Origin of the sequence: Shimwellia pseudoproteus (genome assembly GCF_016415625.1) — a bacterium.
Taxonomy (GTDB): Bacteria; Pseudomonadota; Gammaproteobacteria; order Enterobacterales; family Enterobacteriaceae; genus Shimwellia; species Shimwellia pseudoproteus.
This window is the reverse complement of record NZ_WBXP01000008.1, coordinates 57672-114494: the sequence shown is the minus strand read 5'-3', so window position 1 is coordinate 114494 and position 56823 is coordinate 57672. Positions and strand designations below refer to the sequence as shown.

The following is a 56823-nucleotide window of genomic DNA, read 5'->3' as shown; positions in this document are numbered from 1 at the left end:
GCGGTGATTATGCGGATACGCTGTACCCGATCCTGAGCTGGCTGACCTGGCCGATGAGCATCGCCAAATGGTCCCTGGAAGGTATTGAAACCCGCGCCCAGCTGCTGGATTCTGACGGTATGCTGCGCCAGTCTTCCGATCCTTACATTATGGTTCGCGAAGCATACTTCCAGCATAATGACTTTATCGCCAGCGGCGGTAAGCTGAAAGCGCAGGAAAACCCGAATGCGAAAGCCATTCAGGACGATCTGAAAGACATCGACTCTCAGTAACATCCGCGCCAGAAAGCAAAAAAGGGTGAGACCATGGTCTCACCCTTTTTGTTCGTGTCCGGACGCAATTAGAAGCGGTAGTTAAAGTTAGCCCCGTACAGCCAGGCTTTACCGTCAGATTTAAACTCGTACGGCCCTTCATTAATGGTCACGTGCTGGCCATGCATATAAGACACCCCAACATCCACAGACGCATCCTGGTTAAAGGCGTAAGTGGCACCGGTACTCAGCCACAGGCGGTCCTGATCCGGGATGGAAATGGAACGGTTGCTGGCCGGAACCGGGCTGTCATCAAAGGCAATACCGGCGCGGAAGGTCCAGGTATCATCCATATAATAGGAGGTACCCAGCGCGATACGGTAAGAGTCTTTAAAGCTTTCATCTTTATAGAACAGGGTCTGACTGGCGCTGTTCTTCGCTTTTAACTGCTGGAACTGACTCCAGCTGGTGTATGCCATGCTGTAGTGAACCGCCCACTTCGGTGCCACGCGGTTATAACCGGAGACTTCCCACATTTCTGGCAGGTTCAGGCCAAGGGAACCGCCAATGGTGCGGCCGTCTGTTCCCATTGGGAAACCGAAGTTGGACAGTAATGCGTTATAAGCGGAAGGCAGGCTGCTCTTATAATCACCGTCGAAATCGATTTTGACTTCAGAACGATAGGTAAAGGCGTAGCGGTTATTCTTATCCACTTCATACAAAATACCCGCGTTCCAGCCAAAGCCCCACTCATTGCCTTTCAGTTTGGCAATTTGGGTATCCGCCGGGATCCCGGCAGCCATCTGGGCCAGGCTGCTCATACCGGCCTGCTGCAACTGAGAGGCGGCCAGCACGCCGGCATCCCCGGCGTAACGTTCAATTTTGGCCCGGGCGTATACCGCATCAAACCCGACACCAAAGGTCCAGTGGTCGTTTAACCGGTAGGCACCGCTCAGGTTTAGGTTCGCGGTTTCCAGATCGGTTTTACCGCCCATAGAGCCCGCGGCGTAGTTATCGTTAAATTCGGTTGCCAGACCGTAGTTAGAGGTGACCGATGCCCCAAAACCGAACTGATCGTTAATCGGCATCACGAAGTGAATATTCGGCACCCAGGCGGTGGGGGCAATATTCTTGGCGTCCAGGCTTCTCCCGCTGGGAGAGCGGCCGGAAATATCCACGCCGGGGTCAACGAATACGCCGCCGACCGACAGTTGTGGACGATCAAACATCATAATCAGTGCTGGGTTACGGCTTACGTTGCCTGCATCGTCAGCAATGGCACCTTCCCCGGAATAGGCCCTACCCAGACCAGACGAGGAAAATTCATTAAGCTGAAACCCAGCAGACCATGTGGGGGTTGAGATAAGTGCCACTGCAATAGCAAGAGTCGATCGGGTTAACAGGGTTTTCTGGCTCATGACCAAAACCTCATCATTTATTTTTATTCAAACAATGTTACACACCGTAACAGCGAGCGCGAAGTGTAGGGTCTGGGTTTACAGCAAGAAATCAGACCAGTGGCGTGAGTATAGGTCTGACCAGATGAGGTGTTGCAAGTTTGTTTCTTAATTTTTACTTATTTGATATTAGAAACGAGATCTGTCTGGCAAATTCGCAGTAGGCATCACGTAAAAAGCCGCGAGCTTTTTGTTTTTTATCATTTTTAATCTGTGACCGGGGTCACTCCTCATAACGCGTTGTAACAACTGTGTCAGGCGCGCAAGTGGACATAAAGCAATCAACCGGCTCCGTTCACTGCGTAGCGGGGAGCCTCGGGGAGGATATTTGCCGGAAAATTACCCGCGGTAATATCACCCCCGACACGGCCGGTGCGCCCGTCCGGCCCGGGTTTTATTCCCTCCGCGCGCCGGTGATAAATCGTACCGCGCTCTCATTTTCATCGCCGACGCTTGCTGAATGTAAAAATATCGTTAAATTACTAATCAGGTCAGACCACTATCGGGCTGAAAACAGGGGGAGCGCTATGCATCAGCCATTGCCACTGACAACACGTCAGGGTGACAGAATTGCCATTGTCCGTGGATTACGTACACCATTTGCTCGCCAGGCAACGGCGTTTCACGGCATACCCGCCGTCGATCTGGGGAAAATGGTAGTGGGGGAGCTGCTGGTGCGCAGTGGTATTTCGCCAGACGTGATAGGCCAGGTGGTATTTGGCCAGGTCGTTCAGATGCCGGAAGCCCCGAATATTGCCCGGGAGATAGTCCTTGGGACCGGTATGAATGTGCACACCGATGCTTACAGCGTTAGCCGCGCCTGCGCCACCAGTTTCCAGGCGGTGGCAAACATCGCAGAAAGCTTGATGGCGGGCACCATTGATGCCGGTATTGCCGGCGGGGCGGACTCCTCCTCGGTACTGCCGATCGGGGTCAGTAAAAAACTGAGCAAAACCCTGCTTGATGCCAGTAAATGCCGCAGCCTGGGGGCGAAATTGCAGTTATTTTCGCGCTTACGTCCCCGGGACTTGCTGCCGGTGCCCCCGGCAGTGGCGGAGTACTCTACCGGATTACGCATGGGGGACACCGCAGAACAGATGGCGAAAACCCACGGGATCAGCCGTGAACAGCAGGATGCGCTGGCCCACCGTTCCCACCAGTTAGCAGCCCAGGCCTGGCAGGATGGCAAGCTGGCCGATGAGGTGATGACGGCCTGGATCCCGCCCTACCGGGAGGCGTTTTCCGAGGATAATAATATCCGCGGCACCAGCACGCTGGCCGATTACGCCAGGCTGCGCCCGGCGTTTGATCGCCAGCATGGATCGGTGACCGCCGCAAACAGCACCCCGCTGACGGACGGCGCGGCCGCGGTACTGATGATGACCGAGTCCCGGGCTAAAGCCCTGGGGCTGGCGCCGCTGGGGTTTCTGCGCAGTTATGCGTTTACCGCGGTGGATGTCTGGCAGGACATGCTACTGGGGCCTGCCTGGTCAACGCCGCTGGCCCTCGAGCGGGCGGGGATCACCCTCGCGGATTTGACCCTGTTCGATATGCATGAAGCCTTTGCCGCCCAGACCCTGGCAAATTTGAAAATGCTTTCCAGCGATCGTTTTGCACAAGATGTTTTGGGCCGTAGCCGCGCCACCGGTGAGGTGGACGATGCGCGCTTTAACGTACTGGGGGGATCTATTGCTTACGGGCATCCCTTCGCGGCCACCGGGGCGCGCATGATAACCCAGACACTCAATGAGCTGAAGCGCCGGGGGGGCGGTTTTGGTCTGGTAACGGCCTGTGCGGCCGGTGGATTGGGTGCCGCTATGGTACTGGAGGTGGAATAATGGAACAGCAGCCCGCATTTACGCTAACCCTTCGCCCGGATCACATTGCGGTGATCACCATTGATGTCCCGGGAGAAAAAATGAACACCCTGCAGGCGGCGCGTGGCCGGGAAGTGCAGGAGATCCTCTCTGTATTACGCACCACTCGCGAACTGGCCGGGGTGATTTTTATCTCCGGCAAACCGGACAATTTTATTGCCGGCGCCGATATTACCATGATTGCCGGTTGCCAGAGCGCTGAGCAGGCACAACACCTTGCCCGTCAGGGGCAGCAAATGATGGCCGAGATTGCCAGCCTTCCGGTGCCGGTGGTGGCTGCCATCCACGGCCCGTGCCTGGGCGGCGGCCTGGAGCTGGCGCTGGCCTGCCACCGGCGGGTGTGCAGTAATGATGACAACACCCAGCTTGGGTTGCCGGAAGTAAAACTGGGGCTGTTGCCCGGCTCCGGCGGCACCCAGCGTTTACCGGCCCTGATTGGTGTCAGCCGGGCGCTGGATATTATTTTAACCGGCAAAATGCTGCGGCCGCGCCAGGCGCTGAAGCTGGGGCTGGTGGATGAGGTAGTGCCGCAGACAATTTTGCTGCAAGCCGCTATCGACCAGGTAAAACGTGGCCGCCAGCCAGGGGCCAGGCTACCGCTGCGCGAACGGATCCTCGCGGCCCCGCTGGTCAAGGGGCTGTTGCTGCGTATGGTAACCCGCAAAACGCGCCAGTTAACCCACGGAAATTATCCGGCCACAGAGCGCATTATTGGGGTGATCCGTACCGGTCTGGAGCAGGGCAGGGAGCGTGGTTATCAGGAGGAAGCCCGGGCTTTTGGTGAGCTGGTGATGACGCCCGCGTCAGCCGCGCTGCGCAGTATTTTCTTTGCCAGCACCGCGTTGAAAAAGGACCCCGGTAGCCCGGCGCCGGCCCGGGCAGTACACCACGTGGGGATCCTCGGCGGCGGCCTGATGGGCGGCGGCATTGCGTATGTCACGGCCACCAAAGGGAATATTCCGGTACGCATTAAAGACATTGCCAGTAGCGGTGTGAATAACGCCATGCGCTATAGCTGGGATTTACTCACCAAAAAGGTGCTGCGCCGTCATCTCACTGCTGCCCAGCGCAGCCGCCAGATGGCGCTTATCTCCGGGGGGACGGATTATCAGGGCTTTGCCGATCGTGAAGTGATTATCGAGGCGGTGTTCGAGGATCTGGCCCTCAAACAAAATATGGTGGCCGAAGTGGAAGCCATGACCCGCTGCGGCGCTATTTTTGCCTCTAACACCTCATCGCTGCCGATCCACGACATCGCCGCCCGCGCCCGGCACCCGGAGCGGGTGATTGGCCTGCATTACTTTAGCCCGGTGGACAAGATGCCCCTGGTCGAGGTTATTCCCCACGCAACGACCAGTGCGGAAACGATTTCCACAACGGTAAAACTGGCCAAAAAACAAGGTAAAACACCGATAGTGGTGAAGGACTGCGCCGGGTTTTATGTTAACCGCATCCTGGCGCCTTATATTAACGAAGGGCTCCAGTGTCTGGTGGAAGGCGAGCCGATTGAACATATCGATCAGGCGCTGGTGGCGTTTGGCTTCCCGGTGGGGCCGATTCAGCTGCTGGATGAAGTGGGTATTGATGTCGGTACCAGGATAATCCCGATCCTTGAGCAGGCCTACGGTGAGCGCTTTGCTGCCCCGGCGGCGGTTGAGGCCATTTTGCGCGATGACCGTAAAGGGCGGAAGAACCAGCGCGGTTTTTATCTGTATCCGGCGGGCAAGAAAAAAGGCGGCAAAAAAGCCGATCCGGCGATTTACACCCTGCTGCAGGTGGACCCCCGTGAAGATCAGTCCGCTACCGTGATAGCCCGCCGCTGTGCCCTGATGATGCTCAATGAGGCGGCGCGCTGCCTGGATGAGTCGGTCATCGGCAGCGTACGGGACGGGGATATTGGCGCGGTATTTGGCATTGGTTTCCCGCCGTTCCTCGGTGGACCATTCCGCTATATGGACAGTGTCGGTATCCCGGCCCTGGTGCGTGAACTGGAACAACTGCGCAGCCGTTACGGTGAGCGCTTCGCACCTTGCCCGCTGTTATTGCAGATGGCCGAAGATAACCGCTCTTTCTGGCAAGCAGGGGAACCCCCGCAGCATGAAGTCGTCAAAGTAGCGTGATAGACTGGTTTCGTGGAACGGCTGTTGCACATTTTGTAAGCATATATTGACTATACTTGCAGCTATGCGGTAAAAAACAGCGTTCCATTCGACGTACGGATAAGGCACAATGCCGGGCCGCCTTCGGGCTGTCTTCACCTGCCTGCTGGCAGAGTGGCATAGCCCGAAAGGCGTTTCTGGTTAACAAAAGCGGTGCAATATGCAAGTTTTTATCATGCGTCACGGCGACGCTGCTCTCGATGCCGCCAGTGATGCGGTTCGTCCTCTGACCGCAACCGGTTGTGACGAAACCCGGCTGATGGCCACCTGGCTGAAAAGCCAACAGGTTAAAATCGATTGCGTTCTGGTGAGCCCTTTTCTGCGCGCGGAACAAACGCTGGAAATTGTCGGGGAAACCTTAACGCTGCCTCCGCAAACGGATGTGCTTGCCGAATTAACCCCATGCGGTGACGTGGGCCAGGTTGGGGATTATCTTGAAGTCCTTGCCGGAAAAGGGATTAACAACGTACTGGTGGTGTCGCATTTACCGCTGGTGGGGTATCTGGTCTCAGAGCTGTGCCCCCAGGAGGCGCCGCCCATGTTCTGTACCTCTTCTGTCGCCAGCGTAACGCTGGACGAAGCAGGTAACGGCGTTTATAACTGGCAGATGAACCCCTGTAATCTTAAAGTCGCGAAAGCGATTTGATGCCATCGCCAGCATAGCGACGATAATATTTGGGTTATCCCCGAATAAAATAATAAGGGCCACATCATGTGGCCCTTATTGTTTCTGGCATATCCGCAGGCCCTTACTTCAGGGGAGTTCCGGGGGCTGCCACTCTTCAACCTCAATCAGCACCAGCAGCGCCGCATCACCACCATAGGTTTTCGGGGCCTGGTGAAATGCCGTAACGTGTGGATGCTGGGCCAGCCACAGCGGGGTTTGTTGTTTGAGAATATGCTTCCCGTGGCCGTGCATCACGCACACACAGAACAGATGCTCCCGGCGGCAGGCAGCGATCAGCGCCCCCAGTTCCTGCTTGGCCTGGCGCTGGGTCAGACCGTGAAGATCTAAATACAGCTCCGGGGAGTAATCACCGCGGCGTAATTTTTTCAGTTCAAAATGGCTCACCCCGTCACGTACGTAACGCACCGGGCCTTCGCTGGACAGCAGCGGCTGAAACTCGTCGGAAAAGTAGTGGCTGTTATCCACCTGCTCCTGGATCAGGCGTTTTTCCGGCACGTCAGTCAGTTTTTTACGCAGCGGGCGGTGGACAATCGTATCCTGCTTCAGCTCCCGGGTGCCGCGCATTAAGTCGCGGAATAACGTCTGATCTTCACGGCTTAGGGTGGGTTTCTTTTTCATCTCGCTCTCAATTCCTGTAACTCGCAGGCCATTTTACTCAGTTTGCGCCCGGGCGCTAAATAAAACCCCGTATCTGATTAACGGTGTCTGCTGATTTGTCGCCGTGTTCATGGCAAACTAGCGCGGTATTAATCAGCACGCACCGCCTGCGGAGGGCACAGTGGATAAAATTTTCGTCGATGAGGCAGTCAGTGAGCTGCATACCATTCAGGACATGCTGCGTTGGGCAGTGAGCCGTTTTAGCGCAGCCAATATCTGGTACGGCCACGGGACCGATAACCCCTGGGACGAAGCGGTCCAACTGGTATTGCCGACCCTCTACCTGCCACTGGATATTCCTGAGGATATGCGCAACTGCCGTTTGACCTCCAGCGAACGCCACCGCATTGTCGAGCGCGTGATCCGCCGGATCAACGATCGTATCCCGGTCGCCTATTTAACCAATAAAGCCTGGTTTTGCGGCCACGAATTTTATGTGGATGAGCGGGTTCTGGTGCCGCGCTCCCCGATTGGCGAGTTGATCAACAACCAATTCCAGGGCCTGGTGGATAACCCGCCTCAGCTGATCCTGGATATGTGTACCGGTAGTGGCTGTATCGCTGTGGCCTGTGCCTATGCCTTCCCGGATGCTGAAGTCGACGCCGTGGATATTTCGGTGGATGCGCTGGCCGTTGCGGAGCAGAACATTGCCGCACACGGGATGGAACATAACGTTACGCCGATCCGCTCGGATCTGTTTCGGGATCTGCCGCAGGTGCCCTACGACATTATCGTCACCAACCCGCCTTATGTGGATGCAGAAGACATGGATGACCTGCCGGACGAATATAAATTCGAGCCTGAGCTGGGCCTGGCTTCTGGCAAAGATGGCTTAAAACTGACCCGCCGCATTCTGGCCTGCGCGCCAGACTACCTTGCTGAAAACGGGGTGTTAATTTGTGAGGTCGGTAACAGCATGGTACATCTGATGGAGCGGTATCCAGAGGTGCCGTTCACCTGGCTGGAGTTTGATAACGGCGGTGACGGCGTCTTTATGCTGACCCGGCAGCAGTTGCTGGATGCGCGTAGCCATTTCAGCATCTACCGGGATTAACACCACGCCTTGCGGGTGCCCAGGCGCCCGTCTGAACAGCTGACGACGATAACGACAACGGTAAAGGAGCCGTGATGGCTGGGAACAGTATTGGACAATTTTTTCGCGTAACCACATTTGGTGAATCCCACGGCCCGGCGCTGGGTTGTATTGTTGATGGTGTACCGCCGGGCATTGCGCTTAGCGAAGCCGATCTGCAACACGATCTCGACCGCCGCCGCCCTGGCACCTCCCGCTATACCACCCAACGCCGGGAACCGGATCAGGTTAAAATCCTCTCCGGGGTATTTGATGGCGTGACCACCGGCACCAGCATTGGCTTGCTTATCGAGAACACCGATCAGCGCTCTCAGGATTACAGCGCCATCAAAGACCTGTTCCGCCCGGGCCATGCGGATTATACCTACGAACAAAAATACGGCCTGCGCGATTACCGCGGCGGCGGGCGTTCTTCCGCCCGCGAAACCGCCATGCGCGTTGCCGCCGGGGCGATTGCCAAGAAATACCTCGCCGCGAAACACGGCATTGTTATCCGCGCCTGCCTGACCCAGATGGGGGATATCCCGCTGGCTATCAACGACTGGGACAGCGTTGAAGAAAACCCGTTCTTCTGCCCGGACCCTGCGCAGGTAGAAGCACTGGACGAGCTGATGCGCGCCCTGAAAAAAGAAGGCGATTCCATTGGTGCCAAAGTCACCGTGGTGGCTGATAATGTCCCTCCAGGCCTTGGCGAGCCGGTATTTGACCGCCTCGATGCCGATATCGCCCACGCGCTGATGAGCATCAACGCGGTAAAAGGGATTGAGATCGGTGACGGTTTTGGCGTGGTCGGGCTGCGCGGCAGTGAAAACCGCGATGAGATCACCCGGGAAGGCTTCCAGAGTAACCACGCGGGCGGCATTCTGGGGGGCATCAGTAGCGGCCAGCAAATTGTCGCCACTATCGCCCTGAAACCCACCTCCAGCATTATGGTGCCCGGTCGCACCCTTAACCGCGCCGGGGAAGAGGTTGACATGGTAACCCGTGGCCGCCATGACCCCTGTGTTGGCATCCGTGCGGTGCCGATTGCGGAAGCGATGATGGCGATTGTTCTGTTAGATCATTTACTGCGCCAGCGGGCGCAAAATGCGGATGTGGCGTGCACGCTTCCGCGCTGGTAATGGTAATGAAAAAAGTGTGTTGTGCGTTGCTGGCCCTGGCGGCCAGCGCTGCTGCCTGGGGCGCGACCCCGTGGCAGAAAATATCCCATCCTATTCCGGGGTCGCCGCAGTCCATCGGTTCTTTCGCCAATGGCTGTATTATCGGCGCCCAGCCGCTGGCGCTTGATTCACCGGATTATCAGGTGATGCGTACTGACCAGCGGCGCTATTTCGGCCACCCGGATCTGCTGGCGTTTATTGGCCGCCTTAGTGCCCAGACCCATCAGCGCGGGCTGGGGACATTGCTGATCGGCGATATGGGCATGGCTGCCGGCGGGCGCTTTAGCAGCGGCCACGCCAGCCACCAGATTGGCCTGGACGTGGATATTTTCCTGCAATTACCTCAGGCCCGCTGGACCCAGGCGCAATTGCTTAAGCCCCAGGCGCTGGATCTGGTGAATGCCAGCGGTAAGGATGTTTCGGATCGTCTCTGGCAGCCCCAGATTGGCCAGCTGATTAAGCTGGCGGCACAGGATAACGAGGTCACGCGGATTTTCGTTAACCCGGCCATTAAACAGCGGCTGTGTGAAGATGCCGGCAGTGATCGGGATTGGCTACATAAGGTGCGCCCGTGGTTTGGCCACCGTGCCCATATGCACGTGCGGCTGCGTTGCCCGGCGGGGAGCCTGGAGTGCCAGGATCAGCCGGCACCGCCACCAGGGGATGGCTGTGGTGCGGAGCTGCAAAGCTGGTTTGAGCCACCGAAACCGGGCAGCACACCACCGGTGAAAAAATCGCCACCGCCGTTACCGCCGTCTTGTCAGGCCTTGCTGGATGAGCATGTGCTGTGATGGCCCTGGCGTATAGATAAACCATAAACCCGAAATCGGTACTGCCGGTTTCGGGTTTTATTTTGCTAAAAATAATCATCAGACAGGGGAGCACGTGGACATTCTGGACAGCTTTTTTATGGTATCGCCACTGATGCTGGTGGTGTTATTTTTTGCGGCGTTGCTGGCCGGGTTTATTGATGCCCTTGCCGGAGGCGGCGGGCTGATCACTGTTCCGGTGCTGATGGCGGTGGGCTTTTCACCGGCCCATGCTCTGGCCACCAATAAACTTCAGGCCTGCGGCGGCTCCCTCTCCGCCAGCCTCTATTTTATCCGCCAGCGGGTAGTGAACCTGAAAGAGCAGCGCCTGAATATCCTGATGACGTTTATCGGTTCGATGACCGGCGCCTTACTGGTCCAGCATATCCAGGCGTCACTGCTGCGCCAGATTTTGCCACTGCTGATTATCGGTATCGGGCTCTATTTTCTGCTGATGCCGCGCCTCGGCGAGGAAGATCGCCAGCGCCGCTTACATGGCTTGCCCTTTGCGCTGGTGGCCGGGGGCTGTGTTGGCTTTTATGATGGCTTTTTTGGCCCCGGTGCCGGGTCATTTTATGCGCTGGCATTTGTTACGCTTTGCGGGTATAACCTCGCCAAATCAACCGCGCACGCCAAAGTGCTGAACGCCACCTCCAATCTCGGCGGGCTGCTGCTGTTTATGCTCGGCGGGCAGGTGATTTGGGGTACCGGTTTAGTGATGATGGCCGGCCAGTTTTGCGGCGCCCGCATGGGCTCGCGCCTGGTGCTGAGCAAAGGGCAGCAGTTAATCCGGCCGATGATTGTGATTGTCTCCGCCGTGATGAGCGCCAAACTGTTATTTGATAGCCACGGGCAGCAACTGCTGCAATGGCTGGGATGGATATAATGACCTGCAGTGAGCAACACCATTACCAGCAGATGATTGATATTTTCAACCACTGCTTTGCTGATGAATACAATACCCGGCTGATCAAAGGGGACGACGAGCCCATTTATCTGCCGGCGGATGAGACGGTGCCTTACCATCGCATCGTGTTTGCCCATGGCTACTACGCCAGCGCCATCCATGAAATTTCCCACTGGTGTATTGCCGGCAAGGCACGCCGTGAGCAGGTGGACTTTGGTTACTGGTATTGCCCGGACGGGCGCGATCAGCAAACCCAGAGCCAGTTTGAGAATGTTGAAGTTAAACCCCAGGCCCTGGACTGGTTATTCTGTGTGGCGGCGGGTTTCCCGTTTAATGTCAGCTGTGACAACTTAAACGGAGATATTGAACCAGACCGGATTGCCTTCCAGCGCCGGGTCCACGCCCAAGTGATGACCTGGCTGGAGCAGGGGATACCGGCACGCCCGGCGCGGTTAATCAGCGCCCTGCGTGACTATTATAAAACGCCGCCACTGGCTGCTGAGCAGTTCCCGTGGCCGGAAGATATAAACTGATGCTATGCACTATGATGGAGACACGATGATCGCGGAATTTGAAAGCCACATACTGGCGCTGATTGACGAGATGGTGGAACACGCCAGTGATGATGAACTCTTTGCCAGCGGTTATCTGCGTGGCCATCTCACCCTGGCCGTGGCTGAGCTGGAGCACGACATGGGGCAAACCCCGGAAGCCCTGAATGCCCAGGTGGTCCACAGTATTGAAAAAGCGATCCAGGCCGGTGAACTGACCCCCCGGGATCGTGTTCTGGTACAGGAGATGTGGGCCGGGCTGTATCAGCAGGCCCACCAGCGCTAATCCCCTTAGCGCCGGATAAAAACGCCAGGTCTCCCTGGCGTTTTTTTTATACCTGGCGGCCTTTCAGTAACTTACGTACCCACATCCGGTTAGGGTTGAGGGCGGCGAGGGTATCCGCATCCAGCGGTAATGGCTCACCGTGCATCTGGGAGGCCAGCAACTCTGCCGCCAGCGGCGCACTGCATAACCCCCGGGAGCCCAGGGCACCAAGCACAAACAGATCCGGGTGGACTGGCGCGCTGAGGGCGGTACTGCGATCGCTCGCCAGCCCGGCATAAGCCTCCAGGGTGGCGCGGTAATCCGGGGCATTCCCCACTAGCGGCAGGTGATCGCGGATCGCCCCGCGCACTCCGCTACGGGCCAGCCCGGCACTGATGTCCACCTCTTGCACCCAGTCTGCCTCCGGCAGGCAATTGACCAGGCGCTGGCGGTTCTGCTGCTGGTCCTCATCCCGGTAGCCGGTATCGCTGCTGCCGCGATGATAACTGGCGCCGATGCAGTGCTGCCCGGTGGCCGGGTTGTGTGGTGTCAGGTAACCGTCATAACACAGTACCTGGCGGAGCCGGGTCAATACCGCGGTGGTGGGGATATGGCTGACCTGGCCGGCTACCGCATACAGCGGCAGTTCGGCGGTTTGGGGAAACTGGCACAGTTGCCAGCCGTTGGCCAGTACCACCACCGGGTGGTGCGCCTGCTGCCCACTGCTGAAGGCCAGTTCCCATTCGTCATGGTCACGGCGCAGCCCGCTAACGGTATGGCCATAGTGCAGTATCGCCCCCTGTGCGGCGGCGCGGGCAAACAGCGCCGCGGTCAACTGGGCCGGGCTTAACCAGCCCCCAGCCGGGTAGTGGATCCCGTCGCAACCGGTGGCGAGGCCGCATCGTTCAGCACTGGCGGCAGCGGGCAGTGGCTGGGCGAGGGCTTCCGGCAACGAGAGCGACAGCATCTGGCTGATTTTATGAGTGCTTTTTTCATCCCAGGCCAGTTGCGTTACCCCGCACCACTGGTGGTCAAAGGTGACCGGCTGGCTGTCATATTCCCGCCGGGCAAAGGTAAAGGCGGCGCTGAAGAACCGGGTCAGGGCCGGGTCGTGCTGGCTTAGCAGCGGGTAAATCGCCCCCTGATGGTTGCCGCTGGCGCCCTGGGCGGGCCGATCATCGGCGCAGTATACGGTGACCTTCCAGCCCCGTAATTGCAGTTTTAGCGCCAGCAGGGCACTGGCAATACCGCCGCCGATAATCGCCGCCTGCCGCGCGCTGGCTGGGGCCCGGTGATACCAGGGGGCGGTAGCGGGCTGGGGGACCTCGGCGCCCAGCGCCCCGACCAGCATCTCCCGCTTGCGGCCAAAGCCTTTTTGTTTCCGCATGGTGAAACCGGCTTCTATTAACCCACGGCGGACGAAGCCTGCGCAGGTAAATGTCGCCACGGTGCCGCCTGCCCGGGCAAGGTGGGCCATGGCATTAAATAGGTGTGGGGTCCACATCTCCGGGTTTTTTGACGGCGCAAAACCGTCCAGGAACCAGGCATCCACCTGATGACGCGTGCTGTCATCCAGTTGAGTGAGGGTGTCGTTAATATCCCCGAACCACAAATCCAGGGTGATCCGTCCCCCGTCGAGCAGCAGGCGGTGGCAGCCGGGCAACGGCAGTGGCCACTGGGCCTGAAGCTGCCCGGCCCAGGGGGCCAGCTCCGGCCAGTGACTGTGGGCGAGGGCCAGATCCTGCGGGGTGAGGGGGAATTTTTCAAAGCTAATAAAATGCAGGCGCTGTAGCGTGGCATCGGGCATCTGCTGGCTAAATGCGTCGAATGCCTGCCACAGGGTGAGAAAGTTCAGACCGGTGCCAAACCCGCTTTCGGCAACCACAAATGAGTCCCGCGGATGGGTGGCGAAACGGGCCGGGATCTGATTGCCGCCGAGAAAGACATAGCGGGTTTCTTCCAGCCCGTTATCCCGGGAAAAATAAACATCGTCGAATTCTCGGGATACAGGTGTACCCTCATCGTCAAACCGCAGGTTGGCGGGTTGTATAGTGGTTTGTTTCACGTAAGTTGCTCGTGTGACAGGCTGTAGGGCGATCTTAACCAGCCATGTGGGCGGGCGCAAATTTATAGAGATTTTGCCTGATCGGACTTGTTCGGCGTACAACTGTACGCTATTGTGCCTTCCGATTCTTAAATTTCTATGTACGACTTATAGAGGGTATTGAATGAAACGTGCAGTGATTACTGGCCTGGGCATCGTTTCCAGCATCGGTAATAACCAGCAGGAAGTCCTGGCGTCTCTGCGTGAAGGGCGCTCCGGGATCACTTTCTCTCAGGAATTCAGCGATGCCGGTATGCGTAGCCACGTATGGGGCAACGTTAAACTGGATACCACGGGTCTTATCGACCGCAAAGTGGTCCGTTTCATGAATGACGCCTCCATCTACGCCTACCTCTCCATGCAGCAGGCAGTGCAGGATGCTGGTCTGAAGGAAGAGGTTTATCAGAATAATCCGCGCGTGGGCTTGATTGCCGGGTCCGGCGGTTCTTCCAAATCTCAGGTCTTCGGTGCGGACGCAATGCGTAGCCCGCGCGGCCTGAAAGCGGTTGGCCCATACGTGGTCACTAAAGCCATGGCCTCTGCAGTTTCTGCCTGCCTGGCAACACCGTTTAAAATCCACGGCGTGAACTACTCTATCAGCTCCGCGTGTGCGACTTCCGCACACTGCATCGGTAGTGCGGTGGAACAGATTCAACTGGGCAAACAGGATATCGTGTTTGCCGGCGGCGGCGAAGAGCTGTGCTGGGAAATGGCCTGCGAATTTGACGCCATGGGCGCGCTGTCAACGAAATATAACGACACGCCGGAAAAAGCCTCCCGTACTTATGACGCACACCGCGATGGTTTCGTTATCGCTGGCGGCGGCGGTATGGTTGTGGTTGAAGAGCTGGAACACGCGCTGGCGCGCGGTGCGCACATCTACGCTGAAGTGGTTGGCTATGGCGCCACCTCTGACGGCGCCGATATGGTTGCGCCGTCTGGTGAAGGTGCGGTGCGCTGCATGAAGATGGCGATGGACGGTGTGGACACCCCTATCGACTATCTGAATACCCACGGTACTTCTACCCCGGTTGGCGACGTGAAAGAACTGGGTGCTATCCGTGATGTGTTTGGCGACAACACTCCGGCAATGTCCGCCACTAAAGCGATGACGGGCCACTCTCTGGGTGCTGCCGGTGCACAGGAAGCGATCTACTCGCTGCTGATGCTGGAACACGGCTTTATTGCCCCGAGCATCAACATCGACGAGATGGACGAGCAGGCAAAAGGCATGAACATCATCACGGAGCCGACAGAGCGTAAGCTGAATACCGTGATGTCTAACAGCTTCGGCTTCGGCGGGACTAACGCCACCCTGGTGATGCGTAAATACAGCGCATAATCAGCGGAAAACTGTGACATAAAGGGGCTAATTAGCCCCTTTTTCGTTGCGGTGTGCATTGACTCTGGCTTCCGGAGCGGGCACACTTCTTGCCCTCAACAATACCGCCCGGTATTGCGTAAGCGTTCCACGTCAACCAACGCGCCTTAAACCTGATTATCGGGTGGAGAAGGCGTGGTCTGTCCTCGCCTTACTTCTCAACATGGGAGTAAAGCTGAATGTCTGTTGCTACGCAGCAAACACTGTCTGCCGGCGCCACTAGCGCCAGCAAAAAACCGTCTGGCAATAATGTTGCGCTTTTCCGTATTGCCTTTGCGGTATTTCTGACCTATTTAACCGTCGGGTTACCCCTGCCGGTGATCCCGCTGTTTGTCCACCAGGAGCTGGGCTATGGCAATACCATGGTGGGTATCGCCGTGGGGATCCAGTTCCTGGCCACGGTACTCACCCGGGGGTATGCCGGCCGCCTGGCGGATCAACGGGGGGCAAAACGCACCGTGATGCAGGGCATGGTGGCTTGTGCCCTGGCGGGGGGCGCCTGGCTACTGGCGGCACTGCTACCGGTTTCGATGCCGGTAAAATTTGCCCTGCTGTTGCTCGGGCGGCTGATCCTCGGGGTAGGGGAGAGCCAGCTACTGACCGGCACCCTGACCTGGGGAATGGGTCTGGTGGGGCCGGGCCGCTCCGGTAAGGTCATGTCCTGGAACGGGATGGCGATTTACGGTGCCCTGGCGGTGGGGGCACCGCTGGGGCTGATGCTCCATAACCGCTACGGGTTTGCCACCCTGGCCATTGTCACCATGTGCCTGCCGCTGCTGGCGTGGCTATTTAATGGCGGGGTGAAAAAAGTTGCCCCCCAGAAAGGCGAGCGGCCGCCGCTGCGCCGGGTGGTGGGGCAAATCTGGCAGCCTGGCCTGGGGCTGGCGCTCCAGGGGGTTGGCTTTGCGGTGATTGGCACCTTTGTGTCGCTGTTCTTTATGTCCCGGGGCTGGGCGATGGCCGGATTTACCCTGACGGCGTTCGGCGGGGCATTTGTGCTGATGCGTATCCTCGGCGGCTGGATGCCGGACCGCTTTGGCGGGGTGCGGGTGGCTATTGGCTCGCTGGTGATTGAAATGGCGGGCTTGCTGGTGCTCTGGCTGTCTCAGGATGCCTGGATGGCGATGCTGGGGGCGGCGCTGACGGGGTTTGGCTGCTCGCTGGTGTTCCCGGCGCTGGGGGTTGAGGTGGTGAAACGGGTGCAGCCGCAGGTGCGGGGGACGGCGCTGGGGGGCTATGCGGCGTTCCAGGATATCTCTTACGCCGTTACCGGTCCGCTGACGGGCATCCTTGCCACATCGTTTGGTTATGCGTCGGTCTTTCTGGCCGGGGCAATATCCGCCCTGGTGGGCATTGTGGTTACCCTGATAGCTTTTCGGAAAGCGCCATCGTCTGATGCTGAGCCACCCCGGGGCTAATCCCGGGGGGCTACCATAAATACCACATCACAAAACACAGCATTATCAGCAGGATCAACCCGACGGCGGGCCTGCTGAATATCCTGGTCAGGGCACCGGGCGGCTCCGGTGTCTCGCTCCAGGCGTTATCGTCCGGTAGGTGGGCGGGCCCCATGCGTTTCTTGTAGAGCATATTCAGGGCAACCAGCGCCTGGGCCTGGGTCAGCGCCGCCTGATCGTCTTTTTTAAAATGGTTGCTGACATAGTGGCTAATGGTCTGCCATTCCGCTTCATCCATCGGCTTTTTCAGCACCCCCTGCACATTGTGCAGGGTGGGGGCGGTTATCTCGGTCAGCGACTGGCGTGCCTGTAACCAGTTAGTAAACAGCGGGTAGTAACGTACCGGGATCGGCTCGCCGATACGGCGGCTGGCCATATGCAGCATCGTCTGCCAGATAGCCCGGGATGACTCGCCGGTCGTCGCCGCCAGCTTGCTGACCGACTGGCTCAGGGCGCAGTGTTCGGCGGGCAGCAGCGGCCGCCCGGAAGCCTGGCGGACCTGCAGCTCGGGGATGGACAGCTCGCCGTTCTGGAGCAGTGTCAGGATTTGCTGGATCTGTCCGGCGGTTAGCTGGCTCAGTACCGATTGCCCGAAATGCTCCCGGATATACAGGCTGACAGCCCGTCGGTTGTTTCCCTGTTGCAACAGCTGTGTCAGCTGCACCATCTGGTGGCGATCACCGACGGTCTCTTTTGCCTGGCGTAAGCGTTGGCTCAGGCACTGCTCTGCGGCAGTAAAATGCACTGACATCAGCGGTGTGTTAACCGCTAAGCGCATATCATGTTTTACACCAGCCCACACCTCCGGCGCCTGCTGGTGGGTGAGGGCCATGATTCTGGTAATCAGGCTTTCCAGGACAGTACGTTGCTGCCCGGTTAACGGCCCGGTGTCTTTTCCAGAGGTAAGTGATGCGGAGCCATCACCAGGAGGCTGGGCAGGTGAGCCCGGGATGGGGTGCATAATATGATAATCCTTCACTCGCGATAACAATAAACATTCGCCTGGGGCGTTGGTATGCCTGGCGGCGAGATTATGGCACACTTATGCATAATCCTCCCGTACACACAGGTATTGTGACGTGAAAATTATTGTTGACGAAAATATGCCCTATGCCCGCGCGCTTTTTAGCCGGTTAGGGGAAGTACATGCGGTACCCGGCCGCCCGCTGCCGGAAGGGGTCCTGGACGATGCTGATGCGCTGATGGTGCGCTCGGTCACCCGGGTGAATGCCGATTTGCTGGCCGGTAAACCGGTCAAATTTATCGGCACCGCGACTGCCGGGACCGATCATGTTGATCAGCACTGGCTGCGCCAGGCCGGGCTGGGCTTTTCCGCCGCACCGGGCTGCAATGCCATTGCGGTGGTGGAGTATGTGTTTTCCGCCCTGCTGATGCTGGCGGAGCGTGACGGTTTTGCGTTGCAGGATCGCACCGTGGGCATTGTCGGGGTTGGCAATGTCGGGGGCCGCTTACAGGCACGCCTTGAAGCCCTCGGCATTCGCACGCTGTTATGCGATCCGCCCCGGGCGGACAACGGCGACGCCGGTGAATTTCTGCCGCTGCAAACTCTGGTTGAGCAGGCGGATATTCTGACCTTCCACACCCCGCTGTTTAAAGACGGCCCATACAAGTCACTGCACCTGGCGGACGACGCGCTGCTGCGCCAGTTAAAACCGGGCACTATCCTGATTAACGCCTGCCGTGGCCCGGTGGTGGATAATGCCGCGCTGCTGAACTGCCTTAACGATGGCCAGGATCTGCACGCGATCCTCGATGTCTGGGAGCCTGAACCCGCCCTGAATACCGACCTGCTGGCGAAAGTTGAGATTGGCACGCCGCATATCGCCGGTTATACCCTGGAAGGTAAGGCCCGGGGCACCACCCAGGTGTTTGAGGCATTCAGCCAGTTTATTGGCCAGCCGCAACAGATTGAACTGAACAGCCTGTTGCCCATCCCGGATGTTGTGTCGGTGCAGGTGCACGGGCCGATAACCCAGCCAGTGCTAAAACGTCTGGCGCATCTGGTGTATGATGTGCGCCGCGACGATGCGCCGCTGCGGCGGGTTGCGGCTATGGCGGGCGAGTTCGACAAATTGCGTAAGAATTATGTTGAGCGCCGGGAATGGTCCTCGTTACGCGTCGAATGTGATGATGCCACCAGCGCCGCGCTGCTAAACAAACTGGGTTTTACCGCCGTTTATCTGGCAGCACAGTAACCTTTGCTATCATCCCGCATCCTGCGTGGTATCACCGCGCGGGATGTTTTTCCATTTCTATTCTGGAGTAAACCACCATGTCTGAAGGCTGGAATATTGCCGTACTGGGCGCCACTGGCGCTGTAGGTGAAGCCTTAATTGAACTGCTGGCTGAGCGTCAATTCCCGGTGGGTGAATTATATGTGCTGGCCAGTGCGGACAGCGCCGGGGAAACGGTGCGTTTCGCCGGTAAAACGCTGCGCGTAGAAGATGCTGCGGCGTTCGAATGGTCCCAGGCCCAACTGGCGTTCTTTGTCGCCGGGCCCCAGGCCAGCGCCAGCTATGCCGAAGAGGCCACCAATGCCGGGTGCCTGGTTATCGACACCAGCGGCGTGTTTGCCCTCGAACCGGATGTTCCTCTGGTGGTGCCGGACGTTAACCCGCATGTGCTGGCGGACTACCGTAACCGTAATCTGGTGGCAGTGGCGGATAGCTTGACCTGCCAGCTGCTGTCGGCGCTGAAACCGCTGATTGAGCAAGGCGGTCTGTCCCGTATCCAGGTCACCAGCCTGCTGTCTGCGTCTGCCCACGGTAAAGCGGCGGTGGATGCCCTGGCGGGCCAAAGTGCGCGCCTGCTGAACGGGATGCCCATCGATGAAGACGACCATTTTGGCCGCCAACTGGCGTTTAACATGTTGCCGCTGCTGCCGGATAGCGAAGGCAGCGTGCGCGAAGAGCGCAGCGTGGTTGACCAGGTACGCAAAGTGTTGCAGGACGACGGCCTGCTGATTTCCGCCAGTTGTGTCCAGTCCCCGGTGTTTTACGGCCACGCCCAGATGGTCAGTTTTGAGGCGATGCGCCCGCTCTCTGCCCAGGAAGCCCGGGATGCATTAACCCTCAGCGAAGATATCAGCGTGTCTGATGACTCCACCTACCCGACCCAGGTGGGGGATGCTTCCGGCAACGCACTGCTGTCTGTGGGCTGTATTCATAACGATTATGGCATTCCGGAACAGCTGCAGTTCTGGTCGGTGGCGGATAACGTCCGCTTTGGCGGCGCGCTGATGGCGATTAAAACCGCGGAAAAACTCCTGCAGGAGTATCTGTACTGATGTCTGACCAGCCAGTAGCGCCACGTTACAAGATAGCCCTCGGCATCGAGTATGATGGCAGTAAATACTATGGCTGGCAGCGCCAGCAGGAAGTCCCCAGCGTCCAGGAGAAGCTGGAGAAAGCCCTCAGCCAGGTTGCGAATGAGCCGATCACCGTATTTTGTGCCGGGCGCACGGATGCGGGGGTGCACGCCACCGGGCAGGTGGTGCATTTTGAAACCCAGGCGCTGCGTAAAGATGCCGCGTGGACCATGGGGGTGAATGCTAACCTGCCAGGGGATGTGGCCGTGCGCTGGGTTACCGGCGTGGCGGAGGATTTCCATGCCCGCTTTAGCGCCACGGCCCGCCGCTACCGCTACATTATCTATAACCACCGGTTGCGTCCGGCGGTGTTACAGCAGGGGGTGACCCATTTCCACCTGCCGCTGGACGCCGATCGGATGCAGCGCGCGGCCCAGTGCCTGCTGGGTGAAAATGACTTCACCTCATTTCGGGCAGTGCAGTGCCAGTCGCGTACACCCTGGCGCAATGTGCACCATATTCATGTCACCCGTTACGGGTCTTATCTTGTGGTGGATATTAAAGCCAATGCCTTTGTACACCACATGGTGCGCAATATTGTCGGCAGCCTGCTGGAAGTGGGCTGCGGGAATCAGCCGGAAGGCTGGATGGCAGAGTTGCTGGCGCTTAAAGATCGTACCCTGGCGGCGGCCACGGCGCGGGCCGAGGGGTTGTACCTGGTGGCGGTGGACTATCCTGAACGTTTTGGTTTACCGCAACTGCCAATGGGGCCGTTGTTTTTAGCCGACTAATCGAGACAGGCACGCTAATGGATTTTATTCATTTTATTATTGATTTCGTTCTGCATATTGATGTGCATCTGGCGGAGCTGGTGGCGCAGTATGGGGTATGGGTCTACGGGATCCTGTTTCTTATCCTGTTCTGTGAAACCGGCCTGGTGGTGACGCCATTCTTACCGGGGGATTCGCTGCTGTTCGTTGCCGGGGCGCTCTCGGCGTTACCGTCGAACGATCTGCATGTCCACACCATGGTGACCATGATGGTGATTGCCGCGGTACTGGGGGATGCGGTGAACTACACCATTGGCCGGTTATTTGGTCAGAAGTTGTTCAGTAACCCGAATTCTAAGATCTTTCGCCAGAGTTATCTTGATAAGACTCACGAGTTTTATGCAAAGCATGGCGGAAAAACAATTATTCTGGCACGATTCGTTCCGATTGTGCGGACGTTCGCACCGTTTGTTGCGGGTATGGGCCATATGTCATATCGCCACTTTGCGGCGTATAACATTGTTGGCGCCGTGCTGTGGGTGTTACTGTTCACCTATGCTGGCTATTTCTTCGGTAACTTCCCGATGGTGCAGGAAAACCTTAAATTGTTGATCGTGGCAATTATTGTGGTGTCTGTCCTTCCCGGGGTCGTGGAAATTATCCGCCATAAACGTAGGGCTGCTCGCCAGATAAAATAAAACAATTCGGCGCTTTGACCACTTTTTTATCCAAAGTGGTGCGCCATTATGTTTTAATGAACAGCATTTGTGGTCTGTGAGGGGCAAAAATGGCATCATGCGCCCCCACAGAAAAACTGGCATTGACCAGGTTCAGGCAGAAAGGTTATCAATGAGCTGGATTGAACGAATTCTCAACAAAAGCAATGTAACCCCCACCCGTCGGGCGAATATCCCGGAAGGTGTGTGGACTAAGTGCGATAGCTGTGGTCAGGTTCTGTACCGCGCGGAGCTGGAACGCAACCTCGAGGTCTGCCCCAAGTGTGATCACCATATGCGTATGGCTGCCAGAGAGCGTCTGAATACGCTGCTGGATGAAGGATCCATGGTGGAACTGGGTAGCGAGCTTGAGCCGAAAGATGTGCTGAAGTTTAAAGACTCGAAGAAATACAAAGATCGTCTGGCAACAGCACAGAAAGAAACCGGCGAAAAAGACGCGCTGGTGGTAATGAAAGGCACATTATATGGCATGCCGGTGGTTGCGGCGGCCTTTGAGTTTGCGTTTATGGGCGGTTCCATGGGCTCGGTTGTCGGCGCGCGTTTTGTCCGCGCTGTGGAACAGGCACTGGAAGCCAATTGCCCGCTGATCTGTTTCTCCGCCTCCGGCGGTGCCCGTATGCAGGAAGCACTGATGTCGCTGATGCAGATGGCAAAAACCAGCGCCGCGCTGGCAAAAATGCAGGAACGCGGTCTGCCGTATATTTCGGTACTGACTGACCCGACCATGGGCGGGGTGTCTGCCAGCTTTGCTATGCTGGGTGATCTGAATATTGCGGAGCCCAAAGCCCTGATAGGCTTTGCGGGGCCGCGGGTTATTGAACAGACTGTGCGTGAGAAACTGCCGCCGGGATTCCAGCGCAGTGAGTTTCTGATCGAAAAAGGCGCGATTGATATGATAGTGCGCCGTCCGGAAATGCGTTTCAAGCTGGCCAGTATCCTGGCGCGGCTGATGAACCTGCCGGCACCGGACCCCGACGACACGCACCGTGTACCGGTTGAATCCGCTGAACCGGAACAAGGTAACGACGCCTGACAGTAAGAGCAGGGCAGGTCACGGACCTGCCCTTTTTTATCTCTGAACCACAGAGGCCTGGTTCCAGGCTTCGGGCTCTAATCTCAAATGTAGTGTGAACGGCCATCATGGATAAATTAACTCCTCCTCAGGCCACGTCGCCGCTGGCAACGTGGCTTTCTTATCTGGAACATTTACACAGTAAAACCATTGACCTTGGTCTGGAGCGGGTACGCAAAGTGGCCCAGACCATGGCAATCCTCAAACCGGCGCCGTTTGTTTTTACGGTGGCGGGCACCAACGGCAAGGGCACCACCTGCCGGACCCTGGAAACTGCCCTCACCGCGGCGGGGATGCGGGTCGGCGTTTACAGCTCCCCGCATCTGATTCGCTATACCGAGCGGGTGCGCATTGCGGGCCAGGAGTTACCGGAGTCTGCTCATACCGCGTCATTTGCGGCTATCGAGAGCCAGCGTGGGGAAACCTCCCTGAGCTATTTTGAATACGGTACGCTCTCGGCACTGTGGCTGTTTAAGCAAGCACAACTGGATGTGGTTATCCTCGAGGTGGGCCTCGGGGGCCGCCTGGATGCCACCAATATCGTTGACAGCGATGTGGCGGTGGTTACCAGTATTGCCCTTGATCATACCGACTGGCTGGGGCCGGACCGGGAAAGCATCGGCCGCGAGAAGGCCGGGATCTTCCGCCCCGGGAAACCGGCGGTGGTTGGGGAGCCAGAGATGCCCGGCACCATTGCAGAGGTTGCCCATCAGAAAGGCGCATACCTGCTGCGCCGGGGCGTGGACTGGGATTATCGCGTTGAAGATGACAGCTGGTCATTCCAGGATGGCGCAGGGCAATTAACCAACCTGCCGTTACCGCTGGTGCCTCAACCCAATGCCGCCACGGCGCTGGCGGCCCTGCGCGCCAGTGGCCTGCCGGTGACGGAGCAGCATATCCACCAGGGTATCCTTAACGCCACGCTGCCGGGACGTTTTCAGATAGTTTCTGCCCATCCGCGGGTGATCCTCGATGTGGCCCACAACCCCCATGCGGCACAGTATCTGGCCGGGCGCCTTCGTTCACAGCCGTCCGCAGGCCGTTTACTGGCGGTGATCGGCATGCTGCACGACAAAGATATCGCCGGGACCCTGGCACAGCTGTCTGATTTGGTGGATATTTGGTATTGTGCTCCCCTTGAAGGGCCCCGTGGCGCCAGCGCAGAGCAGCTTACGGAACATCTCGGCGGGGGGACGGTCTATACCAGCGTTGCGGATGCCTGGCATGCGGCGCTGGCAGATGCCCAACCACAGGATACGCTGTTAGTTTGTGGCTCATTTCACACGGTGGCACATGTAATGGAAGTAATGGAGTCGGGGAGATAAGGTGGCGAGTAAATTTCAAAACCGTTTAGTCGGTACGATAGTGCTGGTGGCGCTGGGGGTGATTATTCTGCCCGGGCTGCTGGATGGGCAGAAGAAGCATTATCAGGATGAGTTTGCTGCCATCCCACTGGTACCGAAGCCAGGCGACAAAGATGAACCGGATATGCTGCCGGTGGCGACCCAGGCATTACCGGCCCAGCCGCCGGAAGGGGCCGCTGAAGAAGTGCGCGCCAGCACCGCGTCTAACCCGGCGCTGGATGCCTCGTCACTGCCGGTAGACAGCGGGGCAGGGCTGGATGAAGTGTCCCCGGCGGCCCGTGAAATGGCGAAGCCGCAACAGCCGCCGGCACCACCGAAGCCGTCCACCCAGCCGCAGCCTAAACCACAACCTAAACCACAGCCGAAGCCGCCAGCGGCAGTAGCGAAAACCACTGACCAGGCTGCAGAACGGCTGGCGATGGCCAGTGAGCAATCCGCACCGCCGCCTGCGCCAAAACCGCAGCCGACGGCGGATGATAGTGGCGCCCCGGCGGCGAAAGCCTACGTGGTGCAACTGGGCGCCCTGAAAAACGCTGACAAGGTGAATGAGATTGTTGCCAAACTGCGCGGGGCTGGCTTTAAGGCTTATACATCGCCTTCCACGCCGGTTCAGGGTAAAATCACCCGCATTCTGGTGGGGCCTGAGGCAAACAAAGACAAGCTGAAAGGTTCCCTGGGGCAGCTTCAGCAGCTGTCCGGGCTTAATGGTGTGGTCATGAGCTACAGCGTGCGTTAAGCCGGACAGGTAAAAAATAAGCCCTGTGGCCGGGTGCAGCAGGTCGGTGATTTACCGACAGTTGTGCCCGCCTGCCGGTAAATAGTGATGGCGTTGAAGCCTTTTTCAACGCCATTTTTTATTTGAGCATGGGAAGGAAATCCCTACGCAAACGTTTTCTTTTTCTGTTAGAATTCGCCCGACCGGACGTCAGGGCGGTTTTTCGTAGGATGAGTTCATGGTCTGGATTGATTACGCGATTATTGCGGTTATTGGTTTTTCCTGTCTGGTTAGCCTGATCCGCGGGTTTGTTCGGGAAGCGCTCTCACTGGTTACATGGGGGTGTGCTTTCTTTGTCGCCAGCCATTACTACACATACCTTGCCGTCTGGTTTACGGGTTTTCAAGATGAACTGGTTCGCAATGGCATTGCCATCGGGGCGCTGTTTGTTGCCACGCTGATTGTGGGTGCTATTGTTAATTCTGTCATCAGTACGCTGGTGGAGAGAACCGGCCTGTCGGGGACCGACAGAGTATTAGGGATCTGTTTTGGTGCACTGCGCGGTGTGCTGATAGTCGCTGCTATTCTGTTTTTCCTGGATACCTTCACCGACATGTCGAAAAGTGAGGACTGGCATAACTCCCAGCTGATCCCCAACTTTAGCTTCATCATCAACTGGTTTTTTGATTATCTGAAAGACTCGTCAAGTTTTATACCCCGGTAATGTGGCCTGGGGTGGCTTACTGAGGAAAACAAGATGTGCGGTATTGTCGGTATCGCCGGTGTTATGCCGGTCAACCAGTCTATCTATGACGCGTTATCGGTGCTGCAGCACCGCGGGCAGGATGCCGCTGGCATCATTACCATCGATGCAAACAATTGCTTCCGGTTACGTAAAGCCAATGGTTTGGTGAACGACGTATTCGATGCCCGCCATATGCAGCGTCTGCAGGGCAATATGGGTATTGGCCACGTGCGTTATCCTACTGCCGGTAGTTCCAGCGCATCGGAAGCGCAGCCGTTTTATGTTAACTCCCCCTATGGCATCACCCTGGCACATAACGGCAATCTGACTAACGCGCACGAACTGCGCCGGATGCTGTTTGAAGAAAAACGCCGCCACATCAACACCACGTCAGATTCTGAAGTGTTGCTCAATATCTTTGCCAGCGAGCTGGATAACTTCCGCCACTACCCGCTGGAAGCGGACAACATCTTTGCTGCTGTGGCGGCAACGAATCGTCAGATTCGCGGTGCCTATGCCTGTGTGGCGATGATTATCGGCCACGGTATGGTCGCGTTTCGCGATCCGCACGGTATCCGCCCGCTGGTACTGGGCAAGCGCGATGTGGGCGACGGCCGCACCGAATATATGGTTGCCTCCGAGAGTGTCGCCCTGGACACCCTGGGCTTTGAGTTCCTGCGTGACATCGCCCCTGGTGAAGCTATCTACATCACCGAAAAAGGCCAGCTGTTTACCCGCCAGTGTGCGGATAACCCGGTCAGCAATCCTTGCCTGTTTGAGTTTGTCTATTTCGCCCGTCCTGACTCCTTCATTGATAAGATTTCGGTCTACAGTGCCCGGGTTGGCATGGGGAAAAAGCTGGGTGAGAAAATCGCCCGGGAGTGGGACGATCTGGATATTGATGTGGTTATCCCGATCCCGGAGACCTCCTGCGATATCGCGCTGGAGATAGCCCGCATTCTGGATAAACCATACCGCCAGGGGTTTGTGAAAAACCGCTATGTAGGGCGTACGTTTATCATGCCCGGCCAGCAGTTACGCCGTAAATCAGTACGCCGTAAGCTGAACGCTAACCGTGCGGAGTTCCGGGATAAAAACGTGCTGCTGGTGGATGACTCCATCGTGCGCGGGACCACCTCAGAACAGATCATCGAAATGGCCCGTGAAGCCGGGGCGAAAAAGGTTTATCTCGCCTCTGCGGCACCGGAAATCCGTTTCCCGAATGTCTACGGTATTGATATGCCGAGCGCCACCGAGCTGATTGCCCACGGCCGGGAAGTGGACGAGATCCGCCAGATCATCGGCGCGGATGCGTTGATTTTCCAGGATCTCGATGATCTTATCTCCGCGGTACGGGCGGAAAATCCGGAAATTCAGCAGTTCGAGTGCTCGGTATTTAACGGGGTATACGTCACCAAAGACGTTGACCTGGGCTATCTGGAATACCTTGATGCCCTGCGTAATGACGACAGCAAAGCTATCCAGCGCCAGAACGATCTCGAAAATCTGGAAATGCATAACGAGGGGTGATCCCGCGAGTTGCTGCGCTGATATCACGCCCTGTTACCGCGACAGGGCGTTTTTTTATGGCTGCGCCAGACCGGTGCAGGCTAACGGCCGTTGCCCCATAGCGGCGCCCTTTTGTAACCGTGATCATATCCTGATAATTTTTCGCGCCGTTTGCGCTATTCCGCTACAGCCTGTTCTGGAAAGCTGTTATCTTCAACTTCGCAACAAATGCAACTTTTTATTAACATTAAGGTGGCTTTTGGCCGGGTTGCCAGCCTGGCATGACTCCTGCAATGCAGACAGTGGCTAAAGGCCGTTGCGGGTAAAAGGTCAACGCGCCGCCACAGCACAACACCATACAACAACACAACACAATACAACCTGTGACCATCAGGCAACAGAACCGGATGGCACACCGAAGCTGAGGGGAATTTATGAACAAGCACACGCTTGCGTTATCGCTGCTGGCCAGTATGTTCTGTACCAGCGCACTGGCCGCATTACCGCAGACGGTGAGGATTGGCACTGATGCCACCTATGCCCCGTTCTCGTCAAAAGACGCAAAAGGTGACTTTGTTGGTTTTGATATCGACCTCGGGAACGAAATGTGCAAGCGCATCCAGGTGAAATGCACCTGGGCAGGCACCGATTTTGACTCCCTGATCCCGTCCCTGAAAGCGAAGAAGATAGACGCGATCATCTCTTCGCTGTCGATAACCGAAAAACGCCAGCAGGAGATAGCGTTCTCCTCAAAACTTTACGCGGCGGACTCCCGGCTGATTGCCGCCAAAGGCTCCCCGATCCAGCCAACCCTGGAATCCCTGAAAGGCAAACACGTAGGGGTGTTACAGGGGTCCACCCAGGAAGCCTACGCCAATGAAAAATGGCGCCCGGCCGGGGTCGATGTGGTGGCCTATCAAAACCAGGATCTGATCTATTCTGATCTGGCCGCAGGCCGGCTGGATGCTGCCTTCCAGGACGAAGTGGCCGCCAGCGAAGGTTTCCTGAAACAACCGGCCGGTAAAGATTATGCGTTTGCCGGCCCGGCGGTGAAAGATAAAAAATACTTCGGCGACGGCACCGGTGTCGGGCTGCGCAAAGAAGATACCGCCCTGGCGGCGGCCTTCAGCAAAGCCCTCGACGATCTGCGTAAAGACGGCACATACGCCCGACTGGCGCAGAAGTACTTTAATTTTAATGTTTACGGTGATTGATAGTTTCCCGTAGTCTGTACCCGGCCTGTGATGGGCCGGGTACACCATCGGGCTAACCCAGATGTTGCCCAAAGAGGGTGCATTCGTTACGTATATTTAAACTTTATGGTGCATTAGTTGCGCTATTATAGTGCCCTTGGCTGCGTAACGTTCACTTTACGGTTACTGTATGACCTGGCATGAAACCTGCAGTTTTTCCCTCGTTCAGGAAGAATTTATAAGCGGTAATGCCTTTGGGTGGGTGCTTCGCATCAGGCTATGGCCCGGTGGCCACGGTGCGGTAACCAGGACAGATAGGGTTTTTGAGGAAGAGTAATGAAAAAGCAAATAATCGCCGTTTCTTTAGTGCTGGCATTTTCCAGTGTTTCTACCGCCTTTGCTGCAATCCCGCAGACACTGCGCATCGGTACCGATCCAACGTACGCCCCTTTTGAATCGAAAAACGCCCAGGGTGAGCTGGTCGGTTTTGATATCGATCTGGCCAAAGAACTGTGCCAGCGTATCGATACCAAATGCACCTTTGTGGAAAATCCCCTTGATGCGCTGATTCCTTCCCTGAAGGCGAAAAAAATTGACGCAATCATGTCTTCCCTGTCAATTACCGAAAAACGCCAGCAGGAAATCGCCTTTACGGACAAGCTGTACGCGGCTGACTCCCGGCTGGTGGTGAAAAAGGGGTCCCCCATCCAGCCCACCATTGCGGCGCTGAAAGGCAAGCGCGTGGGGGTGTTACAGGGGACGACCCAGGAAACCTACGGTAATGAGCACTGGGCCCCGCAGGGGATTGAGATTGTCTCTTACCAGGGGCAGGAAAATATCTATTCCGACCTGGTGGCCGGGCGTATTGATGCCGCCTTCCAGGATGAGGTTGCCGCCAGCGAAGGCTTCCTGAAACAGCCGGTGGGCAAAGATTACCAGTTCGGCGGCCCCTCGATTAAAGATGAAAAACTGTTTGGTGTGGGGACCGGTATGGGGCTGCGTAAAGACGACACTGAACTGCGCGCTGCGCTGAATAAAGCCTTTGCCGAGATGCGTAAAGACGGCACCTACGACAAGCTGGCGAAAAAATATTTCGACTTTAATGTCTACGGTGAGTAGGTAGCCGTATTCCGGGGCCTGTCCGTCGGGCAGGCCTTACGTGGTAGCAACTGATAGCGGATATCTACTCATGCTGTATGGTTTTTCCCAGGTGATTTTTCAAGGGGCGCTGGTGACGCTGGAGCTGGCAATCAGCGCTGTTGTACTGGCGGTGATTATTGGGTTGATCGGCGCCGGGGCAAAACTTTCCCGCAATCGCCCGCTGGCATTGATTTTTGAAGCCTATACCACCTTGATTCGCGGCGTACCGGATCTGGTATTAATGCTGCTGATTTTCTACGGTCTGCAAATTGCGCTCAATAGCCTGACCGATGCGCTGGGCGCCGGGCAGATCGATATTGATCCGATGGTGGCCGGTATTATTACCCTTGGTTTTATTTACGGGGCTTATTTTACCGAAACGTTCCGCGGGGCTTATATGGCAGTGCCAAAAGGCCATATTGAGGCGGCGACAGCATTCGGATTTACTGCCGCCAAAACCTTTCGCCGTATTTTATTCCCGGCGATGATGCGCTTTGCTTTGCCCGGCATTGGCAATAACTGGCAGGTGATCCTGAAATCCACCGCCCTGGTATCGCTGCTGGGCCTGGAAGATGTGGTTAAGGCGACCCAACTGGCCGGTAAAAGCACCTGGGAGCCGTTTTATTTTGCCATTGTCTGCGGGGTGATTTATCTGGTGTTCACCACGGTGTCAAATGGGGTTCTGCTGCTGCTTGAACGGCGTTATTCAGTGGGCGTGAAGAGGGCAGAGCTGTGATTGAGATTATTCAGGAATACTGGAAAGCGCTGTTGTGGACTGACGGCTACCGCTTTACCGGGGTCGCCATCACCCTGTGGCTGCTGATTTCCTCTGTGGTGATGGGGGGTATTCTGGCGTTATTTCTGGCCATTGGCCGGGTGTCACGCAATAAATTTATCCAGTTTCCCATCTGGCTGTTTACCTATATTTTCCGCGGTACGCCGCTGTATGTGCAGCTGCTGGTGTTTTACTCCGGCATGTATACCCTGGAAATTGTCAAAGGCACCGAATTGCTGAACGCGTTCTTCCGCAGTGGCCTGAACTGTACTGTGCTGGCGTTAACCCTGAATACCTGTGCCTATACCACGGAAATATTTGCCGGGGCGATCCGCGCGGTGCCCCACGGTGAAATTGAAGCAGGCCGGGCGTATGGTTTCTCTGCGGTGAAGATGTACCGCTGTATTATTTTGCCGTCGGCGTTGCGTACTGCGCTACCGGCCTACAGCAATGAAGTGATCCTGATGCTGCACTCCACGGCGCTGGCGTTTACGGCAACGGTGCCGGATCTGCTGAAGATAGCCCGGGATATTAACTCCGCAACCTATCAGCCCTTTACCGCATTTGGTATTGCCGCCGTGCTGTATTTAATTATCTCTTACGTGCTGATAAGCCTGTTCCGCAAGGCGGAAAAACGCTGGCTACAGCACGTGAAGCCGTCTTCATCGCATTGAGTGATTTACGATGTCAGAAAATAAATTAAACGTTACCGATTTGCATAAGCGTTATGGTGAATTTGAAGTGCTCAAAGGGGTGTCGCTGAAGGCCAATGCCGGGGACGTTATCAGTATTATTGGTTCATCCGGCTCGGGGAAAAGTACCTTTCTGCGCTGCATTAACTTTCTTGAGAAACCCAGCGAAGGCTCAATCAGCGTCAGCAACCAAAATATCAATCTGGTACGCGACACGGATGGCCAGTTGAAGGTTGCCGATAAAAATCAGTTGCGCTTATTGCGTACCCGGCTGACTATGGTGTTCCAGCACTTCAATTTGTGGAGCCACATGACAGTGCTGGAAAATGTCATGGAAGCACCGGTTCAGGTGCTGGGGCTCAGTAAAGCCGAAGCCCGTGAACGGGCGATTACCTATCTGGAAAAAGTCGGCATTGATGAGCGGGCGCGGGCGAAATACCCGGTGCACCTCTCTGGCGGCCAGCAGCAGCGCGTGTCTATTGCCCGGGCACTGGCCATGGAGCCAGAAGTGTTGCTATTCGATGAGCCCACCTCGGCGCTGGATCCCGAGCTGGTCGGTGAAGTATTACGCATTATGCAGAAGCTGGCTGAAGAGGGGAAAACCATGGTGGTGGTCACCCACGAAATGGAGTTTGCCCGCCATGTTTCCAGCCACGTGATTTTCCTGCATCAGGGGAGAATTGAGGAAGAAGGCGCGCCAGAGGCGCTGTTCGGTAATCCTCAGAGCCCCAGGCTGCAACAGTTCTTAAAGGGTTCCCTAAAGTAGCAACGCATGGCAGGGATGCCGATTCCCCCGGTGGCGGATTACCCGGCCACGTCCCGCAGTGCTTCTTCAAGATCATACCAGCGGAAAGCAAACCCGGCCTGCTCAAGCCGGGCTGGCTGGCCCCGTTGCCCCCCCAGCACCAGCACGGCGGCTTCCCCCATTATCAACCGGATAACCGTGGCGGGGGTACGCAGGACCGCCGGGCGATGAACCACTCGCCCAAGGGTATTGGCAAATTGGCTGTTATGTACCGGCCAGGGGGCCACCATATTAAACGGGCCCTGGAGCGGGTTATCCAGCAGCCATATGATGCCGTTTACCATATCATCCAGATGGATCCAGGGCACATATTGGCGCCCGCTGCCCATCGGCCCTCCAAGGCCCAGCCGGAATAACGGCAGTAGCCTGGCCATCATTCCCGCCCCCGGCGCCAGAACCACACCGGTGCGCAGCAGGCATACCCGGGTGATGTCGCTCTGTGCCTGGCGGGCTATCTGCTCCCAGCGGGCGCAAAGCTGGTGGGTAAATTCGTTATGGGGAGGCTCATCTTCGTTGACCACCACCTCGCCCTGATCCCCGTAATACCCCATGGCCGAACCGGATATCAGCACCGCCGGAGGGCGCTGGCTGGCATGAATACGCTGGACCAGCTGCTCAGTGATTTGCCAGCGGCTGTCGCACAGATGCTGTTTTTGCTCGCGGGTCCAGCGTTTGTCGGCAATGGGCTCCCCGGCAAGATTGATAGCCGCGCTGAACCCGTCGAGGGAGGGATGGTCGTGCAGCCCTTCCCAGAGGGTGACCTGCGCCGGCAACAGCCGACGGGCGCGGGGGGCTGAACGGGTGACTACCGTGACCTGGTGCCCGATAATCAGTAGACGCCTGACCAGTTCACGGCCAATCAGGCCTGTACCTCCGGTGATCAGAATGTGCATCGGCTACCTCCTGGCGGGGGATTATTTTTGCCAGCGCAGGGAGATTGAGACGGAATCCGCGTAGCGCAGGGCGTGTAGCTTATCGACTTCTACTTCAGCGTAGGTGACCCAGGGATTATCACATGCGATATCGAGCACATCCTGGGTTAATTTTTCCAGCAGGGCAAAGCGGCTGTTTTCCACCCGCTGAATAATGGCCTTGGTAATGGTACGGTAATTCAGGGCGTCGGCAATATTTTCACTGTTGCGGGCTTTATCTGCCGGGTAATGGATTTGCAGGTTGATGACAATATCCTGGCGGTTGGCTATCTCTTCTTCTTTGATACCAATAAAAGTGCGCAGGCGCAGGTTTTTAACGCGGATAATGGCGTCCGGTTGCGATGACATAGCTCTTACTCCGTTATTGTTTTCTCCATCATACACAACACCGTCACCGGGCGTCCGTGCCTGGACACCCGAATCGCACGCTTTATCTCATCTTAACTGGCGGGCCAGCGGGGGTTTTCTAATTGCAGGGTGCGCTCAATAGTCATATTCAGCAGGCAGAGCTCCCCGAGGGTTTTATCCCCGGAGCCGTTACCGGCGTAATTATAGATATCGCATTGCTGGTCGCGGAATTTGATCCAGGTACGCTGCGCCTGGCGCCATGCCGGTTGATTCTGGCGCTCTTTCAGCGTTTGCTGCCAGATCTTGTTCAGCCGGGCATCCCATTTTTGGTGCTCATCGCTGATGCAGGTCAGCATGTCCAGCTCATTTGAGGAATGCGTGATGCAGGGCTGATATGCCGCAGAGTAGGGGTAGGTTTCCGGGGTGCCGGCCCGGGCGGTTGACAACATAAAGAAACTGGCGGCACTGAACAGTATGAGGGAATACGCGGGATGGTAACGCATAAAAATCCTTTTGGGGCAGGGGAAAGAGGAACCTAAATTATAAATGCCTCACACCCGGGCGCAATATGCGTTTTTATGATTAGAAATTCACGCGAATTATCGCCCCGTGCGGTCCTCAGGGCCTGGGAAATATCCTCATGTGACAGCCACTGCATTTCGTTATATGTTCAATAGTCAGTCAGACGGACAATTCGTGAGGATGCTATGAGTCAGCCTGCCATAACGCTATGGAGCGATGCGCAATTTCTGAGCCCGTGGGTGATGTCCGTGTATGTGGCCCTGAAAGAAAAGGGGCTGGCCTTTACCCTGCAGACGGTGGATCTCGCTGGCGGCCAGCAGCTGCGTCCGGGATGGCAGGGGTTTAGCACCACCCGGCGGGTGCCCACCCTGAGTATTGATGATTTCACACTCAGCGAATCCAGCGCGATTACCGAATACCTTGAGGAACGGTTTGCCCCACCCACCCGGGAGCGTATCTATCCGGCGGATATGCAGAAGCGGGCGGTGGCGCGCCAGATTCAGGCGTGGCTGCGTAGCGATCTGGGGGCGATTCGCCAGGAGCGCCCCTCGGACGTGGTGTTTACCGGTGGGCAATATCCGCCCCTTTCACCACTGGCCCAGCAGCAGGCTGAAAAATTAATTGCGGTGATAACCCCGTTGCTCTGCGGTGAGCGGCGTAACCTGTTTGGTGAGTGGTGCATTGCTGACACCGATCTCGCCATGATGATTAACCGCCTGGCGATGCACGGCGATCCGCTACCGCCGCTGCTGGCAGATTATGCCGAATTCCAGTGGCAGCGGGCGTCAGTGCAGCGTTTTGTTGCCCGGCAGTCGCGGATTATTAGCTGAAATACGGCGCTAAATTCGCTAACATCCTGCGGTAATTATCTCAGAATAAGGTGTGGTGTATGAAACTGATGTTCGCATCGGATATTCATGGTTCGTTACCGGCCACCGAACGGGTTCTGGACATTTTTGCCCATAGCCAGGCGCGCTGGTTAATCATCCTGGGGGACGTGCTTTACCACGGCCCGCGTAACGCATTACCAGAAGGGTACGCCCCGGCGCAGGTGGCGGAGCGGCTTAACGAGGTTGCCGCTCAGATTATTACCGTGCGGGGGAACTGCGACAGCGAGGTCGACCAGATGCTGCTGCATTTTCCATTGATGGCGCCCTGGCAGCAGGTGCTGTTGCCGTCCGGGCGGTTGTTTCTGACCCACGGGCATCTGTATAGCCCGGAGCAGCCGCCGGCTCTGGCGGCGGGAGATATCCTGGCCTCTGGTCATACCCATATCCCGGTGGCAGAACAGCGCGGGGAGATCGTTGTCTTCAACCCGGGCTCCGTCAGCATTCCGAAAGGGGTTTTTCCTGCCAGTTACGGAATGCTCGATGACGATGTTCTGACCATTCATGCACTGGCCGATGGCAAGGTTATTGCAGACGTTGCTATTACCCCGTAATTTATAGCGGCTAACGCGCCGTAAGAGCGCACATTAAATAAGGTTTTCCCTGATGGTGGAACAGCGTGAGTTATCTGGCACGGAATGGGTTGATATTGTCAATGAAGACAACGATGTAATTGCGCAGGCAAGCCGGGAGCAAATGCGCGCCCAGCGTCTGCGTCACCGCGCCACATACATTGTGGTGCATGATGGTATGGGCAATATCCTGGTTCAGCGTCGTACTGAAACCAAGGATTTTCTCCCCGGTATGCTGGATGCAACCGCCGGTGGGGTGGTGCAGGCCGATGAAGTGATGCTGGAGTCTGCCCGCCGCGAAGCGGAAGAAGAGCTGGGGATCGCCGGGGTACCGTTTGCGGAGCACGGTTCGTTCTATTTTGAAGATCCGCATTGCCGGGTATGGGGGGGATTATTTAGCTGTGTTTCCCACGGCCCATTTGCTCTGCAGGAAGAAGAAGTCAGCGAAGTACGCTGGATGACCCCGGAAGAAATCACCGCCCGCTGCGATGAATTCACGCCGGACTCGCTGAAGGCGCTCTCCCTGTGGATGACCCGCAACGCCGGAAACGAGTCTGCCGCCCCGGAGGCCGCCAGCAAAAGCTAGCCGCTATCCCGTAATCGGCGTGTGGGGGTGATGGCCCCCCCGCTTTTCCACAATATAGTATGCAGCCGCGCCAGCAAGGCCCGGCACCACTAATGGCTAAATTCCCGGCATAGCTGGCTGGCGTTCTCCGCGGTCAGTGGCTCCCCGGTTAGCCCGCATTGCGGCTGGCTATCCTGCTGCTGATGAAACCGGCAGTAGCGGCACTCTCCGAAAATCTGTTCCCCCTGTTGTTTTTGAATCTCACCCAGCAGCGTCTGTAGCTGGTGGGCCAATTCTGCGCCCCCGGCGGGCAGATGGGCTTCGGCCCGGGCAATCACGTCTTGATCCAGAGCACTGCGTACTGCCGTCCGGGCGGTAGGGGTCGGGTACAGGCGTACCAGCCGTTTATCCCGGGGATCGCTGTGTTTTTCCAGCCATCCGTCCCGGGCCAGGCGCCCCAGTGACTGCGACACTGTTCCTTTGGTGAGCCCGAGATATTCCGCCACCGCGCCGGGGGTGTTGGAGTAACCGTTACAGCGGGTCAGATAATAGAGTATCTGGATTTGTACCGCCGGTAAGGCTTTCAGTTGAGGGTTGCGGTAAAAGGCCATCATTTGCAGATTTGCCAGCCGCTCCAGGGTATCAAACAGGGCCATATGCCACCTCCTGAGCGAGATAGTATCGATTCGAAACAATATTGCCAAGGGGGGAAATATCGTTTAGGGTGCCTTTGGTATCGAATCGATACCTTTTTCATGGAGAAGAGAAAATGCGTAAAGTGACTTTTTATCATGCAGGGTGCCCGGTATGTGTGGGGGCGGAGCAAGCGCTACTGGGGATTATCGATCCCGGCCATCAGGTTGAGGTGGTCCACCTGGGGGAGAAAAAAGACCGGATAGCAGAGGCCGCTGCCGCCGGGGTGAAAAGCGTTCCGGCGCTGGTGGTGGAGGGCGACGTGCTGCATGTGAACTTCGGCGCCAGCCTGGCGGATCTCCAGTAAATTGGTGAGTTAGCATCAAGGCCACCGCGGGCGGTGGCCTTATTCTTTATTGAAGCCATTACCGGGACGCGCTTACAGTGTCGCGATCACCCGGCGCAGTAAGCGGATACGCGGTTCAATTGAGGCGGTTTCCAGATATTCAGCCGGGCTGTGGAAGCCCGCGCCTATCGGGCCAAAGCCGTCCAGCGTGGGAATACCCAGCGCCGCGGTGTGGTTAGCATCGCTGCCGCCTCCCACCGCCTGCCAGCTGATCGGCACCCCTTCTTGCTCACCCGCCTGTTCCACTAGCGCGATCAGTTTTTCGGTATCCTGGCTGGCCGCCATGGCGGGTTTGTGGGTGAGGGGGGTAAGGGTGGTGGTAACACCGGCCAGAAACCCCTGCTCACACAATGTGTGAAGCTGGCTATTTACCCGGTGGTATTCATCGTTATCCCAGAAGCGGATATCCAGTTCGGCGCTGGCGTGGGCCGCCACCACATTGGCAGCATCGCCGCCTTTTACCCCCCCCAGGTTCAGTGTGGTACCCAGACCGGGTTTCGCCAGGGCATTGATGGAGAGGATGGCATTCGCCAGGGCGGTAATAGCAGAGCGGCCTTTTTCCGGCTCATTGCCCGCGTGGGCCGCAACGCCGGTGAAATTGAGCCGGTAGCCCGCCATGCCCTTACGGGCTTTCACCAGGGAGCCATCAGCCCGGGCCGCTTCGCACACCAGCACCACTCTGGACTGTTTGGCCAGTTCGCCAATCCATTGATGAGAATGAACGGAGCCGGTTTCTTCATCCGGGTTCATCGCCACGGCAATCGACAAACGCTGCTGGTGCTCTGCCGCTAACCCACGGATGGCCCAGAGAATATTCAGCAAACCGCTTTTCATATCGGATACCCCGGGGCCGTAAGCGCGGGTCTCATCCTGGCTAAACGGACGCTGGGCGACGGTCCCTTCCGGGAAGACAGTATCAAGATGGCCCACCAGCAAGACATCATACTGGCTGGCGGCGGGTTTATTGGTCGCCAGTACGCCCGGGCCAACCTGCTCCCCCAGATCGACGGTAGTAACATGCCAGCCTTCCCCACGCCACAGATCGGCCATGATCCCGGCCACCTGGGCAACCCCCTGTGTAGTTTGGGTTCCGCAGTCGATATTCACTAACTGGCGCAGTTCAGCAAAATAGTTATCCAGATTCATCACGCTTTCCTTGTTGTCGGCAACATTGTGGTCAGTGTCTTTTGAGGTCAGAGAATAATGCGCATCAGCAGCATGGCGAGAAAGGCGTTAATTACCGAAATAATGATCATTATCGGTATGCGTTTAGCCGGGGTTCCTATTACCCCGAGAATACGGCCCAGATACTGCACCTGGGAGCCCATCAGGTAGATAGCCGGAGCCAGAATGGCCAGATGCTCACCGGTGAGGATGCCTTTATCGAACAGACCAATGGCGACCCCAATGGCGCCGCCCATTGACATCCATCCCCCCATCAGCACCGCTGCGGCTTCACCGGGCAGGCCAAATAGCCCCATCAACGGGGCAAAAATCATCCCCATCACTTTCAGGGTGCCGGTTATCTCCAGCGCCTTGATGATGATAAACGCCATCACGACGTTGGGCAGGGTGCTAGTGGTAGCGATATTCCATCCCTTACGGGCCCCGGCGACAAAAATATCGGTAACCACCGGATTACTGGTTGGCTGGCTCATCAGGCATCTCCTTCAACAGACTGGGACGCCGCCCCGCGACGGCGCTGGAATGCCAGCACCAGGCGTAGCATATTAGCGCCGACAATTTTCATGATAAACATCACGCAGATACAGGCACCGATTGAGGTCGGCAGTGCACTGGAACCGTCCGCCAGCATCAGGGTGAACAGCACCGCCCCGGAAGAGAAAAAATTGGTGATCATCGCACCGGCAGAAAACTGGAACATGGCAAAAACATCGCGCTCATCGCCAGTAATTTGCGCTTCATCAGCCAGATTGCGGGTCAGGGAGGCGCCGACATCGGTGCTTTGCAGGCTGCCTATCAGTGCCAGGCCCGCGGTACCCGGCACCCCCAGTAAGGGGCGAAGCAGCGGCGTGAGCAGGCGGCGCGCGGCGCGCAAGGCGCCATAATGCTCGAGAACGTTAATCGTGCCGAGGGCAAACATCACCCCGGGGATAAGCCCCAGTGCGAACAGGAAGCCATCCATGGCGCCGCTACCGCCGGCACCGCGAAAGGTGGCGGCGGTGGTGGTCAGGGCATCGCCATTGAGGGTGGCGCTGCCGGTGACCCGGCCAAAGGCGCCATTGAGGGTGGTGAAATCAAAAACGCCGTACCAGTTATTGCCGCTGAGTAAGCCGGAAAAAAATACCGCAGCGAAGATCAGTGTGAAGTAAGCGCCCGGGCCGGTGTGGGCCTCCGGGGACGCGGGGTACTGAATATCCATAACATCTCCTTGTACATTTACCTTCATCAATGAGGTAGCGCCATTGTGACCAATGGGTAAAGGAAAACGCTGATGGACGTCATTTTTTGTACAGCCAGAGAGAGTGGGATGCTAAATTTGTGACTGAATACAATGAATTGACGTTTTAGGATAATCGATGCTTTCCGGGGGCAAGGTCGCCCACCGGTGATTAACCAAAAAAAAGGGCCCCGCAGGGGCCCTGATACCAGAAAACCGGAAATTACATGGTTGCCTGGATAGCGGTCAGCGCGATGGTGTAGACGATATCGTCAACCAGTGCGCCACGGGACAGGTCGTTAACCGGCTTACGCATACCCTGCAGCATTGGCCCGATGGAGATCAGGTCAGCAGAACGCTGTACGGCTTTGTAAGTGGTGTTACCGGTGTTCAGATCCGGGAAGATGAACACGGTAGCGCGGCCGGCAACTTTGGAGTTCGGCGCTTTAGATTTAGCCACGTCAGCCATTACCGCAGCATCATACTGCAGTGGGCCGTCGATCATCAGGTCAGGGCGTTTTTCCTGAGCCAGACGGGTTGCTTCACGCACTTTTTCTACATCGCTACCGGCACCGGAGTTACCGGTAGAGTAGGAGAGCATGGCAACACGCGGGTCGATACCAAAGGCTTTCGCAGAGTCAGCAGACTGGATAGCAATCTCTGCCAGCTGTTCAGCGGTCGGATCCGGGTTGATGGCGCAGTCACCGTAAACGTAAACCTGTTCCGGCAGCAGCATAAAGAACACGGAAGAGACCAGAGAGCTGCCCGGGGCAGTTTTGATCAGCTGCAGCGGCGGACGAATGGTGTTCGCGGTGGTGTGAACCGCCCCGGATACCAGGCCGTCAACTTCGTCCTGTTCCAGCATCAGGGTACCCAGAACCACGTTGTCTTCCAGCTGTTCGCGGGCAACGGCTTCGGTCATCCCTTTGTTTTTACGCAGCTCTACCAGGCGCGGGACATAGCTTTCGCGTACCACGTCCGGATCGATGATTTCAATACCGGCACCTAGTTCAACGCCCTGGGAAGCCGCTACGCGGTTAACTTCTTCCGGGTTACCCAGCAGTACGCAGGTTGCGATACCGCGTTCAGCACAGATAGCCGCGGCTTTAATGGTACGCGGTTCGTCGCCTTCCGGCAGCACAACGCGTTTACCGGCTTTACGGGCCAGTTCAGTCAGCTGATAACGGAATGCCGGCGGAGACAGACGACGGCTGCCTTCAGAGGCGGCGGTCAGGGTGTTGATCCACTCGCTGTTGACGAAGCCGGCAACGTATTCCTGTACTTTTTCGATACGTGCATGATCATCAACCGGCACTTCCAGGTTGAAGCTCTGCAGGCTCAGTGAGGTCTGCCAGGTGTTGGTGTTCACCATAAATACCGGCAGGCCAGTGGCAAAGGCGCGTTCACACAGTTTGGAGATACGCTCGTCCATTTCATAGCCGCCAGTCAGCAGCAGAGCACCGATTTCCACGCCATTCATGGCGGCCAGGCAGGCGGCAACCAGCACGTCAGGACGGTCTGCGGAAGTCACCAGCAGGGAGCCAGGACGGAAGTGCTCCAGCATATGCGGAATGCTGCGCGCGCAGAATGTCACAGACTTCACGCGGCGGGTAGCGATGTCGCCTTCGTTAACGATGGTGGCATTCAGATGACGAGCCATATCGATAGCGCGGGTGGCTATCAGATCGAAGCTCCACGGAATGCAGCCGAGGATCGGCAGCGGGCTAGCGTCTTTCAACTGCTGAGCGTCAACGTGGATAACTTTCGCTTTGGTGGAGTCATCAAAAATTTCTGACAGGTCAGGACGAGTACGGCCCTGATCATCAACTGGCGCATTCAGCTTGTTGACGATAACACCGGTAATATTGGTGTTTTTGCTGCCGCCAAAGCTGTTGCGGGTCAGTTCAATACGCTCTTTCAGCTGTTCCTGAGTATCGGTACCCTGGGACATCACGAAGACTATCTCGGCATTCAGGGTTTTGGCGATCTCATAGTTCAGCGCCTGCGCGAACTGATGCTTACGGGTCGGGACCAGACCTTCAACCAGCACAACTTCTGCATCTTTGGTGTTGGCATGATAGTTGGCGATTATCTCTTCCATCAGCACATCTTTCTGATTGCTGGACAGCAGAGATTCAACATGTGCCATCTGCAGCGGTTCAGCAGTTGGCAGCTTGGAGGTCGCACGGATAATTGCCGTGGTCTGATCCAGGCCTTCACCACCGTTGCGCGGCTGGGAAATAGGTTTAAAAACGCTCAGACGAACGCCTTTGTGTTCCATCGCGCGGATCACACCGAGGCTGACGCTGGTCAGGCCTACGCTGGTTCCGGTAGGGATAAGCATGATAGTACGGGACACGATAAATCCTCTTGAAAACGTCAGACTGATTCTGGCGTGAAAAACAACACCGCCAGCTGAGCTGGCGGTGGGGAATCAGGCAGTCAGGCGGGAAGCATCCTGAGCGATAACCAGTTCTTCGTTGGTTGGGATAACCATCGCAACGGTGGTGCCTTCTTTGTTGATGAAACCAGACTTGCCGAAACGGGCAGCCAGGTTACGTTCGTGATCAACGTCGAAGCCCAGAACACCCAGGCGACCCAGAGACAGTTCACGAACCATCGCGGCGTTTTCACCGATACCGCCGGTGAAGACCACGCCATCCAGGCGGCCATCCATCAGTGCAGTGTAAGCACCGATGTATTTTGCCAGGCGGTGGCAGTAAACGTCCATTGCACGTTTAGCGTCTTCTTTATCGCGGTAGTTGTCTTCAACATAGCGGCAGTCGCTGGTGACTTCAGTCAGACCCAGCAGACCGGATTCTTTGGTCAGCATTTTGTTGATCTGCTCAACGCTCATGCCCAGAGTATCGTGCAGGTGGAAAACGATAGCCGGATCGATATCACCAGAACGGGTACCCATAACCAGACCTTCCAGCGGGGTCAGGCCCATGGAGGTATCAACGCATTTGCCGTTACGGATAGCAGAAACAGAACCACCGTTGCCCAGATGGCAAGTGATGATGTTCAGTTCTTCAACCGGTTTGTTCAGCATTTTGGCCGCTTCCTGAGTAACGAAGAAGTGGCTGGTGCCGTGGGCGCCATAACGACGGATGCCGTGTTCTTTGTACAGGTTGTACGGCAGGGCATACAGGTAGGATTCTACCGGCATGGTCTGGTGGAAAGCGGTGTCGAACACAGCCACGTTTTTGTCTCTCAGGTTCGGGAAAGACTTCATGGCTTCAGCAATACCGATCAGGTGAGCCGGGTTGTGCAGCGGTGCGAAGGAAGCTGCATCTTTGATACCCTGGATAACAGATTCATCGATAACCACAGAGCTGGTGTATTTCTCGCCGCCGTGAACAATACGGTGGCCGATAGCCGTCAGCTGTGCAGACAGTTCCGGTTTCTGTGCCAGAATGGTATTAACGATAAAGCTCAGCGCTTCACTATGAGCGGCACCGCCACCCAGTGCGGCTTCGTGTTTGTTGCCTTCTAATTTCCATTTGATACGGGCTTCAGGCAGATGGAAACATTCAGCTAAACCGGACAGGTACTCGTCACCGTTTACAGCATCGATAATTGCGAATTTCAGTGAGGAGCTACCGCAGTTGAGAACCAGTACTAACTTACTCGACATGGAAGTACCTATTTTTGATACGTGGCTAAAAAAACATTAGACAGGCTTACAGCGTAGCGTAAGTTAAGGCCGACATTTATGATTAACGTCATGTCCGAAGGGTATTCTGACAGGACGAAAGAAACTATCTTGAGTTTATGCCATTTTGCGTGAATTTCAGGCGGTGGCATAATGTGCGATAATTGATCGGCACCAGAACGTAATCAGGGGGCCATTCAGAATGAGCACAGGATACCTGATTGCACAAGCTCATGACAAAATATTTTGAACGTTGTAATCACGAGTTGTTATTTTGCATAAAAATTTTATTTTTTATCTGTGAAGTTGAGGAAACGCCATGTCGACACCCGAAAATGGCTCTGTGAGCTGGTTCAGCCTGTTTCGTCGGGGACAGCATTACGCCACGACGTGGCCGCTGGAAAAGCAATTAGCCCCGGTTTTTGTTGAAAACAGGCTGATCCGCGCCACCCGCTACGCGATTCGTTTTATGCCGCCTGTGGCGGTATTTACCCTATGCTGGCAAATTGCCCTTGGCGGGCAACTGGGCCCCGCGGTGGCCACCGCGCTTTTTGCGCTGAGCCTGCCGATGCAGGGCCTGTGGTGGCTGGGAAAACGCTCTGTGACGCCGCTGCCACCCACCATTCTTAGCTGGTTCTATGAGGTTCGCAGTAAACTGGAAGCCGCCGGCCAGGCGCTGGCCCCCCTGGACCGCAAACCTGACTACCAGGCCCTGGCCGATACCCTGAAACGGGCATTTCGCCAGCTGGATAAAACATTTCTGGACGATTTGTAATTCATCTTTTATTGCGCCGGTATAAAGACGCACCGGGTCATGCTGTTGCATGATCTACCGGCGAAGGCCCCCGGGGCCGGAACGATTCAGTAACTGAACGATAGTGGTTATCTTTTTCAGCAGGCACTGCCTGCCTACAGGAGTTAGAAATGGAAATGACCAATGCCCAGCGTCTGATTTTATCTAATCAGTATAAAATGATGACCATGCTTGATCCCGATAACGCGGAGCGTTACCGCCGGCTGCAAACCATTATTGAGCGTGGTTTTGGGCTACAAATGTGCGAACTGGATCGTGAATTTGGCGAGCTGAAGGAAGGGGTTTGCCGCCAGATCATTGATATTATGGAGATGTACCACGCGCTGCATGTCTCCTGGACTAACCTGAACTGCCAGACGATTGATCAACGCCGGGTCACCTTTATGGGGTTTGACGCCGCCACGGAGGCGCGTTACCTGAGCTATGTGCGCTTTATGGTCAATACCGAAGGGCGCTATACCCATTTTGATGCCGGTACTCACGGCTTTAATGCCCAGACCCCGATGTGGGATAAATATCTGCGGATGCTGAGTGTCTGGCACGCCTGCCCGCGCCAATATCACCTGAGTGAAAACGAAATAACCCAGATCCTGAATGCCTGAGGAGGAACGCGTGGTGAAGTGTAACGGTTTTTTGTTCGATCTGGACGGTACGCTGGTGGACTCGCTGGCGGTGGTTGAACGCGCCTGGTGCCAGTGGGGCGACCGTTTTGGTATTGCGCATCAGGATATCCTCAGCTATATCCACGGTAAGCAGGCGATCACCTCGCTGCGCCATTTTATGGTGGGCCAGCCGGAATCCGCGATTCAGGCGGAGTTCCTCGCGCTTGAGAAGCTGGAAGCCAGCGACACCGATGGGATCGTGGCGCTGCCCGGTGCCCGCGCGCTGCTGGACCAGCTTAATGCGGCCCAGATCCCCTGGGCTATAGTGACCTCGGGGTCTGTTCCGGTGGCCGCTGCCCGGCGTGAAGCGGCGCAGTTGCCCAGGCCAAAAGTGATGGTGACCGCGGAGCAAGTGGCGCGCGGTAAGCCGCAGCCGGATGCCTATTTACTGGGGGCGGAGCGCCTGGGGCTGGAGCCCGCGGATTGCGTAGTGGTCGAGGATGCGCCAGCGGGTATCGCGTCCGGCCTGGCGGCGGGGTGCAAAGTGATTGCGGTCAACGCCCCGGCCAGTACACCGGATCTGGATAAAGTCGATATGGTGCTGGATAGCCTGGCTCAGCTGGTGGTGGAAGTGCTGCCCGGCGGTGAGATTGCGTTGAAGAAGCGCACCTGACAGCCGCGGGTGCGCGAACGGCAGGGGAGGGAGAGCCTCCCCGCCGAAAAATAAGCCCACCGATCGGCGCTGAACAATACCCCTTTGATGTACGCCAATATTCGTTATGCCGTTTTTATGGCATGCTGCTACGACCTTTAGTTCGGACAAGGATTCGTCGTGACAAGTGAACTGCTGTGGGTCATCGCGTTACTGGGCATTGCGGTTATCTTTTTTGCCACCGGCAAGCTGCGCATGGATGTTGTGGCGCTGCTGGTGATCGTGGCTTTTGTGCTGAGCGGCACACTCTCCCTGAGCGAGGCATTCGCCGGATTTAGCGATCCCAATGTGATTCTGATTGCCGCGCTGTTTATCATCGGTGATGGCCTGGTACGCACCGGTGTTGCCACCAATATGGGGGCCTGGCTTATCCAGGTCGCCGGCAGCAGTGAAACCAAAATGCTGGTGCTGCTAATGCTGACCGTGGCCGGGCTGGGGGCGTTTATGAGCTCCACCGGTGTGGTGGCGATATTTATCCCCGTGGTGCTCAGTGTCTGCGCCCGCATGAAAACCTCCCCCTCGCGCCTGATGATGCCCCTGAGTTTTGCCGGGCTGATCAGCGGTATGATGACCCTGGTGGCCACCCCGCCAAACCTGGTGGTCAACAGTGAGCTGCTGCGCGAAGGGCTTCACGGCTTCTCCTTCTTTAGTGTTACCCCCATTGGCCTGGTGGTGCTGGTACTCGGCATTATCTACATGCTGGTGGTGCGGTTCGCCCTGAACGGCAAAAAGAACGATGACAATAAAGATGGCTGGAAACGCAGTACCTTCCGGGACCTGATTAAAACCTACCGTTTAAGCGGCCGGGCGCGGCGGTTATCCATCCGCGTGGGCTCGCCGATGGTGGGGCACACCCTTGACGAATTAAAACTGCGTGAGCGTTACGGCGCTTATGTGATTGGTCTGGAACGCTGGCGGCGCTTTCGGCGGGTGATGGTTAATGTCAATGGCCAGACCGAGTTCCACGCCCGGGATGTCCTGCTGGTGGATATGTCGGCCTCAGACGTCGATTTACGTGAGTTTTGCAGTGAAAACCTGCTGGAGCCGATGGTGCTGCGCGGGGAGTATTTTTCCGATCAGGCCATGGATGTCGGGATGGCGGAAATCTCCCTGATCCCGGACTCAGAAATGATCGGTAAAACCCTGCGCCAGATTGGCTTTCGCAGCCGCTATGGCCTGAATGTTGTCGGCCTGAAACGCCACGGCGAAGCCCTCGACGGGGTACTGGTCGATGAGCCGCTAATGCTGGGGGATATTTTGCTGGTGGTGGGGGGCTGGAAACTGATCAGCCTGATGGGGTCAAAAAACCGTGATTTTCTGGTGCTCAACCTGCCGGTTGAAGAGCTGGATGCCTCCCCGGCGCACAGCCAGGCCCCTCACGCGATTTTTTGCCTCGCCCTGATGGTGGCACTGATGCTTACCGATGAGATCCCCAACCCGATTGCCGCGATTATTGCCTGCCTGCTAATGGGGAAATTTCGCTGTATCAGTGTTGAGAGCGCCTACAAATCGGTGCACTGGCCGAGCATTATTCTGATTGTCGGCATGATGCCCTTTGCCCTGGCGCTGCAAAAGACCGGTGGGGTGGATCTGATAGTCCAGGGGCTGATGAGCGTCGGTGGCGGCTATGGCCCTTACGTGATGCTGATCTGCCTGTTTGTGCTGACTGCCGGTATCGGATTGTTTATTTCCAATACCGCCACCGCCGTGCTGATGGCGCCGATTGCGCTGGCCACGGCAAAATCCATGGGCCTGTCGCCGTACCCGTTTGCCATGATTGTCGCCATGGCCGCGTCTGCGGCATTTATGACCCCGGTCTCTTCGCCGGTGAACACCCTGGTGCTCGGCCCGGGTAACTACCGGTTCGGGGATTTCGTTAAACTGGGGGTGCCGTTTACGCTGATGGTGATGGTGGTGTGTGTACTGCTGGTGCCGGTGTTGTTCCCGTTCTGATAACCACCAGGGCGCAGCGGGTCTGCGCCCTGGTAGGGGATTACAGCGGTGAGTTATCGTTCATTTCGTCGAGGGACAGCTCAAAGCTGGGCACAAAAACCTGCATAAAATAGTCCATTTCATCGCTGCGCCGGGCGGCGAGGGTCTTTTCCAGCCGGGTCTTCGCCAGCCGGAATTCATTATTACCGGCGGCCAGTTCCTCCAGGCATTTCAGATAGGCGCACAGGGCATCTGCCTGCTTAACCAGCGCTTTTTCTTCTTCGCTAAATTGCTGCTCGTCGATCAGCGGGGCGAAGGCATCACGCAGTGCTTCCGGCACCATGGTTATCAGTTTTTGCCGGGCAATCTCTTCAATGGCTTTGTATTCGTGGGCAATCTGGCTATTGAAGTATTTTACCGGGGTGGGCAGGTCGCCGGTCAGCACTTCACTGGCGTCGTGGTACATGGCCAGCAGCGCAATGCGCTCGGCGTTCACGTTACCCTGATAAATTCGGTTTTTGATAATCGCCAGGGCGTGGGCCACCATGGCCACCTGCAGGCTGTGTTCCTGGACATTTTCAATACGCACGTTGCGCATCAGCGGCCAGCGGCTAATCAGCTTTAACCGGGATAAATAGGCGAAGAAGTGGCTCTCACTCATGATGTCTCTCTCATACCGTAAAGGATAGTACCGCGAGGGTTATCACGAAAGCAGGTGCTCTCAGGGGCAATAGTGTGCGGGAAGTGGGGGGAAGAGGCAACGCTTCCCCCGCAGTGGTTGAGTGACTATTGGTGGTAGCCCGACAGGAAACGGCCAAATTTGTGGATTGCCATATCCAAATCGTCTATCCGCGGCAGGGTGACAATCCGCACGTGATCCGGCCACGGCCAGTTAAATGCCGTGCCCTGAACCAGCAGCACTTTCTCCTGGAGCAGGAAATCCAGCACCAGCTTCTGGTCATCATGAATATTGAATTTTTTGGCATCAATGCGCGGGAACATATACAACGCCCCCTGGGGTTTAACACAGCTCACCCCGGGAATATCGTTGATCAGTTCCCAGGCCCGGTTGCGCTGTTCGTATAAACGGCCGCCGGGGGCGATAAATTCACTGATGCTCTGGTAACCGCCGAGGGCGGTCTGGATAGCGTGCTGGGTCGGCACGTTGGCGCACAGACGCATTGACGAGAGCATATCCAGCCCTTCAATGTAGCCTTTGGCGTGTTTCTTCGGCCCGCTAAGCACCATCCAGCCCTGGCGGAAGCCCGCCACGCGATAGGTTTTTGACAGACCATTAAAGGTGATGGTCAGTAAGTCCGGGGCGAGGGCAGCGATCGAGTGGTGCTGGGCCGCGTCATAGAGAATTTTGTCGTAGATTTCGTCGGCAAAAATAATCAGGTTGTGCTGGCGGGCTATCTCAACTATCTCCATCAGCAGTTCTTTAGAGTAAACGGCCCCGGTGGGGTTATTCGGGTTAATAATCACGATACCCCGGGTACGGGGGGTGATTTTGGCGCGAATATCCTCCAGATCCGGGAACCATCCGGCGGATTCGTCGCACATATAATGTACCGCTTTACCGCCCGACAGCGACACGGCCGCCGTCCATAACGGATAGTCCGGCGCCGGCACCAGCATTTCATCGCCGCTATTGAGCAAGGCCTGCATGGCCTGCACGATAAGCTCGGAAACACCATTACCTATATAGATGTCTTCAACGGTAACGTCGCGCATTCCCCGGGCCTGGTAGTGCTGCATAATGGCTTTGCGGGCCGAATAAAGGCCTTTGGAGTCACAGTAGCCCTGGGCCGTGGGCAGATTACGCAATACATCGACCACGATTTCGTCCGGGGCTTCAAAACCAAACGGGGCGGGGTTGCCGATATTCAGTTTCAGAACCTTATTGCCTTCTTCTTCGAGGCGTTTTGCTTCTTTCAGCACCGGTCCACGGATGTCATAACAGACGTTATCTAATTTGCTGGATTTTTCGATAGGGGACATCACTCTCAACCTTTATTGTTCTCGCCCGCTTCCTGCCGTGGAAGGGCGCCACTGACAATGTACTACTGTGTTTGGCGCTTTGAAAGACCAAAAACGGGGGGTGTTTTAATAAACCTTGATATCCTTTATCACTAACGCACCATAAGCATTACTTTTGGTCCGATGAGTATCTGCCGGTGATAATATTTTAAAATAAACAATAATTTATCGGAATAGTGTTTTAATACTGCATTTTTTACTGGTCTGAGAGATTTTAACAGATTAATAGTTTTCCTTCGTTAATATATTGTGGATGAAAACTCTTTAATTTAATTTATTAAATATAAATATTTTATTGTTGCCATGCGGGTATTTTTGATGGCGTTGTTAACAAGTATGGTGAGTCATTAATAAGTATTTTGATTTGTGGTTATAAATGTATGTATAACGTTTTTAAATGATATGTTAAATGGGCTAAATGGTTATATTAACCATCAATTCCACAACTGGCACTGCTTTAAAAGGAGAAAGAGATCAGATTATTCGCAATAAAACTTAAACGAATAGTAAATTTGAGATAAGATGTTGTCATTATCCTGACGATTTTGTCTCAGCGTCGATCAGGACGCAGCGTTCTCCATCGCTTGCTGGGTATTTTTTTACAAATATATGTTATTACTCCTGGGCTACGGTTTATCTTCCGTGGGATTAGGCACAACCCTGCTTAACTAATTAATACTATCGTATTACCTGATTTTATTTACAAGGTGAAAATAGCCTGATGATTAATTACGCTATTGATTATCCTGTTTAGGATTAATTACGTACTGGTGACAGTCGATATTATTCTGAATAAACCATAGCGCCATAATACCTCTGTGTAACCGCAGGGACTCTGGCTGATTATAATCTGCTTATCCGCAGATCAAACCAGGATGGAAGCTTGCTTCAAATGGAATTGCTTAATTTTTTTATGCAATAGAACCGGAGGCAGCTCCGTAGAGCAACCTACGAGAATATAAAACTATGATTAACACTAATCGTCCGATTCTGAACCTTGATCTCGACCTTCTCAGGACCTTTGTTGCTGTTGCCGATCTCAATACCTTCGCCGCCGCTGCCGCCGCGGTGTGCCGCACCCAGTCGGCCGTTAGTCAGCAGATGCAGCGTCTGGAGCAGCTAGTGGGCAAAGAGCTGTTTGCCCGCCACGGCCGCAATAAACTGTTAACCGAACACGGTATTCAGTTACTGGGCTATGCCCGTAAAATTCTGCGCTTTAACGATGAAGCCTGCGCATCGTTAATGTTTAACAACCTCCAGGGTGTCCTGAATATCGGCGCGTCCGATGAGTCTGCGGATACTATCCTACCCTTTGTCCTCAGCCGGGTGAGCTCGGTATATCCCAAGCTGGCGCTGGATGTACGGGTGAAACGTAACCCGTATTTAAGCGAAATGCTCAATGACAAAGAAGTCAATCTGGTGGTGACAACGACCAAGCCCGAAGGCGCTGAATCCATGGTGCTGCGCACCTCACCAACCCTGTGGTATTGCTCTGCGGATTTCAGCTACCAGAAGGGGGAGACCGTGCCGCTGGTACTGATGGATGAACCCAGCGCATACCGGGGGATGATTATCGACCACCTGAATGCCAATAATATTCCCTGGCGAATTGCGTATGTTGCCTCGACACTCGCCGCCGTACGCGCCGCCGTGAAAGCGGGCCTGGGGATCACCGCCCGCCCGGTAGAGATGATGAGCCCGGATTTACGGGTGCTGAGTAGCAGTGACGGTTTACCCACCTTACCGGACACCCGTTATCTGTTGTGCCGCTTACCCGGGGCAGAAAACGAACTGGCGGAAGCGATTTTCTACGCTATGCAAAATGCCGATGCGCCATACCCGGAGATGGATATCGTCTCCGGCGATGCGGCTGTGGCCTGCACTGCCGATGATAAATAGGCGTTTGGTGCCGCCCCGTCAGTAACACTTCATAAACAAAAATGGGCGTCTGATGAAAAAAACATCATCTGATGCCCATTTTTACACCCTGAGTCACATTTATGGCCAGGGCATACACACTGTAGGGTTAATAGTGAGTATGCTAATGGTGCGAATTTTGTATGGTTATCACATTCCGGCGTGAGAACCGCTCTCCGTGTTAAGATGTGATGTTTTTTGTTGATTATTTTTTATGTTAATTAACAAAAGCGTGTCACAGATCATGAAAATACCCCTTCATGGGGGGATACTCAGGATGATTTTCCTGCCAAAATAAGCAGGCGATTAACATTTGTCCGATTACGGACTCGATTCATCTCTGCGCCGTCGGTGATGCGGCTCGCGATAATCTGCCGTGATTGACATTAAATGTTAATAAAGAATTGGTCGTTGTAAACTAATGTTAAGATACTTTTGTTTAAGTTGACAAAAGGTTATAGAAAGGAGTAAAAACGCCAGCACTTTGCCATCCTGGCCGGACTTTGGATGACGCTTCAGGTGTGTTATTCCTCCCCTTGAATCGATGTGGTGTGTATCTGCCGTGTAAGAGCAGTGTTGTCGGACCACTTTTGATGAGTAAGCAATGCGTATGTCAACAACTATTGAAGTCGTCGCCCACCACTGGGCATTTGCTGTCTTTCTTGTCGTCGCCATTGGCCTGTGTTGCCTGATGCTCGCCGGGGCCTGGTTCCTGGGCGGCCGGGCGAAAGCGCGACACAAAAACACCCCTTTCGAATCGGGCATTGATTCTGTGGGATCAGCCCGTCTGCGCCTGTCTGCTAAGTTCTATCTGGTGGCGATGTTTTTCGTCATCTTCGATGTGGAAGCGCTCTTTCTCTACGCCTGGGCAACATCAATCCGCGAAAGCGGTTGGGTGGGCTTTGCCGAGGCGGCCATTTTTATCTTTGTGCTGCTGGCCGGTCTGGTTTATCTGGTGCGCATTGGTGCCCTTGACTGGACACCAGTTCGTTCGCGCCGCGAATTGATGAACCCGGAAATCGACAGTCACACGAATCGTGATACGCACTAAAAAAATCCAGTGAGGCAAAAAGATGGACTATACGCTAACCCGCATAGATCCCGACGGTGACAATGACCGTTATCCCCTGCAAAAACAAGAGATTGTTACCGATCCTCTTGAGCAGCAGGTTAATCGCAGCGTGTACATGGGCAAACTCGAACACGCCCTGCATGACATGGTGAACTGGGGGCGTAAAAACTCGATCTGGCCTTATAACTTTGGTCTGTCCTGTTGCTATGTGGAGATGGTGACCTCGTTTACGGCGGTCCACGATGTAGCGCGTTTTGGTGCCGAAGTGTTGCGTGCCTCACCGCGTCAGGCGGATTTGATGGTGGTTGCCGGTACCTGCTTTACCAAGATGGCCCCGGTCATTCAGCGCCTGTATGACCAGATGCTGGAACCCAAATGGGTTATCTCGATGGGGGCGTGCGCCAACTCTGGCGGCATGTACGACATCTATTCGGTGGTGCAGGGGGTGGATAAATTCCTGCCTGTCGATGTGTATATTCCTGGCTGCCCGCCGCGCCCTGAGGCTTACATGCAGGCGCTGATGCTGCTGCAGGAGTCTATTGGTAAGGAACGCCGTCCGCTCTCCTGGGTGGTTGGCGACCAGGGGGTTTACCGGGCCAATATGCAGTCGGAGAAAGCCCGTAAACGCGGCGAGCGTATTGCGGTGAAAAACCTGCGTACCCCTGACGAAATTTGATTTGCGCCTGACAGACGTGAGCCGACGCTTCGCACACCAATAACGACTAACGCGAAGTCACTGTCTGCAGTCACCACGGAATTTATTTGCAATGGTGAACACTATGACCGACTTAACTGCGCAAGACGCTGCACAGCCCGCATGGCAAAACCGCGATCATCTTGATGATCCGGTGATTGGCGAACTGCGTAATCGTTTCGGGCCGGATGCCTTTACCATCCAGTCAACCCGCACCGGTTTCCCGGTGGTCTGGGTGAAACGGGAACAACTGCTGGAAGTCGGGGACTTTCTGCGTAAGTTGCCCAAACCTTACTCCATGCTGTTCGACTTACACGGTATGGATGAACGCCTGCGTTCGCACCGGGAAGGATTACCCGCGGCGGACTTTTCGGTGTTCTACCACCTGATCTCGATTGATCGTAACCGCGACATCATGCTGAAGGTGGCGCTGTCCGAAAACGATCTTAACGTGGCCACGTTTACCAAACTGTACCCTAACGCTAACTGGTATGAGCGTGAGACCTGGGAAATGTTTGGTATCACCTTTACCGGGCACCCCCATCTGACGCGCATCATGATGCCGAAGACCTGGGAAGGTCACCCGCTGCGTAAAGACTACCCGGCCCGGGCCACAGAATTCGATCCCTTTGAGCTGACGAAGCAAAAAGAAGATCTGGAGATGGAAGCGCTGACCTTCAAGCCGGAAGAGTGGGGCATGAAGCGCAGCAGCGAAAATGAAGATTTCATGTTCCTGAACCTCGGCCCGAACCACCCGTCAGCCCACGGTGCATTCCGTATTATCCTGCAGCTGGACGGTGAAGAGATAGTCAACTGTGTGCCGGATATCGGCTATCACCACCGCGGTGCGGAAAAAATGGGCGAGCGCCAGTCCTGGCACAGCTACATTCCCTATACCGACCGGATTGAATACCTCGGCGGCTGTGTCAACGAAATGCCTTATGTGCTGGCGGTTGAGAAGCTGGCCGGGATTGTGGTGCCGGAGCGCGTTGAGGTGATCCGCGTGATGCTCTCTGAGCTGTTCCGCATCAACAGCCACTTGCTGTACATCTCCACTTTCATTCAGGACGTTGGGGCCATGACCCCGGTGTTCTTCGCCTTTACCGATCGTCAGAAAATTTACGATTTAGTGGAAGCGATTACAGGGTTCCGTATGCACCCGGCCTGGTTCCGCATCGGCGGTGTTGCCCATGACCTGCCAAAAGGCTGGGAGCGCCTGCTGCGCGAGTTCCTCGACTGGATGCCAAAGCGCCTCGACTCTTATGAAAAAGCCGCGCTGCGTAACACCATCCTCAAAGGCCGTTCCCAGGGGGTTGCTGCGTACACCGCACAAGAAGCGCTGGCCTGGGGCACCACCGGGGCCGGATTACGCGCCGCCGGTATCGACTTCGACGTGCGTAAAGCGCGCCCGTACTCTGGTTACCAGAACTTTGACTTTGAAATCCCGGTGGGGGGAGGCGTCAGCGACTGCTACACCCGGGTGATGCTCAAAGTGGAAGAGTTACGCCAGAGCCTGCGCATTCTGGAGCAGTGCTATAAAAATATGCCTGCCGGGCCGTTTAAAGCGGATCATCCGCTGACTACGCCGCCGCCTAAAGAGCGCACTTTGCAGCACATTGAAACCCTGATCACTCACTTCCTCCAGGTCTCCTGGGGCCCGGTGATGCCGGCCAACGAATCCTTCCAGATGATCGAGGCCACTAAAGGGATCAACAGTTACTACCTGACCAGCGATGGCAGCACCATGAGCTACCGCACCCGGATTCGCACCCCGAGCTTTGCGCACTTGCAGCAAATTCCGTCGGCGATCCGCGGCAGCCTGGTATCGGACCTGATTGTCTACCTGGGCAGTATCGATTTTGTTATGTCAGACGTGGACCGCTAACTATGCACGAGAATCAACAACCACAAACCGGGGCTTTTGAGCTGAGTGCGGCAGAGCGTGAGGCCATCGAGCACGAAATACACCACTACGAGGACCCGCGCGCGGCGTCCATCGAAGCGCTGAAAATTGTTCAGAAACAGCGCGGCTGGGTGCCTGATGGCGCCATCCACGCCATCGCCGATGTGCTGGGGATCCCGGCCAGCGATGTCGAAGGGGTGGCCACGTTTTACAGCCAAATTTTCCGCCAGCCGGTGGGGCGCCATGTGATCCGCTATTGCGACAGCGTGGTGTGCCATATCACCGGGTTCCAGGGGATTCAGTCTGCCCTTGAAAGCCAGTTAAAGATAAAACCCGGCCAGACCACCTTTGACGGGCGCTTTACCCTGCTGCCCACCTGCTGCCTGGGCAATTGCGACAAAGGACCGGTGATGATGGTAGATGACGACACCCACTGCCATCTGACCCCGGAGGGGATCACTCAACTGCTGGAGCAGTACAAATGAAAACCATTATGCGTACTGCCGAAACCCATCCGCTGACCTGGCGTCTGCGTGACGATAAACAGCCGGTCTGGCTGGATGAGTATCGCAGTAAAAACGGCTACGAAGGCGCCCGTAAAGCGCTCACCAGCATGGCCCCGGACGAGATAGTCGCCCAGGTTAAAGACGCCGGGCTGAAAGGCCGCGGCGGCGCGGGCTTTTCCACCGGGCTGAAATGGAGCCTGATGCCGAAAGACGAATCCATGAACATCCGTTACCTGCTGTGTAATGCCGATGAAATGGAGCCGGGCACCTATAAAGACCGCCTGCTGATGGAGCAACTGCCGCATCTGCTTATCGAAGGGATGCTGATTGGCAGCGTGGCCCTGAAAGCCTGGCGCGGTTATATCTTCCTGCGCGGTGAGTATATTGAAGCGGCCCAGCACCTGCGCCGCGCCATTGCCGAAGCAACCGAAGCCGGGCTGCTGGGGAACAATATCCTCGGTACCGGCCATAATTTTGAGCTGTTTGTTCACACCGGGGCCGGGCGTTATATCTGCGGTGAAGAAACCGCGCTGATTAACTCCCTGGAAGGGCGCCGGGCCAACCCGCGATCCAAGCCGCCTTTCCCGGCGACCTCCGGCGTATGGGGCAAACCGACTTGCGTCAATAACGTAGAAACCCTGTGCAACGTCCCGGCGATCATCGCCAACGGTGTTGAGTGGTACCAGGGGATTTCCGCCTGTAAAGATACCGGCACCAAACTGATGGGCTTCTCTGGCCGGGTGAAGAACCCGGGCCTCTGGGAACTGCCCTTTGGGGTGACCGCCCGGGAGATCCTCGAAGATTACGCAGGCGGGATGCGTGACGGCCTTAAATTTAAAGCCTGGCAACCGGGCGGGGCGGGGACTGACTTCCTGACCGAGGCACACCTCGATTTGCCGATGGATTTTGAAAACATCGGCAAAGCCGGTAGCCGTCTGGGGACTGCCCTGGCCATGGCGGTGGATAACGAGATCAACATGGTGTCACTGGTGCGCAATCTGGAAGAGTTTTTTGCCCGTGAATCCTGTGGCTGGTGCACCCCTTGCCGCGACGGTCTGCCCTGGAGCGTGAAAATTTTGCGCGCCCTGGAGCGTGGGGAAGGGCAACCCGGGGATATCGAAACTCTCGAGCAGTTGTGCCGCTTCCTCGGGCCGGGGAAAACGTTCTGTGCCCACGCACCGGGTGCCGTCGAGCCACTGCAAAGCGCGATCAAATACTTCCGCGACGAGTTTGAAGCGGGTATCAAACAGGACATTAATAACCTGCATGCCATTCAGGGCATCCAGCCTAACTTGTTGAAATCACGCTGGTAATATACGGCCTCTGCCGTCGGTTTTTCTGCGGGGGAGGCATAAAACTTATAATAAGGAAGCATGCTGACTATGGCTACAATACATGTAGACGGCAAAGAATATGAGGTCAACGGCGCAGACAACCTGCTACAGGCGTGTCTGTCCCTCGGCCTTGATATTCCTTACTTTTGCTGGCATCCCGCCCTCGGTAGTGTGGGTGCCTGCCGCCAGTGTGCGGTGAAGCAATATCAGAACGCGGAAGATACCCGCGGTCGCCTGGTGATGTCCTGCATGACCCCGGCTGCCGACGGGACGTTTATCTCCATCGACGATGGTGAAGCGAAGCAGTTCCGTGAGAGCGTGGTGGAGTGGCTGATGACCAACCACCCCCACGACTGCCCGGTCTGTGAAGAGGGCGGCAACTGCCACCTCCAGGACATGACGGTGATGACCGGCCACAGCTTCCGCCGCTACCGCTTCACCAAGCGCACCCACCGTAATCAGGATCTCGGGCCGTTTATTTCCCACGAAATGAACCGCTGCATCGCCTGCTACCGCTGTGTCCGTTACTACAAAGACTACGCCGACGGTACCGATCTCGGGGTCTATGGCGCCCATGATAATGTCTACTTCGGCCGCCCCGAAGACGGCACCCTGGAAAGCGAATTCTCCGGTAACCTGGTGGAAATTTGCCCCACCGGGGTCTTTACCGATAAAACCCACTCCGAACGCTACAACCGTAAATGGGATATGCAGT

Annotated in this window: 56 protein-coding genes (2 of these 56 running past the window's edge); 41 read left to right on the top strand and 15 right to left on the bottom strand. The window is 56.2% G+C overall.

Translation table 11 applies throughout. The features are described from left to right. Positions 1–272 carry the final stretch of a phospholipid-binding lipoprotein MlaA gene (mlaA, locus tag F9C28_RS05745; RefSeq protein WP_199014278.1) on the top strand. It extends 487 nt beyond the left edge of the window, so only the last 272 of its 759 coding nucleotides appear in the window; the start codon falls outside the window, past its left edge; the stop codon is at positions 270–272. A gap of 68 nt (positions 273–340) precedes the next feature. Here mlaA and fadL read toward each other — a convergent pair whose 3' ends face one another. Beyond that, a complete protein-coding gene (gene fadL, locus F9C28_RS05740; RefSeq protein ID WP_199014277.1) occupies positions 341–1669 on the bottom strand; it encodes a long-chain fatty acid transporter FadL in 1329 nt (442 codons plus the stop codon). A 566-nt stretch (positions 1670–2235) separates the two neighbouring features. On the opposite strand from fadL, the gene fadI reads away from it, so the two are divergent. From fadI to sixA, 3 genes are all read left to right on the top strand, one after another. Continuing rightward, positions 2236–3546 carry an acetyl-CoA C-acyltransferase FadI gene (gene fadI, locus F9C28_RS05735; RefSeq protein WP_199014276.1) on the top strand — a complete coding sequence of 437 codons (1311 nt, stop codon included), beginning with the start codon at positions 2236–2238 and terminating at the stop codon, positions 3544–3546. Further along, the gene (gene fadJ / locus F9C28_RS05730; RefSeq protein ID WP_199014275.1) at positions 3546–5705 is read left to right on the top strand and encodes a fatty acid oxidation complex subunit alpha FadJ; all 2160 of its coding nucleotides are present in this window, start codon (positions 3546–3548) and stop codon (positions 5703–5705) included. Before fadI ends, fadJ begins: the two co-directional genes overlap by 1 nt. 199 nt (positions 5706–5904) lie before the next feature. Beyond that, on the top strand, positions 5905–6390 hold the full coding sequence (sixA, locus tag F9C28_RS05725) for a phosphohistidine phosphatase SixA (protein ID WP_199014274.1): 486 nt from the start codon (positions 5905–5907) through the stop codon (positions 6388–6390). Positions 6391–6498: 108 nt separating this feature from the next. Here the strand turns inward: sixA and smrB are convergent, their stop codons facing one another. Further along, positions 6499–7050: an endonuclease SmrB gene (smrB, locus tag F9C28_RS05720; RefSeq protein WP_199014273.1), complete on the bottom strand. Its 552-nt coding sequence runs from the start codon at positions 7048–7050 to the stop codon at positions 6499–6501. 160 nt (positions 7051–7210) lie between these two features. Here smrB and prmB point away from each other — a divergent pair, with 160 nt between their 5' ends. The 6 genes from prmB (at position 7211) to F9C28_RS05690 (ending at position 11895) form a co-directional block, all read left to right on the top strand. Next, positions 7211–8143 (top strand): 50S ribosomal protein L3 N(5)-glutamine methyltransferase, encoded by a 933-nt coding sequence (prmB, locus tag F9C28_RS05715; protein ID WP_199014272.1) that lies wholly within the window; start codon positions 7211–7213, stop codon positions 8141–8143. A 74-nt stretch (positions 8144–8217) separates the two neighbouring features. Beyond that, positions 8218–9303 carry a chorismate synthase gene (aroC, locus tag F9C28_RS05710; RefSeq protein ID WP_199014271.1) on the top strand — a complete coding sequence of 362 codons (1086 nt, stop codon included), beginning with the start codon at positions 8218–8220 and terminating at the stop codon, positions 9301–9303. Positions 9304–9308: 5 nt separating this feature from the next. Continuing rightward, positions 9309–10133 carry a penicillin-insensitive murein endopeptidase gene (gene mepA / locus F9C28_RS05705; RefSeq protein WP_199014270.1) on the top strand — a complete coding sequence of 275 codons (825 nt, stop codon included), beginning with the start codon at positions 9309–9311 and terminating at the stop codon, positions 10131–10133. Between the two features lie 118 nt (positions 10134–10251). Beyond that, entirely contained in the window at positions 10252–11037 is a 786-nt protein-coding gene (locus F9C28_RS05700; RefSeq protein ID WP_408641446.1) for a sulfite exporter TauE/SafE family protein, read from the top strand. Further along, positions 11037–11591, top strand: a complete 555-nt coding sequence (locus F9C28_RS05695) for an elongation factor P hydroxylase (protein WP_199014290.1) — start codon at positions 11037–11039, stop codon at positions 11589–11591. Before F9C28_RS05700 ends, F9C28_RS05695 begins: the two co-directional genes overlap by 1 nt. Before the next feature lie 25 nt (positions 11592–11616). Next, positions 11617–11895, top strand: coding sequence for a YfcL family protein (locus F9C28_RS05690; RefSeq protein WP_199014269.1), 279 nt, complete (start codon positions 11617–11619; stop codon positions 11893–11895). 46 nt (positions 11896–11941) lie between these two features. On the opposite strand, the gene mnmC is transcribed toward F9C28_RS05690, so the two are convergent. Next, positions 11942–13939 carry a bifunctional tRNA (5-methylaminomethyl-2-thiouridine)(34)-methyltransferase MnmD/FAD-dependent 5-carboxymethylaminomethyl-2-thiouridine(34) oxidoreductase MnmC gene (gene mnmC / locus F9C28_RS05685; RefSeq protein WP_199014268.1) on the bottom strand — a complete coding sequence of 666 codons (1998 nt, stop codon included), beginning with the start codon at positions 13937–13939 and terminating at the stop codon, positions 11942–11944. A 163-nt stretch (positions 13940–14102) separates the two neighbouring features. Between mnmC and fabB the strand changes: the two genes are divergently transcribed. Next, positions 14103–15320 carry a beta-ketoacyl-ACP synthase I gene (gene fabB, locus F9C28_RS05680; protein WP_199014267.1) on the top strand — a complete coding sequence of 406 codons (1218 nt, stop codon included), beginning with the start codon at positions 14103–14105 and terminating at the stop codon, positions 15318–15320. A 218-nt stretch (positions 15321–15538) separates the two neighbouring features. Next, on the top strand, positions 15539–16777 hold the full coding sequence (locus F9C28_RS05675) for an MFS transporter (protein WP_199014266.1): 1239 nt from the start codon (positions 15539–15541) through the stop codon (positions 16775–16777). Positions 16778–16787: 10 nt separating this feature from the next. Here the strand turns inward: F9C28_RS05675 and flk are convergent, their stop codons facing one another. Further along, on the bottom strand, positions 16788–17777 hold the full coding sequence (gene flk / locus F9C28_RS05670) for a flagella biosynthesis regulator Flk (protein WP_199014265.1): 990 nt from the start codon (positions 17775–17777) through the stop codon (positions 16788–16790). 118 nt (positions 17778–17895) lie between these two features. Between flk and pdxB the strand changes: the two genes are divergently transcribed. The 14 genes from pdxB (at position 17896) to hisP (ending at position 31622) form a co-directional block, all read left to right on the top strand. Further along, complete coding sequence (pdxB, locus tag F9C28_RS05665; RefSeq protein ID WP_199014264.1) at positions 17896–19032, top strand: 4-phosphoerythronate dehydrogenase PdxB; 1137 nt, start codon at positions 17896–17898, stop codon at positions 19030–19032. 77 nt (positions 19033–19109) lie between these two features. Further along, positions 19110–20123, top strand: coding sequence for an aspartate-semialdehyde dehydrogenase (locus F9C28_RS05660; RefSeq protein WP_199014263.1), 1014 nt, complete (start codon positions 19110–19112; stop codon positions 20121–20123). Further along, positions 20123–20935, top strand: a complete 813-nt coding sequence (gene truA / locus F9C28_RS05655) for a tRNA pseudouridine(38-40) synthase TruA (RefSeq protein ID WP_199014262.1) — start codon at positions 20123–20125, stop codon at positions 20933–20935. The genes F9C28_RS05660 and truA overlap by 1 nt, the downstream gene beginning before the upstream one ends. A 17-nt stretch (positions 20936–20952) precedes the next feature. Beyond that, a complete protein-coding gene (locus F9C28_RS05650; protein ID WP_199014261.1) occupies positions 20953–21612 on the top strand; it encodes a DedA family protein in 660 nt (219 codons plus the stop codon). 151 nt (positions 21613–21763) lie between these two features. Next, the gene (gene accD, locus F9C28_RS05645) at positions 21764–22684 is read left to right on the top strand and encodes an acetyl-CoA carboxylase, carboxyltransferase subunit beta (protein WP_199014260.1); all 921 of its coding nucleotides are present in this window, start codon (positions 21764–21766) and stop codon (positions 22682–22684) included. A gap of 107 nt (positions 22685–22791) precedes the next feature. Then, the gene (folC, locus tag F9C28_RS05640; protein ID WP_199014259.1) at positions 22792–24048 is read left to right on the top strand and encodes a bifunctional tetrahydrofolate synthase/dihydrofolate synthase; all 1257 of its coding nucleotides are present in this window, start codon (positions 22792–22794) and stop codon (positions 24046–24048) included. 1 nt (position 24049) lies between these two features. Then, positions 24050–24823 (top strand): cell division protein DedD, encoded by a 774-nt coding sequence (gene dedD, locus F9C28_RS05635; protein ID WP_199014258.1) that lies wholly within the window; start codon positions 24050–24052, stop codon positions 24821–24823. Between the two features lie 217 nt (positions 24824–25040). Further along, complete coding sequence (cvpA, locus tag F9C28_RS05630) at positions 25041–25526, top strand: colicin V production protein (RefSeq protein WP_199014257.1); 486 nt, start codon at positions 25041–25043, stop codon at positions 25524–25526. Positions 25527–25559: 33 nt separating this feature from the next. Then, positions 25560–27077 carry an amidophosphoribosyltransferase gene (gene purF, locus F9C28_RS05625; RefSeq protein WP_199014256.1) on the top strand — a complete coding sequence of 506 codons (1518 nt, stop codon included), beginning with the start codon at positions 25560–25562 and terminating at the stop codon, positions 27075–27077. 413 nt (positions 27078–27490) lie between these two features. Further along, on the top strand, positions 27491–28270 hold the full coding sequence (gene argT / locus F9C28_RS05620; protein ID WP_199014255.1) for a lysine/arginine/ornithine ABC transporter substrate-binding protein ArgT: 780 nt from the start codon (positions 27491–27493) through the stop codon (positions 28268–28270). 315 nt (positions 28271–28585) lie between these two features. Next, positions 28586–29368: a histidine ABC transporter substrate-binding protein HisJ gene (gene hisJ, locus F9C28_RS05615; protein ID WP_199014254.1), complete on the top strand. Its 783-nt coding sequence runs from the start codon at positions 28586–28588 to the stop codon at positions 29366–29368. Positions 29369–29438: 70 nt separating this feature from the next. Next, complete coding sequence (locus tag F9C28_RS05610) at positions 29439–30125, top strand: histidine ABC transporter permease HisQ (RefSeq protein WP_199014253.1); 687 nt, start codon at positions 29439–29441, stop codon at positions 30123–30125. Beyond that, positions 30122–30838, top strand: a complete 717-nt coding sequence (locus F9C28_RS05605) for an ABC transporter permease (RefSeq protein ID WP_199014252.1) — start codon at positions 30122–30124, stop codon at positions 30836–30838. The genes F9C28_RS05610 and F9C28_RS05605 overlap by 4 nt, the downstream gene beginning before the upstream one ends. Before the next feature lie 10 nt (positions 30839–30848). Next, positions 30849–31622, top strand: a complete 774-nt coding sequence (gene hisP / locus F9C28_RS05600; RefSeq protein WP_199014251.1) for a histidine ABC transporter ATP-binding protein HisP — start codon at positions 30849–30851, stop codon at positions 31620–31622. Between the two features lie 38 nt (positions 31623–31660). Here the strand turns inward: hisP and F9C28_RS05595 are convergent, their stop codons facing one another. The 3 genes from F9C28_RS05595 to F9C28_RS05585 all read right to left on the bottom strand — a co-directional run bounded on the left by F9C28_RS05595 (position 31661) and on the right by F9C28_RS05585 (position 33444). After that, complete coding sequence (locus tag F9C28_RS05595) at positions 31661–32554, bottom strand: TIGR01777 family oxidoreductase (protein WP_199014250.1); 894 nt, start codon at positions 32552–32554, stop codon at positions 31661–31663. A gap of 21 nt (positions 32555–32575) precedes the next feature. Beyond that, positions 32576–32941, bottom strand: coding sequence for a dihydroneopterin triphosphate 2'-epimerase (gene folX / locus F9C28_RS05590; protein ID WP_199014249.1), 366 nt, complete (start codon positions 32939–32941; stop codon positions 32576–32578). Between the two features lie 92 nt (positions 32942–33033). Next, positions 33034–33444 (bottom strand): lysozyme inhibitor LprI family protein, encoded by a 411-nt coding sequence (locus F9C28_RS05585; protein ID WP_199014248.1) that lies wholly within the window; start codon positions 33442–33444, stop codon positions 33034–33036. A gap of 204 nt (positions 33445–33648) precedes the next feature. Here F9C28_RS05585 and yfcF point away from each other — a divergent pair, with 204 nt between their 5' ends. The 3 genes from yfcF to yfcD are packed head-to-tail and all read left to right on the top strand — an operon-like array spanning position 33649 to position 35508. After that, positions 33649–34293 carry a glutathione transferase gene (gene yfcF, locus F9C28_RS05580; protein ID WP_199014247.1) on the top strand — a complete coding sequence of 215 codons (645 nt, stop codon included), beginning with the start codon at positions 33649–33651 and terminating at the stop codon, positions 34291–34293. A gap of 59 nt (positions 34294–34352) precedes the next feature. Next, positions 34353–34904, top strand: coding sequence for a phosphodiesterase (gene yfcE / locus F9C28_RS05575; protein WP_199014246.1), 552 nt, complete (start codon positions 34353–34355; stop codon positions 34902–34904). A 52-nt stretch (positions 34905–34956) separates the two neighbouring features. Continuing rightward, positions 34957–35508: an NUDIX hydrolase YfcD gene (gene yfcD / locus F9C28_RS05570; protein ID WP_199014245.1), complete on the top strand. Its 552-nt coding sequence runs from the start codon at positions 34957–34959 to the stop codon at positions 35506–35508. Between the two features lie 89 nt (positions 35509–35597). Here yfcD and F9C28_RS05565 read toward each other — a convergent pair whose 3' ends face one another. After that, positions 35598–36143 (bottom strand): MarR family winged helix-turn-helix transcriptional regulator, encoded by a 546-nt coding sequence (locus tag F9C28_RS05565; protein ID WP_199014244.1) that lies wholly within the window; start codon positions 36141–36143, stop codon positions 35598–35600. A gap of 113 nt (positions 36144–36256) precedes the next feature. Between F9C28_RS05565 and F9C28_RS05560 the strand changes: the two genes are divergently transcribed. Then, entirely contained in the window at positions 36257–36487 is a 231-nt protein-coding gene (locus F9C28_RS05560) for a thioredoxin family protein (RefSeq protein WP_199014243.1), read from the top strand. 72 nt (positions 36488–36559) lie between these two features. Here the strand turns inward: F9C28_RS05560 and F9C28_RS05555 are convergent, their stop codons facing one another. From F9C28_RS05555 to ackA, 5 genes are all read right to left on the bottom strand, one after another. Continuing rightward, positions 36560–37672, bottom strand: a complete 1113-nt coding sequence (locus F9C28_RS05555) for a M20 family metallopeptidase (RefSeq protein ID WP_199014242.1) — start codon at positions 37670–37672, stop codon at positions 36560–36562. Positions 37673–37719: 47 nt separating this feature from the next. After that, complete coding sequence (locus F9C28_RS05550) at positions 37720–38184, bottom strand: YjiG family protein (RefSeq protein ID WP_199014241.1); 465 nt, start codon at positions 38182–38184, stop codon at positions 37720–37722. Next, entirely contained in the window at positions 38184–38909 is a 726-nt protein-coding gene (locus F9C28_RS05545; RefSeq protein WP_199014240.1) for a nucleoside recognition domain-containing protein, read from the bottom strand. The genes F9C28_RS05550 and F9C28_RS05545 overlap by 1 nt, the downstream gene beginning before the upstream one ends. Before the next feature lie 241 nt (positions 38910–39150). Then, a complete protein-coding gene (gene pta, locus F9C28_RS05540; protein ID WP_199014239.1) occupies positions 39151–41286 on the bottom strand; it encodes a phosphate acetyltransferase in 2136 nt (711 codons plus the stop codon). Between the two features lie 75 nt (positions 41287–41361). Further along, positions 41362–42564: an acetate kinase gene (gene ackA, locus F9C28_RS05535; protein WP_199014238.1), complete on the bottom strand. Its 1203-nt coding sequence runs from the start codon at positions 42562–42564 to the stop codon at positions 41362–41364. A 337-nt stretch (positions 42565–42901) separates the two neighbouring features. On the opposite strand from ackA, the gene yfbV reads away from it, so the two are divergent. The 4 genes from yfbV to F9C28_RS05515 all read left to right on the top strand — a co-directional run bounded on the left by yfbV (position 42902) and on the right by F9C28_RS05515 (position 46663). Continuing rightward, positions 42902–43357, top strand: coding sequence for a terminus macrodomain insulation protein YfbV (gene yfbV / locus F9C28_RS05530; RefSeq protein WP_199014237.1), 456 nt, complete (start codon positions 42902–42904; stop codon positions 43355–43357). A gap of 149 nt (positions 43358–43506) precedes the next feature. Continuing rightward, the gene (locus F9C28_RS05525; protein ID WP_199014236.1) at positions 43507–43998 is read left to right on the top strand and encodes a YfbU family protein; all 492 of its coding nucleotides are present in this window, start codon (positions 43507–43509) and stop codon (positions 43996–43998) included. After that, entirely contained in the window at positions 43991–44671 is a 681-nt protein-coding gene (locus F9C28_RS05520) for a sugar phosphatase (protein ID WP_233148928.1), read from the top strand. Before F9C28_RS05525 ends, F9C28_RS05520 begins: the two co-directional genes overlap by 8 nt. Before the next feature lie 159 nt (positions 44672–44830). After that, a complete protein-coding gene (locus tag F9C28_RS05515; RefSeq protein ID WP_199014234.1) occupies positions 44831–46663 on the top strand; it encodes an SLC13 family permease in 1833 nt (610 codons plus the stop codon). A 40-nt stretch (positions 46664–46703) separates the two neighbouring features. Here F9C28_RS05515 and yfbR read toward each other — a convergent pair whose 3' ends face one another. Further along, positions 46704–47303 (bottom strand): 5'-deoxynucleotidase, encoded by a 600-nt coding sequence (yfbR, locus tag F9C28_RS05510; RefSeq protein WP_199014233.1) that lies wholly within the window; start codon positions 47301–47303, stop codon positions 46704–46706. 125 nt (positions 47304–47428) lie between these two features. Next, on the bottom strand, positions 47429–48643 hold the full coding sequence (locus F9C28_RS05505; RefSeq protein WP_199014232.1) for a pyridoxal phosphate-dependent aminotransferase: 1215 nt from the start codon (positions 48641–48643) through the stop codon (positions 47429–47431). A 1005-nt stretch (positions 48644–49648) separates the two neighbouring features. Between F9C28_RS05505 and lrhA the strand changes: the two genes are divergently transcribed. The 7 genes from lrhA to nuoG all read left to right on the top strand — a co-directional run. Continuing rightward, the gene (gene lrhA / locus F9C28_RS05500) at positions 49649–50581 is read left to right on the top strand and encodes a transcriptional regulator LrhA (protein ID WP_199014231.1); all 933 of its coding nucleotides are present in this window, start codon (positions 49649–49651) and stop codon (positions 50579–50581) included. A gap of 622 nt (positions 50582–51203) precedes the next feature. After that, positions 51204–51650 (top strand): NADH-quinone oxidoreductase subunit NuoA, encoded by a 447-nt coding sequence (nuoA, locus tag F9C28_RS05495; protein ID WP_199014230.1) that lies wholly within the window; start codon positions 51204–51206, stop codon positions 51648–51650. Between the two features lie 22 nt (positions 51651–51672). Beyond that, positions 51673–52347, top strand: a complete 675-nt coding sequence (locus tag F9C28_RS05490) for a NuoB/complex I 20 kDa subunit family protein (protein WP_199014229.1) — start codon at positions 51673–51675, stop codon at positions 52345–52347. 91 nt (positions 52348–52438) lie between these two features. Continuing rightward, positions 52439–54250: an NADH-quinone oxidoreductase subunit C/D gene (gene nuoC, locus F9C28_RS05485; protein ID WP_199014228.1), complete on the top strand. Its 1812-nt coding sequence runs from the start codon at positions 52439–52441 to the stop codon at positions 54248–54250. 2 nt (positions 54251–54252) lie between these two features. Continuing rightward, positions 54253–54753 (top strand): NADH-quinone oxidoreductase subunit NuoE, encoded by a 501-nt coding sequence (nuoE, locus tag F9C28_RS05480; RefSeq protein ID WP_199014227.1) that lies wholly within the window; start codon positions 54253–54255, stop codon positions 54751–54753. Next, complete coding sequence (gene nuoF, locus F9C28_RS05475; RefSeq protein WP_199014226.1) at positions 54750–56087, top strand: NADH-quinone oxidoreductase subunit NuoF; 1338 nt, start codon at positions 54750–54752, stop codon at positions 56085–56087. Before nuoE ends, nuoF begins: the two co-directional genes overlap by 4 nt. Positions 56088–56156: 69 nt before the next feature. Then, positions 56157–56823 carry the 5' portion of an NADH-quinone oxidoreductase subunit NuoG gene (nuoG, locus tag F9C28_RS05470; protein WP_199014225.1) on the top strand. It continues 2060 nt past the right edge of the window, so 667 of the gene's 2727 nt are visible here — the first part of the coding sequence; it begins with the start codon at positions 56157–56159; its stop codon lies off the right edge, out of view.

What these genes read in the sequence shown, in the direction of transcription:
- fadL (WP_199014277.1), bottom strand. Translation starts at nt 1,669, where the DNA reads ATGAGCCAGAAAACCCTGTTAACCCGATCGACTCTTGCTATTGCAGTG.
- fadI (WP_199014276.1), top strand. Translation starts at nt 2,236, where the DNA reads ATGCATCAGCCATTGCCACTGACAACACGTCAGGGTGACAGAATTGCC.
- fadJ (WP_199014275.1), top strand. Translation starts at nt 3,546, where the DNA reads ATGGAACAGCAGCCCGCATTTACGCTAACCCTTCGCCCGGATCACATT.
- sixA (WP_199014274.1), top strand. Translation starts at nt 5,905, where the DNA reads ATGCAAGTTTTTATCATGCGTCACGGCGACGCTGCTCTCGATGCCGCC.
- smrB (WP_199014273.1), bottom strand. Translation starts at nt 7,050, where the DNA reads ATGAAAAAGAAACCCACCCTAAGCCGTGAAGATCAGACGTTATTCCGC.
- aroC (WP_199014271.1), top strand. Translation starts at nt 8,218, where the DNA reads ATGGCTGGGAACAGTATTGGACAATTTTTTCGCGTAACCACATTTGGT.
- mepA (WP_199014270.1), top strand. Translation starts at nt 9,309, where the DNA reads ATGAAAAAAGTGTGTTGTGCGTTGCTGGCCCTGGCGGCCAGCGCTGCT.
- F9C28_RS05700 (WP_408641446.1), top strand. Translation starts at nt 10,252, where the DNA reads ATGGTATCGCCACTGATGCTGGTGGTGTTATTTTTTGCGGCGTTGCTG.
- F9C28_RS05695 (WP_199014290.1), top strand. Translation starts at nt 11,037, where the DNA reads ATGACCTGCAGTGAGCAACACCATTACCAGCAGATGATTGATATTTTC.
- F9C28_RS05690 (WP_199014269.1), top strand. Translation starts at nt 11,617, where the DNA reads ATGATCGCGGAATTTGAAAGCCACATACTGGCGCTGATTGACGAGATG.
- fabB (WP_199014267.1), top strand. Translation starts at nt 14,103, where the DNA reads ATGAAACGTGCAGTGATTACTGGCCTGGGCATCGTTTCCAGCATCGGT.
- F9C28_RS05675 (WP_199014266.1), top strand. Translation starts at nt 15,539, where the DNA reads ATGTCTGTTGCTACGCAGCAAACACTGTCTGCCGGCGCCACTAGCGCC.
- flk (WP_199014265.1), bottom strand. Translation starts at nt 17,777, where the DNA reads ATGCACCCCATCCCGGGCTCACCTGCCCAGCCTCCTGGTGATGGCTCC.
- F9C28_RS05660 (WP_199014263.1), top strand. Translation starts at nt 19,110, where the DNA reads ATGTCTGAAGGCTGGAATATTGCCGTACTGGGCGCCACTGGCGCTGTA.
- truA (WP_199014262.1), top strand. Translation starts at nt 20,123, where the DNA reads ATGTCTGACCAGCCAGTAGCGCCACGTTACAAGATAGCCCTCGGCATC.
- F9C28_RS05650 (WP_199014261.1), top strand. Translation starts at nt 20,953, where the DNA reads ATGGATTTTATTCATTTTATTATTGATTTCGTTCTGCATATTGATGTG.
- accD (WP_199014260.1), top strand. Translation starts at nt 21,764, where the DNA reads ATGAGCTGGATTGAACGAATTCTCAACAAAAGCAATGTAACCCCCACC.
- folC (WP_199014259.1), top strand. Translation starts at nt 22,792, where the DNA reads ATGGATAAATTAACTCCTCCTCAGGCCACGTCGCCGCTGGCAACGTGG.
- cvpA (WP_199014257.1), top strand. Translation starts at nt 25,041, where the DNA reads ATGGTCTGGATTGATTACGCGATTATTGCGGTTATTGGTTTTTCCTGT.
- purF (WP_199014256.1), top strand. Translation starts at nt 25,560, where the DNA reads ATGTGCGGTATTGTCGGTATCGCCGGTGTTATGCCGGTCAACCAGTCT.
- argT (WP_199014255.1), top strand. Translation starts at nt 27,491, where the DNA reads ATGAACAAGCACACGCTTGCGTTATCGCTGCTGGCCAGTATGTTCTGT.
- hisJ (WP_199014254.1), top strand. Translation starts at nt 28,586, where the DNA reads ATGAAAAAGCAAATAATCGCCGTTTCTTTAGTGCTGGCATTTTCCAGT.
- F9C28_RS05610 (WP_199014253.1), top strand. Translation starts at nt 29,439, where the DNA reads ATGCTGTATGGTTTTTCCCAGGTGATTTTTCAAGGGGCGCTGGTGACG.
- hisP (WP_199014251.1), top strand. Translation starts at nt 30,849, where the DNA reads ATGTCAGAAAATAAATTAAACGTTACCGATTTGCATAAGCGTTATGGT.
- F9C28_RS05595 (WP_199014250.1), bottom strand. Translation starts at nt 32,554, where the DNA reads ATGCACATTCTGATCACCGGAGGTACAGGCCTGATTGGCCGTGAACTG.
- folX (WP_199014249.1), bottom strand. Translation starts at nt 32,941, where the DNA reads ATGTCATCGCAACCGGACGCCATTATCCGCGTTAAAAACCTGCGCCTG.
- F9C28_RS05585 (WP_199014248.1), bottom strand. Translation starts at nt 33,444, where the DNA reads ATGCGTTACCATCCCGCGTATTCCCTCATACTGTTCAGTGCCGCCAGT.
- yfcF (WP_199014247.1), top strand. Translation starts at nt 33,649, where the DNA reads ATGAGTCAGCCTGCCATAACGCTATGGAGCGATGCGCAATTTCTGAGC.
- yfcE (WP_199014246.1), top strand. Translation starts at nt 34,353, where the DNA reads ATGAAACTGATGTTCGCATCGGATATTCATGGTTCGTTACCGGCCACC.
- yfcD (WP_199014245.1), top strand. Translation starts at nt 34,957, where the DNA reads ATGGTGGAACAGCGTGAGTTATCTGGCACGGAATGGGTTGATATTGTC.
- F9C28_RS05565 (WP_199014244.1), bottom strand. Translation starts at nt 36,143, where the DNA reads ATGGCCCTGTTTGATACCCTGGAGCGGCTGGCAAATCTGCAAATGATG.
- F9C28_RS05560 (WP_199014243.1), top strand. Translation starts at nt 36,257, where the DNA reads ATGCGTAAAGTGACTTTTTATCATGCAGGGTGCCCGGTATGTGTGGGG.
- F9C28_RS05555 (WP_199014242.1), bottom strand. Translation starts at nt 37,672, where the DNA reads ATGAATCTGGATAACTATTTTGCTGAACTGCGCCAGTTAGTGAATATC.
- F9C28_RS05550 (WP_199014241.1), bottom strand. Translation starts at nt 38,184, where the DNA reads ATGAGCCAGCCAACCAGTAATCCGGTGGTTACCGATATTTTTGTCGCC.
- F9C28_RS05545 (WP_199014240.1), bottom strand. Translation starts at nt 38,909, where the DNA reads ATGGATATTCAGTACCCCGCGTCCCCGGAGGCCCACACCGGCCCGGGC.
- ackA (WP_199014238.1), bottom strand. Translation starts at nt 42,564, where the DNA reads ATGTCGAGTAAGTTAGTACTGGTTCTCAACTGCGGTAGCTCCTCACTG.
- yfbV (WP_199014237.1), top strand. Translation starts at nt 42,902, where the DNA reads ATGTCGACACCCGAAAATGGCTCTGTGAGCTGGTTCAGCCTGTTTCGT.
- F9C28_RS05525 (WP_199014236.1), top strand. Translation starts at nt 43,507, where the DNA reads ATGGAAATGACCAATGCCCAGCGTCTGATTTTATCTAATCAGTATAAA.
- F9C28_RS05520 (WP_233148928.1), top strand. Translation starts at nt 43,991, where the DNA reads ATGCCTGAGGAGGAACGCGTGGTGAAGTGTAACGGTTTTTTGTTCGAT.
- yfbR (WP_199014233.1), bottom strand. Translation starts at nt 47,303, where the DNA reads ATGAGTGAGAGCCACTTCTTCGCCTATTTATCCCGGTTAAAGCTGATT.
- F9C28_RS05505 (WP_199014232.1), bottom strand. Translation starts at nt 48,643, where the DNA reads ATGTCCCCTATCGAAAAATCCAGCAAATTAGATAACGTCTGTTATGAC.
- lrhA (WP_199014231.1), top strand. Translation starts at nt 49,649, where the DNA reads ATGATTAACACTAATCGTCCGATTCTGAACCTTGATCTCGACCTTCTC.
- nuoA (WP_199014230.1), top strand. Translation starts at nt 51,204, where the DNA reads ATGCGTATGTCAACAACTATTGAAGTCGTCGCCCACCACTGGGCATTT.
- F9C28_RS05490 (WP_199014229.1), top strand. Translation starts at nt 51,673, where the DNA reads ATGGACTATACGCTAACCCGCATAGATCCCGACGGTGACAATGACCGT.
- nuoC (WP_199014228.1), top strand. Translation starts at nt 52,439, where the DNA reads ATGGTGAACACTATGACCGACTTAACTGCGCAAGACGCTGCACAGCCC.
- nuoE (WP_199014227.1), top strand. Translation starts at nt 54,253, where the DNA reads ATGCACGAGAATCAACAACCACAAACCGGGGCTTTTGAGCTGAGTGCG.
- nuoF (WP_199014226.1), top strand. Translation starts at nt 54,750, where the DNA reads ATGAAAACCATTATGCGTACTGCCGAAACCCATCCGCTGACCTGGCGT.